We start from the raw sequence: 57,671 nt of genomic DNA, 5'->3' as shown, positions 1-57,671 counted from the left end.
TGCCATTTTTTTCACGCAACAATCAAAGATCTGATTACTCTTAAATCTTGGAAAACTTTCATAAAACATTATGAAACGTAAGTTGAGACCAATTGATCATTTTAAACTCTTGCCGTAACCAACTGAGATCCTTCAAATTTCTATAAAAAATCTTTTCTCACAAAAATAGATGAATAATTCGCTTTTAGATTACCATTGCTTCACGAATTCAGACTACATCATAAGTTGTAATTTCAAAAAAAACCCCATCGCGCTAACATTCTCCAATGAGAATTGGTTAAAAACACAAGTCCTTGAACTTTTTTTAAAACAACCGATTGTGCCTGTTTATTAAAAATAACCCTTTTTCGAAAAGGTACAAAATGATGTGCTTGCTCAACTTGATAAACATAGTTATCTTTAATTATACATTGAAACTCTATTCTTTGAATAACCTGATCAGAATGCATTTCACATCGGAGACAATAAATAAAGACTTCATCTCTCTTAGAGTTTTTTTGAAGTGGCTCTGCCCTGCCATAATAAATTTGAAGCAAGCCAAATTCGGTTGCAAAGCATGCGTGAGATAGAGAAATTTCAGCTATCCAATGTTTCGTTCATACCCATTCTTTCATAAAACAAGGAACATTCTTTATACGACATGAAATGTCTCTTCTTTATTTAATTATCACATAACGAAAGTGGTCTTTCCATACCGTTGAGGATAAAAAGAAAACTGAGTGAATTAAATCTGTACGTTTCTGATGAGCTGTTGATTACAACGGTGCAGCTAAAAAATTAAGCCAAAAGAAGTCATAGTTATTGCCTTAAAATATATCTCAAATCATGCATCACCATCTTTGAACTTATGAAGGTACAAGCCAACACCATTATTCTATTTACCAATTTAAAATGGTGCGACTTCTCTCACATTGAGACAGTTCATAAAGGGCATTTTACTCTTTTCTTAAACAAATTTTATAACCACATTGCTTTCTCTTAATGACATATAAGCGAATGGTTTTTATTGATTCATCATGAACCGATTTGCAATGAGAAAATTTGACTTTATTCGAAGCTTGAATTCAACATGAAAAAGATAAATTACCTTTATAAATCAATTTCTTGTTACGAAGATGCTCTACAAATAGTTACCGGATTAGAAGCAAAGTTTGAAATTGCTAAAATTCTTTCTCAAGAGATAAAACATTCTCCCATGCATTCGTTAAAAAAATACATTGCATGGTTATCAATCATCTCGTTTATACTATACTTGCCATATCTTTAAGGTATTAAAATGCAGAAAGACTGCTATAAAAATCAATACATAAAGAAACCATTTTATTTGGCATGATCGTAAAGCTCTTGATGAAAAAATAAAATTTTATAATCTTTGCTCCATCACTTACGTTACAAAGCAGAACGTCTAAAAGAAGAGCACATGAAAAAACTGTACAGAATAATTTTTTTCATCTATCGAGTCAAAATGAGAACTTCTTAAACCTGAAGCGATGATCGCAGTTTATAAAAACGTATTGTTGTCTCACCATAAAAACGCTCATCATCTAGATAAAATATCTCAGGTAAATGAATAATCGCGTCTTTCTTTTCTTCAAGCACGAAGAGTGTATTAGCTTTTGCCCACCCTCCCTGTAACACTTCCATAAAAGCACGCTCACCTAAACAACGACCATAAGGAGGATCCGCACAAATTACATCAAATGGAAGCATTGTGCCAATATTGCCAAGTTTGGTAGCATCACGACGCAAGATGCGCCCAATTGACTGTAATTCAAGAGCTTCAAGATTTTTTTGTATCAGTCCACGCCCCTCAACAGAGTTTTCAACAAAAACAGCAGCTTTTGCCCCACGCGATAGAGCTTCTATGCCTAAAGCACCAGTGCCGGCAAAAAGATCAAGAATACGTTTGTTGACCCAAAATTGCCCTTCTTGGCTTGCAAAAATATTGAAAAGACTTTCGCGCGTACGATCACTCGTTGGACGAATCGACTGCCCTACAGGTGCAAACAAAACACGCCCAGCAAATTTACCGCCGACGACTCGCACGGGACCCTCCAAATCGCTTCGCTGTTTTTGTATGACCGCTATGCGTTCTAGATTTCTTCATAGTTCCATCAAATGATTTCGCTCTTCGCCTATTTTCAAAAGGATGCTCATCATGACTGTCTTTCATAACCTTTCCTTCTTTCTTAAAAAAATCACCCTTTTTGTTAGAAACACGCGCCTTACTATAAGAAGTTTTGCCCCGTTTTTGATCAAAACCAACGCCCTTTTCTTTCCGCAACTGATCTTTTGACTGTTTTGCCCTATGGAAAGATCTGTTAACGGACAAATCGCTCTTATGAGCATGATGAATACCCTCACTATAGAAAGATTTTCTATGTGCACTTTGCGGACGTGCACCAGGTGCCATCCAAACATTAGAATGGCGAGAACGAGGCAAAAAACGCTCTATTTTTCCCTCCTCGCTCTTCTCTTTGCCCATAAACTTCTTATCTAGTTTTGTACTCAATCGCGTTCGACCGCGCTCAGCAGAGCTCTTTCTCTGTCTGCGCCGTAAATCTCCACCATGTGAAGAAATCCAGCCATCATTTGCAACAGTAAGATCTTTATGACTTCGTTTTTCCGCAACAACCGCAGTATTCGAAAAAGGCTTGAGAATAGGAGCATCAAAATCTGCATTGGCTTGCATAATTAAACGCTCCCCTAATTGATCACGTAGCATCCGACCTTTTATCTCACGAACTGCTCCTTCTTCTAAATCAGAGAGCTGGAATGGACCATAAGATATACGAATTAAACGATTGACCGATAATCCTAACGCACCCAGAATATTCTTTATTTCACGATTTTTTCCTTCACGCAAAGCTACAGAAAGCCAAATATTTGATCCTTGTTCACGTTCAATCGATGCTTCAATTGAACCATAAAAAATACCATCAATTGCAATGCCATTTTTAAGGTTATCAAGCGCACTCTGTTTCACTCTTCCATGAGCACGAACACGATATTTTCGCACCCATCCCGTTAAAGGAAGCTCTAATACACGTGCTAAACCACCATCATTGGTTAACAACAAAAGCCCTTCCGTATTAATGTCAAGCCTGCCCACAGAAAGAACACGAGGCATTTCCTTCGGCAAATTGCTAAATACTGTCGGCCTTCCTTCAGGATCACGATGCGTCGTGACAAGCCCTGCTGGCTTGTGGTAAAGCCATAAACGCGTTCTTTCTATAGGAGACAAAGGCTTGCCATCAACTTTAATAACATCTGAGCGCGTAACATTCAAAGCAGGAGTCGTCACAACTGTGCCATTAACAACAATACGACCTGCAAGAATCATCATTTCCGCATCACGACGCGATGCAATACCAGCACGTGCTAATCTTTTAGCAATTCGCTCACTCTCACTGTTTTCATTCATTTGCTTTTCACACCAATCTCTTCTAGTACGTTCAGCAAATTGTTCACACGCACCATACTGCTTATCCTGAAAAAGGGGAGTAGCACAATCGTTTATCATTTTCTATCCTTTAGCAGCATAATGTACCCATTTACTTGCAAGTTGGTTTTAAATAGTTTCAAAAGCAATCACATCCCCTTTGTTAAATAAGAAAGAGCTCATTTACTTCACAGCACACCTCTCTATGAATAGAAGAAGCCTTTTGGCTCTCTAAACTTTAAAGTAGAAAGAACAGTATGACTTTAACTCCCATGGAAATAGCCCTGTTAGAAGCACAATGGGCAGCAAAAAAAGATGAAGTCCCTGTAGGCGCAGTTATCACCCGCGGTCAATCAATTATTGTACGTGCTGGGAACTCTATAAAAGCCGCATATGATCCTACAGGACACGCAGAAATCCGCGTTATCCGTATGGCTTGCGCAGCATTCCAAAGCGAAAGACTTCCTGATTGTGACCTTTATGTAACGCTCGAACCTTGTGCTATGTGTGCTGCAGCCATTTCATTTGCACGCATACGACGTCTCTACTATGCAACAAGTGATCCAAAAGGTGGTGCTATTGAACATGGACCGCGTCTTTATAAGCAATCAACATGTCATCACAGTCCTGAGGTCTATTCTGGTTTCAAGGAAAAAGAAGCCGCACAATTACTTAAAGATTTTTTTGCTCAAAAGCGGTGTTAAGGATGATTTCTCTTTTTATCTCCAAAACTGACCTTTAACAAGATGAGTTCTCTTTTAAAAGATCACAAACTCTTCTTATCAGATCGCATTTTCGAAGTATTTTTTCTTTCACGCTCTTTTAAAGCTTCAACTTCATCTTTATCCTGTTGACCGACAGGCGCAATCCTTGCCGGTTGACGATAACTTAAAGGGGGCTCAGTGAGATATTGGCGATACTGTGCACTTCCAACTTGTGCTCTTTGAAGACGTAAATATTCATATCGTTGCTTAGTGCTCAATCGTGAAACACTTTTTGAACTATCAATATCCCCATTCATTGAGGATACTTTTTTGGGGAAACCAAAAACTTTACCACTACCAGTATGTTGATTCAATGTCGCTTTCCCATTGAAAGAGCTCTCTTGTGCCACATCTTGCTGCGGTGGTGGCAAAAATCGAAGAGCACTAGAGCTTGGCATCACAAGTTTTGGATGAGGCTTCATAACAAGCTGACTATTGTTGTTTGTTGGTGTTAACGAAGTAATATTAGCAACATCTTCAAAAAACTGTAACGAAGCTGGCTTACCTGTACCATAAGTAGGAGCAGAGCATCCCGTTAAAATAAGGTACACACCTAACATGCTTGTTGAAAATATTTTTACTTCACGTTTTTTCACTGCTTATCCATTTTTTAAGTATATGGTTGACAGATATTTGCCCGATTTATTGAAGATTAATTCCATACACCCCTCCCCAAAGATAAAACAACGAACCCTTTTACTATCATAAAACGTTATAGGCATCAATCACAGAATTCAAACAGCAATAATGCTGTTTTCATCCTGTATTTTTTCCCTTTAATCCAAAGTTTTTTAAATCTTTCCGAGCACCTGTAATTCCCGCAAAGCAGCAGCATCACGGGCAGAGACATCAGGATAAGTTGGATCACTTCCAACATCTTGTGTATAGCGCCATGACCGTGCACATTTTGTACCCAAAGCCTTCCTTGGATATACACCAACACCTTCAACATCACTTAGAATAAAAGCATCTGAAGGTGGGACACCCTGAGTAATTGTTAAAGCACTGGTGATACAAATTTCTGCCATATCTAAATTTTCTAACGCCTCTCTTAAAACCGGATTAGAAATAAAAACAATAGGCGCTGCTTCTAAAGATGATCCAATACGCTTATCAGCGCGTTCAAGCTCTAAAGCACCCGTCACAACTTTACGAACCTGCCGGATCTTTTTCCAACGTTCAGCCAAAGATTCGTTCTGCCACTCCATTGGTACAGGGCGGAACTGCTCCAAATGCACAGAGGTACTTTCTGGGTAACGTTCCAACCACGCTTCTTCCATGGTAAAAGGCAACATTGGCGCGAGCCATATGACCATTCGCTCAAAAATTTCACGGACGACCTGCAAGGAAGCTTTACGTTTTTTTGATGAAGGCGGATCACAATAAAGAGAATCTTTGCGAATATCAAAATAAAATGCTGATAACTCAGTGATGGAAAAATCTAACAATGCGCGCATAATCTTTTTAAAATCAAAATCATCATACGCTCGATTCACCAATTGATCGAGTTCAGAAAGTCGATGTAATATCAATTTTTCCAGATCTGGCAACGCGCAATAAGATATTTCTTCTCCTTCATCATGCGCTAAAGTTCCAAGCATCCAGCGAATTGCATTCCGCAATTTACGATAGGAATCGACATTTGTCTGAAGAATTTGTTTGCCTAAGCGCTGATCTTCCCAATAATCGGTTGTCATGACCCAGAGACGAAAAATATCAGCACCGAATGTTTTAATAATTTCTTGCGGAACAACTGTATTCCCCAAAGATTTAGACATTTTTTTGCCATTTTCATCCAAAGTAAAACCGTGTGTGATTACCGCTTTATAAGGGGAACAAGCGCGCGTACCACAACTTTCTAAAAGAGAAGACTGGAACCATCCACGATGCTGATCAGACCCTTCAAAATAGACATCAGCAGGCCAGTTCAAATCATCTCGATCTTCTAATACAAAACTATGGCTTGCTCCAGAATCAAACCAAACATCAAGAATATCAACGACCTGAATCCAAGACTCATGCGCACGTTCACCTAAAAAACGTTCACGTGCTCCTTCAGCAAACCATGCATCCGCCCCTTCTGCTTCAAAAGCACGCAAAATGCGCTCATTCACACGCTCATCTTTAAGAATGACGCCATCCTCATTGGCAAAAATACAAATCGGAACACCCCATGCACGCTGGCGAGAAAGAACCCAATCAGGGCGATCTGCTATCATAGAAGCTAAACGATTTTGGCCAGAAGAAGGTACAAAACGCGTCATTGAAATAGCCTTTAAAGCCCGACTGCGTAAGGTTGAACCATCTCCAAGATCTTTATCCATCGAAATAAACCATTGGGGTGTATTACGGAAAATAATCGGTTTTTTCGAACGCCAACTATGAGGATAGGAATGTTTTAAACGACCCCGTGCAAATAACCGATCCGCTTTAATTAAAGCGTTAATAACCTCTTTATTGGCATCACCCATTTTTCCATTATCATCAATAACACGTATCGCTCCCCCTTTACGGTCTGGTCCAAAACCAGGAGCATCCTTCGTATAAAAGCCAGCATCATCAACGGGAAACGGTATAGATGAATCAATACCAGATTGCTCCAACAGTGGTTTATATGCATTCCAAATTTCAAAATCCTCACGTCCATGGCTGGGCGCTGTATGAACAAATCCTGTACCAGCACTCTCTGTTACGTGGGAACCATCAAGCATCGCAATCTTATTATTATAACCTCCAGCTAATCCTTTGAGTGGATGAGAAAGAACAAGAGTTTTAAACTCTTTAGCAGAAATAACACGCAAACGCTTTAAAACAAGTTTTGCTTTTTCCGCACAACTCATAACCAGAGCATCAGCAAAGAGAAGTTTTTCACCAACTTGAGGACCAAAATCATTTTCTGCACTTTTGACTTCATAAATACTATAAGAAATCTGCGAAGAATAACTCACCGCACGGTTAGCTGGAATTGTCCATGGAGTCGTTGTCCAAATCACGACATAAGCATCATATAAATCCTTAGAATCCGCTTGAAGAACAGGAAATTTAACCCAAATAACATCCGATTCATGATCATGATATTCAATCTCTGCCTCAGCCAAAGCCGTACGCTCTACAACAGACCACATGACAGGCTTTGAACCACGATAAATCTGATCTGAAAGAGCAAACTTCATCAGTTCACTGGCAATGCGTGCCTCTGCATGAAAAGCCATTGTCGTGTAAGGTCTGTTAAAATCCCCAACAACGCCAAGGCGTTTAAATTCTTCACTTTGAACAGTTATCCAATGTTGTGCAAATTGACGACATTCTTGACGAAATTCGTTCAGAGGTACATCATCCTTATTTTTTCCTTGCGCACGATATTTTTCTTCAATCTTCCATTCAATCGGAAGCCCATGGCAGTCCCAACCAGGTACATAATTCGCATTAAAACCACGCATTTGAAATGAACGGATAATCACATCTTTTAAAACTTTATTTAAAGCATGCCCAATATGAATATGGCCATTCGCATAAGGTGGACCATCATGAAGAGTATAAAGTGGGCGGTCTTTTGCTTGCTGGCGCAACTGGGCATAAAGTCCTCTCTTTTCCCATCGCTCCATCAGTTCAAGTTCTTTTTGTGGCAACCCCGCACGCATCGGAAAATTTGTTTGTGGTAGATAAAGAGTTTTCGAATAATCTACTGTTTCATTTTTCACAGTCATTGTGAAATATTCCTGTCTACTTTTACGATTTTATTTTTGCATAACTTCCCTGAACCCTGCAACTCTGGTTTTTTGATCTATGAGGAAAGCCGAGCCAATCATTCGTATTAGGCAGCGATCAAGAAGATATATCATCACATTTTAAGGGCTTTATCATGAAACTATCAAGAAAGGAAACCCTAAAATGATCCTCTTTAAAAATAAAGGCTCCACCTCTGGCAGAGCCTCTTCAAAATTTAATCTCAAAACAAATTAGAATTTGTAAGCGACACCAACACGGAAATCATTGGTTTTATAGTTAATTTCAAGTTTTTCCTTTGCAAATTTCTTTTTACCAAAGTCCGAATAACGATATTCCGCACGAAGCAAAACATTATCGGTCATTGCAAAGTCAACACCACCACCAAGAGTATAACCAATCATTGTCTTTTTCTCATCGGTTAAATTCTTAGAAGTAACAACGCTCTCATCGTTTTTCTTAATTGATATCGATATAGTATCATGGAGCTGGGCATAAGCAATGCCGCCAGCAAAATAAGGCATAACGCGATCAACAGAAAAACCAACACGCACCCGTGTAGCACCTGCCCAATTCTGCTTTAAAGTATGACTTAAAGTTTCAACATTACCATATTGACTAAGACCATGTTCATAGGCCTCCTTCTTTACCTGCTCTATACCATATATACCACTAGCATTCTTCTCCGCAACTTTTGTACTTTGTGTAGTGCGTCCAGCCATATTCTGCGTACCATGCGGATTAGAAGCGTGCGGATTAGCAACATGTGAATGAGCACCCATACTATGTGGATAAGCTCCATTTCCAGCACCATGATATGTACTATGCGCATCACCACCCTGTCTACCAGAGTGACCGTGAGCATGAGTACCTGTATTAGCAGCTGCCGGTTTTGCTAATGTTAATGCTGATTCTATTACTGATGATGATACCGCTGAGACTGATGACTGTGTTGTTGTTGATGTATTCCCTGATGCTGAACGCGTTGATCTACCAGATCTTGCTACTGCATTTTCTACTGCAGCATTATCGTCTACGCCTATAATAATTGTCTTTGTGTGTTTTTGACCGGATAATGTTAAATCTGTATCGACACCAAAAATGAAGTCATCGCCAAGATTAATATTAGAACCTGCGTAAAAACCACCTTCAAAACCAGAAAGTTTAGGTGATAAATCTTTACTTAATGGTACAGTTTTGTCTTTACCAACAATACTTAGATCAGTTTTACTCGAAAAACCACCCGCTTGTATTCCTGCATAAAAACCTGTCCACGTAAAAGTAGGTGCTGTAATAACCGGCGAAGCAGCTAATACTGATTGACGAGGAATTCCCACATCAGCTGCATGCGCTGTTGAAGCTGCAATCAAAGCCCAAATAGATACTGTTATTAAACGTTTCGTATTCATAAAATATCTCCAAATATCCAAAACGATATATATATAGAGAGATAACTTTAAAATATCTGTAGTAAAAATGCCACAGTCACAAAAAAATAGAGGATTTGTTAAAAAAAGGGCTGCTTATATTTTTCTACTCAATGAAAACTTGTAAGCGAAACCAACATGCAAAATCATGTTATCAATCATTGCAAGGTCAAATTCCCCATCAAGGATATAGCCATCTATCTTCTTTTTCTTATAAGATAAGGAATATGCACAACTGCTATAGATTTTATTTGCTAAATCATTTTTATTGAAATCAAATGGACAGGCTTACAACTACATATAAATAATATCATCAGTAACATAAGGCTTTATAATAATCATAGCTATAAAGCCAATACATATTATCCATGTAACACTTTTCTTTAAAAGATTTGTCGTAAAAATAACATAGCTATAAATAGAGGCCCAGTCAAAAACTGAGCCTCTTATAATTTAAATCTGTGTTAATTCACAATCAATTAGAATTTGTACGCTACACCAACACGGAAATCATTGGTTTTGTAGCTAAATTCGCTTCCTTCCTTCTCAAATTTCTTTTTACCGAAATCTGAGTAACGGTATTCTGCGCGCAATAAAACATTATCAGTCATAGCAAAATCAACACCACCGCCAAGAGTGAAACCAACTAATGTCTTTGTTTTATCAAACAATTGAGCAGTAGCGATTTCTGCATCATCTGCTGCTTGTGTTACCTTAGTAGAACTGACAGCTTGTACCTGTGCATAGGAAACACCACCAGCAACATAAGGCATAATGCGATCAGCGGCTGTAAAACCAATGCGTACGCGAGTAGCACCAGACCATTTTTCCTTTAAAGCTAAACTATCTGTATGCTTATCCACTGCCGCGACATTATCACTTGTTTTACCTTGAGCAAAAGCAGCATTAGCTTTTTTAAGGGAATCCCTAAATGTTTCAAGTTCATCCTGTCCAATAGCTTCAGCAGAAGAGGTTTTTGCGTCTTCTCTGTCAGCCCAAACCGCATCGGTTTCAACTCCTAGAATCATATTATTTCCAAGATCCATGTTGGAACCTGCATAAATACCACCCATGAAGCCTGAAGGCTTAGGTGTATCATCTTTACTGAAAAGTTTATCTTTTTTATTCGGATCAGTTATTTCAACCTTACTCGAAAAATTCCCAACTTGACCACCAATATAGAAACCTGTCCAAGAAAAAGCAGGGGCACTAATAACTGTTGGCGCTACTTCATGAGGAACGATAACATCAGCAGCTTGTGCTGCAGAAGCTGAAATCAAAGCGATAACAGAAGTCGTCATTAAAGATTTTATATTCATAAATTTTGCTCCTAATTTATTTATGCTGTAATGGTAAACACTTACGCAAAGAAAATCTGTAGTAAAAATACCACAGTTATAAAAATAGAGGCCCCGTTACAAACGGAACCTCTTAGTCATTTCGTTTTATACGAAAACTTGCAAGTTATACACATGCATAAATCATTGATCTTAAAGCTAAACTCCTGTTTATCTTTTGCAAAATTTTCTTAAAAAAATTAAGCTTCATGATATTCTGCCTGCACAATAACATGGGAACTGTGATAATAGTGCCACAAAAAATACTAAAGATGCTCTCCCCAAAAATCTTTTAGTAATTTAACTTACGATATATTAAAATTTATAAGCGACACCAACACGGAAATCATTGGTTTTATAGGAAGTTTCATATTTATCGTTTGAGAATTTCTTTTTACCAAAATCCGAGTAACGGTATTCCGCACGAACGATGACATTATTGGTCATTGCCAAATCAACACCAGCACCAAGGGTGTAACCAACAAGCGTCTTTGTTTCATCAGACAAATTACCAGAAGCTATTACTTTCCCTGTCTCTTTTTTTGTTATTGATATCGACGTGATATCTTGAAGTTGTGTATAAGCGATACCACCAGCAACATAAGGCATAATACGCTCAGCAGCAAAACCAATCCGTACCCGCGTAGCACCAGCCCATTTTTCTTTAAAAGTGAAACCAAGCGCTCGTGTATATTTACCAGCTTCAAGCTTATTATCACCAATATTAATGCCAGCGTCTTTCAGCATCTTATTAACATAATTCACGTGATTTTCAGCAATTTCGTATGGTGGCACTGTCTTCGTATCATCTTTATCAGTCCAAATGATATCTGTATCAACACCTAGAATCAGGCCATTGCCGAGATCAACATTAGAACCGGCATAAAGCCCCCCCATGAAGCCAGATAGTTTAGGCAAAAAGTCATCACTGACAGGAATGGTTTTTCCTTTACTCAAAATATCCATCTTCGTTTTACTCGAAAAACCACCAATCTGCCCCCCAATGTAAAAACCTGTCCATGAAAAAGTTGGAGCAACAATAACTGGTGCAACGGGTGTAGGGCTGGGAGGAACAACAATATCTGCTGCCTGCGCCACTGAAACAAAAGTGAAAGCAGAAGCCGTTATTAACCATTTTATATTCATAATTTTCTCTCCATAGCTGAATATTTGAACACGCGATTTCATATAGAGCCACAACTATAGATATCTGTAGTAAAAATGATACACCCATAAAAAAACAAAAAGACCCCCTACCGAACTTCTGCCTAGAAGTCGTTTAATCTGTTATCAATGAGGATCTGTAAACTATCGTAGAGGAGAGTTATTAACTCCTTGTCCAATTTTATGCTGTTCTTTATGATTCTTACAAAATTTGAACAACAACGCTCTCTATCCTACATAAGTTCTACCACGCATTGTAAAATGCACACTAGCTTTACCTTGTACATACCACTGCCTTCACTTAAAAGCTGCCATCCATGCCTAAATAACACCGCAAACGATACAAAACATTATACAAACTCGATGAAAAGCATTACCCTCTTGACTTTCGCACATTTCCTTTAAAAATAAAGCTCTTTACACCCTTAATTTTTTTGAAGCACAAATTTTATCCTTTTATTTTCTTGTGGCTTACACTCTTCTAAAGAAACTTTTTTAGAGCGATTACGTAATCTTGTATAAGGCACCATTTACTTTGTAGTCTTTTAGTACTTCAGAGGTGCTGAAACTACATTCACCCTCAGAATAGAAAAATTGAAGCATATAAGCTGTCACTTCAATGGAAAAACGCAGGCAGATATATCCTACCCCACCCCTCTCAAAAAATCATCAATCCTTCCCAAAAAACACCCCGCGCTGACTTCTGAGAAAATATGATTTATAATATACTCCTGAGATAAAACATTAAAAACATATTTAAAATAGAACTCTTTAATACTCTTAAATCACCAACCCGCCCAACTCCACAGTTTTGACTCTCAAAAAGCAAGCGAATTTTAACCTACATAATCATAACCTTCACCACCTTACCGAAATCGGAATACTTGCCCCTTAACATGAACGGTATATTCATACCCTAAAATCTGCACCACAAACACCGTGCGATCTAACTCTTAAGTGAGCAAAAACGCACCCTTCTCTAAACATTACCACTTAGAAAGAGTAAAATCATACCTTCTGATATTACTGCTTTGCTTATTAAAAACTCATAGGACCTCGCGAAAATTGAGGACGCCCTCGTCTTCCCCCACCCCTTGAACCTCTTCTTTGAGTCGAAGAGGCTACAGTTACCAACTCAACCGCTTTCCCTTGGTTATTATCAAGGCAAGCAAACTCTGCTCGTAAAACTTTATCCAAAGATTTGCTCCTGTATGCATCAGAAAGAAAACTTCTAGAAGAAGAAACTCCTTCTACCAGCTTTTGAGTAGCCACAACACTAGCTGTAGCCACTTGTGCCACAGAAATCGAAACAAAAGTGGCAGAAGCTGTAATAAAATACTTCATATTCATAATTCTATCTCCATTTGTAATATCCATAATGAACTTTAATTAGTACCCCTACTTCAAATTTCCATAGAAAAAATGATACGCTTATAGATAAAAATGGAGAACTCTCTAAAAACAGAGCCTTTTTAGCACTTTGATTTTAAAATAAATAGAAATTTTTAAGCCATTTCAACCAGAAATTACTGCTTTTGTAACCAAAAAAAACACAATGCATCATGAAATGTAAAAATACTAAACGGATGTTTAGCAACATATCTTTTGCGCAAAAAAATTTTTTCCGTATGACCAATGTAATTTCGACAGCATTCGTAGGATAGAAAACCCATGTAATATTATTAATGACATTTTCTGCCCCTCTAAAACTACCTGTTTCTTTTTGCTTAATCTTAAAAAAACAAAAACTGCTACAAACATACTAAAGCGCACATTCATAAACGCGTTTTTATTGTGTAATCATGAAAGAGCAATCACTCCATAAAGATGATTTCATAAACGCAGTAATCAAAACAAAAAAGAAAAAAATGCAAATGCTTATAAAAATAGAAATTTGCATTTTAGATTACTCTATTTCAAGTCTGAAAACAGGTTTTTAAACTTAGCTATGCGCAAAAATATCAATCTCTGACCATCCCAAAAGATCAAGATTCGCTCTCATCGGCAAAAATTGAAAACATGCCTTCGCAACACTTTCCCGCTCTTCACGTTTTAAGCGCTCTTCAAATATATCTTTTAAACGATGCAAATATAAAACATCTGATGCAGCATATTCAATTTGTGCGCGTGACAAAGTTTCCGCTGCCCAATCTGAAGATTGTTGCTGTTTAGAAATATTCACATTCAGCAATTCACCACAAATTTCCTTCAATCCATGACGATCCGTGTAAGTACGCGTGAGTTTTGAGGCAATCTTTGTACAAAAAACGACATCTGGCATAACACCAAATGTATGTGCTAAAATAGCAAGATCAAAACGCCCAAAATGAAATATTTTAGTGATATCCCTATCTGAAAGCAATCTGACCAAATTGGGAGCACTCTTCTGTCCTTTAGCAATCTGTATAACGTCAGCAGTACCATCTCCAGAAGAAAGCTGAACAACACACAAACGATCACGGTGTGGTTGTAATCCCAAAGTTTCAGTATCAACTGCAACAGCATCGATTCTATAATTGTCCAAATTTGGTAAATCACCTTGATGAACACGGATTTCCGTCATCTATCCTCCTGTTTTTGCTAAAGTGGCAAGAATACGTGCCCAAGACCGCTGCCCCTTATGAAACGATTTTAGATTATATTTTTCATTGGGAGAATGAATACGGTCATCAGCCAATGCAAAACCAACCAAAAGAGTTTCCATATCAAGAATTGACTGAAAGTCTGCAACAATGGGAATCGAACCACCCATGACTGTTAATAAAGCTGGGTTGTTCCACTCTTGCGATAAAGCATCCTTTGCTGCTTTGATAAAAGGGGAATCATAGGGGAGCTGAATTGCTGGAGAAGCACCATGCTCCTTAAATACAACACTACAGTCAGCAGGAATAAGACTGCACACATAATCACGAAAGGCTTGACGTATTTTCTCTGGATCTTGCTTATGCACTAAACGAAATGATACTTTTGCACTTGCCTGAGAAGCAATAACTGTTTTTATCCCTTCTCCCTCATAACCACCACTAATACCATTAATTTCTGCTGTAGGACGCGCCCACACGAGTTCTAAAACGCTCCGTCCTTTTTCACCAGCAGGAAGCGAAAGCCCTATAGGACCAAGAAAATTTTCAGCCGTACAATTCAATGCATTCCATGATTGCAAAATATGTGGAGGTGTTTCTTCTACTCCATCATAAAAGCCAGGAAGTGTTACCCTATTATTTTCGTCATGAAGTCCTGCCAACACTTTAGTTAAAATACGAATGGGATTGGCAGCTGCTCCCCCAAAATAACCAGAGTGCAAATCACGATTAGCTGCTGTGATGATAATCTCTTCTCCCAGAATTCCCCGAAGAGCAACGGAAACAGACGGTGTATCGGCATCCCACATCGACGTATCACAAACCAATGCGCAATCAGCCTTAAGTTCATCTTTATTCGCTTTCAAAAAAGGAACAAGGGAAGAAGACCCGCTTTCTTCTTCACCTTCAAATAAAACAGTAACTCGAACAGGAAGTTGCCCTGTTTCTTTCTTAAATGCACGACACGCTTCAATAAACGTCATCAACTGTCCTTTGTCATCTGAAGCTCCACGTGCACAAATAACTTTTTCTCCCTCTCTCTCTTTTAAAGAAGGTGTAAATGGGTCATCTTCCCATAAATTCAACGGATCAACAGGTTGAACATCATAATGTCCGTAAAACAATACATGCAGACAATCATCTGAAGGTCCCGGATGATGACCAACAACCATTGGATGCCCTGATGTATCGCGCCGTGAGGCTTTAAAGCCTATGCTTTTCAAATCCTCCACTAACCAATCAGCAGCTTTACGACACTCATCCTTATAAGCAAAGTCTGTAGAAATTGATTGAAAACGTAAAAGAGAAAAAAGGCGTTCAAGGCTCTTTTCTATATTCTCATCAAGATGTGTTAGCACTTTATTCAGCATAAAAAAACTTTCAAGCCTTTGTGTAATTATAAATATAAATTTGTGACTTTAAGCTTCTTGGAGGATTTTGCAAGACATCTTATTCATTTTTGACATTGTGAGCAGTAAAAACTTGAACGTCCAGATTGCAAAATACGTACAATAGGGATTCCACAATGCAAACATTCCTTGCCTTCTCGTCCATAAACTGAAAAAGAGTGTTGAAAATAACCAAGAGAGCCATCTGTACGAATATAATCACGTAAAGTAGAACCACCAGAAGAAATCGCCTCAGTAATCACATTACGTATATTCTGAGCTAAGGAAGCTGCTAATTCACGTGCACATTCAGTTTTCAATGCTAACGTAAATGCACCACGCTGTGGAGATAAACGACTACGCCAAAGCGCTTCGCAAACATAAATATTCCCAAGACCAGCAACAATAGACTGATCAAGCAAAACTCCTTTGAGAGATATTTTTTTATTAACAAAAACTTCCTGTAAATAACTCCCAGAAAACGCATTACTCATAGGCTCGAGCCCTAGCTTCTTTAAAAGCGGATGCTCATAAAGACTTCTTGTATCTACTAAAAGCATAAACCCAAAACGACGAACATCATTATAAGTAAGATGATAAACTTTACCATCCTTTGCTTGAATATCCATAACAACGTGATCATGCTTAACAAATTTACTTACAGTAGAAGATCTTTCTCTTAAAAAATCATCTTCTATGCGCCATGACCCTGACATTCCTAAATGGCTTAAAATCGTTTCGTTCTGCGAAAGATGAAATAATAAATATTTCGCACGCCGACCAAGTCCCATGATCGTTCTGCCTATAAGCCGCTCAGAAAACGCCTCTGGGAAAGGAAAGCGCAAATCTCTCCTATTAAGTGTAACAGATACAATCTTTGCACCGGTTATAACAGGTTCAAGTCCACGACGAACTGTCTCTACTTCAGGAAGTTCAGGCATCTATCTTCTTAAAATAATTATGCTTTTTTCAACAATACCATTAAAAAAAATAATACTATTAAGCCCATTCACCCTTACGAAATACGGGAACTCTCATCCCTTCTTGCGTAATGCCATCTATATCAATTTCACCTGATCCAATCATCCAGTCAATATGAATCACACTTTTATTACCACCACGCGCTGCAATTTCTTCTGGTGTCAATGACGCTCCATTTAAAAAGCATTTGGAATAACACTGCCCCAAAGCAATATGACATGCAGCATTTTCATCAAATAATGTATTATAAAAAAGAAGATCGCTCTTAGAAATTGGTGAAGAGTGCGGAACAAGAGCAACTTCACCCAACCTACTTGCTCCCTCATCACTTTGCAAAACCTGTTGTAAAACCTCCTGCCCCTTCGAAGCACGTGCCTCAACAATACGCCCTGCTTCAAAACGTACCTCAATATTCTTGATCAGTGTTCCTTGGTAAGAAAGTGGTTTTGTCGAACGAACAAAACCTTCAACCTTATGGGCATGAGGAGTAGTGAAGACTTCTTCTGTCGGAATATTCGGATTACAGACAACACCATTTTGAGCAACTGATGCACCACCCTGCCATTCATGATCATCTGCCAAACCAACTGTTAAATCAGTCCCTGGACCTTTAAAGTGTAAAGCAGAAAAACGCTGCTCATTAAGCCACGATGACCGTTGCTTCAAATTTGCATTATGAACACCCCACGCGTGAACCGGATCTTCTCCTGTAACACGTGAAGCAGAAAAAATTGCATCAGCTAATTTCTTAATCGCTTCATTTATTGGCAACGCGGGAAAAATCGTTGCAGCCCATCCTGCTGTCGGATAAGCAACTATCGACCAATTCATAGCAAAATTCGATATTTCTTTAAGAGCAGGCTGGTAAGCTATTGAAGTGGCCTTACTCAAACGCGCAACCTTATTAAAATCCTGATTAGAAAGTAGCGAAGGATCATCACCAACAATAGCTAAACGCGCAGCCCCATTTCTAAAAGCCTGCGCCATCCCCTCATAAAGCCAAGAAGGTGCACAATCAAAACTAGCAGTATGGGCATTTTCAAAACGTGTAAGCAATAACATATCATCACTAAAAAGTGGTATAATCACACCAGCACCAGCCTTATAAGCATGATATGCAATACGCCGAACAAAAGGTAATGCGGAAATTGGTGCAGTCAAAACAAGATCTTGCCCCTTTTGTAGATTCAATCCTACTTTTACCGTAATTTCGGCAAGACGATTAAGCTTCTCAGATGAAATTGTTTCATGAATATCAAAGTACATTACCAATATCCTTCCTTTGATTGTGAAAAAACTACCGGCTTCTGTATCGTTCTTCTAGCATTGCAACAACTGCATTTAACTGATCTGATGAGAGCAGTGTATAAGCCAAAGCGGGTTTGGTTTCCTCGTTTGTACGATTAGGTGCATAAGTGGGAATAGGAACTTTATCAAGCTGCACCACAACAAAAGGCGTAGTATGTGCTTTGTCTACCTTTGCTACCTCTATCGAAGGAGATGCATTTTGTCTTTCCTCTGTTTTTATTTCCTTGCTTGCTAAGCCCACATCCATGAAACTTGGCACATTGCCAGAACGTTCTTGGGCAAAAGCATAAGCAACATCATAGGGACGATCATTATGAGGAACCTGAAGAGATCCATCACGTGAGCGCTTTTCATAAAAGGCATTTCCTCCCGCAATACGAACATAGTGCATATTTTTATAAGGAAAAGATAAACCAGCGGTATGAAAAAACTTAGCGTTTTTGACTTTCTTATCCCGTTCGCCGCGTAAAACAGCATCAGCAGCCTCTCTAACACGCGCAACAGATGCCGGCTCTGTCATAGGACGTGTTAAAACACCGGGAGCAAACTGTTTGTACTGACCAACAACACCGCAAATTGTTTTTGGATAAGCACTTGAATTAACACGATTCATAACAACAGTGCCAACGGCAATCATTCCTTCACGGCTGGTACGATTTGATTCAAAATACATTGCGCGCATCAGACATTGGCGCTCGGTCAATGGATACACTGCTGTTTTTGCCTTCTTATTATCACCCACTTTTCCAGCATTAAAATGATCTGAAGCACACCCCACAATAACAAATGGTGCTAGAAAACAGCTAATAAAAGCAGTCAAAAAATTTTTTTTCATTTTATACAACACATCCCCATATATTTGAAATCTTCAAAATTTGAATGAGTTTTAAATGTATCTTCAAAGAAAGTATACGGCTAATTGTTACCACCGAGTAAAATTTTAATACAAGAAGTAATTAAAAGGTATTTATAAAATAAAAAATAAAAAAACCTTAATTTACAGATCTATATCGTTATTATGAATGAAAAAAAATAGCCATGCTACATCACTCTTTACACTTTAGAATTGCAATAAAATAATATAGCTTCGAAAACTTTCCAAAAATTCTACATACGAGAAAGATTGGAGTAATAAAACTATCCATATCAATCCTGAAGAAACTAACACAAATATCTCTTTCGATACAAATTCAAATACTGATCCAAAAGAAGCCTCCCCTCCTGCCAAAATATAAACAACGGTACTAGCTCATATCCAAATCCGTCAAATTAAGAATTAAAAATCCGCACTATTAAAAACCTCTTTGCTTTTTTGCCACTGTCCAAACGCATATATCATATCCCTTCTCCTGCTATTCTCAAAAAATGCCTAATTTTCTTTAAAAAATTATTTTATGCATCATTGTTGAAGGTTCATTTGTATGACTGCTTAAAAATTAGTTTAACAGTACCAATTGGTATAGCTTCTCAAAAACTCTATAAAAGCACAAAATGAACTTTCTAATAAAAGCTTCCAACTCTATGGGAAACATTCCTTATAGGCCAATAAAAAGACTCATCTTATAGTCAGTGTTAAAAGGCGTAAAAAAAACCAACAATGGCTAAAGAAACACTGCATAGACTTTTTTAATGAGCAATTGAATGCAGTCTTTTAGACGATGACCCAACTTTAAGAATCTCCCTCTTAAAAAACAAGGGACGATTTCTTGTTGGACAGAAGAAGAGGTTGAGAAATATTATTAACCATTTGTCACATGGCACCCACGAACGTATCTGGATTGATGCCCTATTTTACAAAGGCTTGCGTCGTAGTGATGTGGTTTGTATTAGCTGGAAAGACGTCAAATATAATATCTTCCCTCTTAAAAAAGAGAAAAGTAAATTCAAAACAGATGTTCTTCTTATTTTACTGGAATTAGCGGGAACACTTAAAATTACTCCCATAGGTAAGTAAACATTCATTTATGGTAAAGCAGGCTTCGGAGTTTTATTTTATAAGGCATACATTCAAGTGAACACAAAAAAGTCAGAACACAGTTTGAAAAAATTAGCAGCAACATGCGCTGCTCACTCAGAATCAACAGTATTACAACTCAAAGCACTTTTGAGATAAAAAGATGATACTATGCTATCTTATTAAAACAGCGTAGACCGTAAAAAAACTTGCCCTTGGTTAATAAAAAAAATTCCCCCAAGATGAGAGTTAGAAGCAAAAATATGTAATATAATATAATCAATCCCCCCTTACTTCTAAGATAACTTATTGACTTCATTTTCATTTATTTCATGAAAGAAAATTTTAGTCTATTTCCTTCTCATCTATCCCAACTTTATAGGTAAGATCATCGCGAGGACGATCAAAAGACATATGGTAACCCGTTATGATATAGTGCAGTGTTTCAGCAATATTTGTGACATGATCTCCAATTCTTTCAATATTTTTTATACAAAAAAGTAAATGCGTACAAACCGTAATATTGCGCATATCTTCCGTCATATAAGTTAAAAGTTCACGGAAAAGAGAAGTATACAGAGCATCAATTTTACCATCACGCTCGCGGACTGCATCAACATGATCCAATAAGCGACTCGTGTAAGCATTTAATACTTCTTTTAACTGATTGAGTGCCAAAGTTGTAATCGTTTCAAACCTACAGTAAAAGACTTTAGGTTGACGTATCTCTGAAAGTGCAACTGTTCGCTTAGCAATGTTTTTAGCCATATCCCCAATCCGCTCAAGATCAGAAGAAATGCGAATAGCACCAACAATTTCACGTAGATCAACAGCCATCGGTTGGCGTTTGCAAATAATCGTAATCGCTTTTTCATCAATGTCGCGCTCTGCTTCATCTAAAAACAAGTCATCGGCAATAACTGTAGCAGCAAGCTGAAGATCATTACACACTATTGACGCAACAGAACGTTCAATCATTTTTTCCGCGTAACAACCCATTTCTGTAATCTTTTCTTCCAAATATTTTAGTTCCGCATCATAAGCACGAACAGTATGTTTCATAGACATATCCTATACTCCTCAATTCACCTATCCAAAACGTCCTGTAATATAATCTTGTGTACGTTGCTCTTTTGGTGAGGTGAACATCACTTCAGTTTCCCCAACTTCTACCAAATGCCCCAAATGAAACATGGCTGTATATTGAGAAACACGTGCTGCCTGTTGCATCGAATGTGTCACAATGACGATTGTATAATCCTTTCGTAATGCATCGATAAGTTCTTCAATACGTGCCGTTGCAATTGGATCAAGAGCCGAACAAGGCTCATCCATCAAAATAACTTCAGGACTAACCGCAATAGCACGCGCAATACACAAGCGCTGTTGCTGCCCTCCCGACAGACTGGTTCCCGCCTCATGAAGACGATCCTTTACTTCTTCAAATAAACCGGCCTGCCTTAAACTCTTTTCAACCACATCATGTAATTCAGCGCGCGATTTGACTAAACCGTGAATGCGTGGACCATAGGCAACATTTTCAAAAATAGATTTTGGAAAAGGACTGGGTTTTTGAAAAACCATACCAACACGCGCACGCAATTCTACAACATCAATACGCGATTCATAAATATTTTCCCCATCTAAAGTAATAAGCCCGGTTATTTTAGCGCCTTCAATCGTATCATTCATACGATTAAAACAACGCAAAAAAGTTGACTTTCCGCAACCTGAAGGACCTATCAAAGCAGTGACCTGATGTTCAGGAATATCAAGAGTAATACCATGGAGAGCTTCTTTGCTTCCATAAAAAACCTTCACATCTTGACCACGCATTTTAATCTTCATTACAGAATTCACCTTACTTTAAAATACAAACGTTATCGAAATTCCTACTTTATAAAAGTTACTGACGGCGTTCAAATCGTCGACGTAAAAAAACCGCAGAAATATTCATAATAGAAAGAAAAATCATTAATACGATAATAGCACCCGACGTTTTTTCAACAAAAGCGCGCTCTGCTTCACCTGCCCACATAAAAATTTGCACAGGTAGAGCTGTAGCAGGATCCATGGGTGTTGCAGGAATATTTACAACAAAAGCAACCATTCCTATCAAAAGCAAAGGTGCAGTTTCACCCAGAGCTTGCGCTACACCAATAATCGTACCAGTCAAAATACCAGGAGCAGCTAAAGGAAGAACATGATGAAAAACTACTTGTGTTTTTGATGCCCCCAATCCTAAAGCTGCTGCGCGAATAGAAAAAGGAACAGCCCGTAAAGCAGAACGTGTTGCAATAATGATTGTTGGAAGCGTCATAAGAGCTAACACAAGACCACCAACAAAAGAGGCTGAACGTGGTAATCCAAAAAAATTAACAAAAACCGCAAGCCCTAAAAGACCAAAAACAATCGAAGGAACAGCGGCAAGATTATTGATATTAACTTCAATAAAATCTGTAAATTTATTTTTGCGTGCATATTCTTCCAAATAAAGAGCCGTTGCTATCCCTATTGGCAATGAAATCACTAAAACGATGATGATCATATAAAAAGAACCGATGATCGCAACACCCAAGCCGGCAGTCTCAGGACGACTTGAAGCACCAAATGTAAAAAAACCAAAGTTAAATGTTTTATAAAGTGTCCCATCATACGCTAAGCGTTTCATCCATTCTACTTGGCGATTAGAAATCTTGCGGTTTTTTTCTGCTACATGCAAATCAATCTGCCCTTTATAAGCAGAATCAATATCCGCTGCTGCCAAGACTTTGATTTTTTGTGTTGTACCAATTAACTGTGGATTCTTTGTCACTATTTCACGCAGTTGAACGCGTACACTATTTGAAAACATACGGTTAATATCCCGCAATGATGCACGATCATTTTGATCTATATTAAGCTTTCTTGCCAAAGCATTGCGTACAAGAAGAGGATAATTGGCTGTTATAAGTATTTGTGGATTTGCCAAACGCTGACCACTTGGATCAATAACTTTCTCATCCAAATAAATTGATAATGTCATTTCAGTTTGAAAAAAAGCTGTATACCCTTGACTGATGACAGACCATAAAAGTGCAAATAAAAAAAAGAGACCAATAAAAATGGCAATCAAACCATACGCACGGAAACGACGCTCAGCCCAATATCGGCGTTTGAGGCCAATATTGCGACGAGAGAAAGAAAAGTCTTCATTCATTCATATTGTTCCCGATATTTACGTACGATATAAAGAGCAAGAATATTCATCAAAAGAGTCATAATAAAGAGTGTCATTCCTAAAGCAAAAGAAACAAGCGTTTGGGGAGAATTAAACTCAAAATCACCTGTCAATTGATTAACAATCTTAACCGTTATCGTAGTCATTGCTTCGAATGGATTAAGTGTTAAGTTCGCTGCAACACCTGCCGCCAAAACCACAATCATCGTCTCTCCAATTGCACGTGATGCTGTAAGCAAAATCGCCCCCATAATTCCCGGAAGCGCTGCCGGTATAACGACTTTTTTAATCGTTTCAGATTGCGTTGCTCCTAAACCATAAGATCCCTCACGTAAAATACGTGGAACAGCTGTAATAACATCATCTGACAAAGAGGAAACAAAAGGTATCAACATAATTCCCATCACAACTCCAGCGGTCAAAACACTTTGAGCCATAATAAAACCAACACCACCAGAGAGAGAAACAGAGAGATCACGTAAAAATGGTCCGACAAACTTCAGAGCAAAAAAGCCATAAACAATGGTTGGAATACCCGCAAGAACTTCCAACAATGGCTTTACTATTGATCGCAATCGAGCCGAAGCATATTCAGCCATATAAAGAGCTGAAAATAATCCTATTGGCACAGCAAAAAGCATTGCTACAAATGCAATATAAAGTGTGCCCGCAAGCAGCGGTATTAAACCGAATTGCCCCACTTCACCCTCCGCACCACTCGCTGAAAAACGTGGATCCCAAACCGTTCCTAAAAAAAAGTTTGAAAAGGGTACAGACTGAAAGAAACTCATCGTTTGAAAGAACATAGAGAGTGCAATGGCGGCTGTCGTCAAAACCGCAACGATAGATGCACAAATCAATCCAATAACAATCAAACACTCAACCTTATTGCGCGCACGCTGACGTGGAGAAACTTGCATAATTCCACAAATAAAACCACAAGATGCAATGACAAAAAGGACACCATGACCGATAAACTGTAACTTTTCAGAAGAATTAACCCATGACTGTGCTATCCTTAACACATCATCTGAGACTTCATGAGGAAAAACAAATCCTTTTGCCAATAATTGTGCTTGCACTTCTTCATACGAAGCAGTGGTGAGATCCCCCTCAAAGTAAGGAAGTCTTTTGACCAGGCTTCGAACAATCCCCAAAATAAGATCATGATTAACAAGCTCTTTCACATGCGTACTGCATGCCTCAATCTCTTGAGAAGCGCTATACTCTAAATAAATTGCACTGCCACCATCCCAAAAAATTAAAAAAATAAGAGCTGGAAAAACAGTTATCAAAAAGGTCCACCAGCCGTAATAATACGTACGAGAGTGCATCTTGTATTGTGTGTATTCAAGAGTACGAGCTCGTATATAAGAAATACAAAAACCAATACAAGCAAAAATTAATAACAGAGAAATAAGGAAGGAAATGCGCATATTGTCTTTCAATTTTCATAAATAAAGCAGCACAAAAAAACTCCTACACCGGTAAATCCAGAAAATTATTTCAAACTCATCACTCTACCAGCAGAAAAAGCAGAACGCTGCGCTTGGCGCTCTTTTTCAGAAGCAACGACCAAACCATATTCAGCCAATGGACCATTGGGACCAATCATTTGATCAGAAAGAAAAAAGTCTACATATTCCCGCAAACCTGGAATAATACCTAAATGCGCTTTCTTAACATAGAAGAAGAGTGGACGAGAAACTGGATATTTGCCACTAGAGATTGTTTCAACAGTTGGTGTAAAACCACTAATATCTGCAACCTTTAATCTATCAGCATTATTTTGATAAAAAGACAAACCAAAAACACCAACCCCTGTTTTATTAGAAGTTAAACGCGCAAATGTTTCAGAATAATCACCATCAATATCAATGACTTTACCATCCTTACGCACAGCAACACAGGCAATGTGTATTGCCTTATCATCCATCCCCAAAGACTTCATCGCATCCACTGCTCCACTCTCCTTACAGCCCGCAGCTAACAATTTTTCTTCAAAAACTTCACGCGTTCCATGTTTCTCTCCAGGAATATAAGCTGCTATCGTCCAACCAGGAAGAGCACTATTAACTGCACTCCATTTTGACACGTTATTAGATTGCAATTTTCCGTCTTTCATAATCCGAGCAGCAAGCGCTCTATAAATATCCACTGGTTGTAACTTCCAATCAGGACCATTTATATCTGTTGCAAAAACAATGCCATCATATCCAATGCGTATCTCTTCAACATCTTTTACACCAGCATCAAAACAAGACTGTAATTCACTTAGCTTCATTGCCCGTGAAGCATTCACAATATCAATTGCATTCTCCCCAATGCCACGGCAAAATTCCTTAATACCACCCCCCGTTCCACCCGATTCGATAACTGGAATCTTAAAATGAGGGTAAATTTCTCCAAATATCTCAGCAACAATTTTTTGATACGGTAAAACGGTAGACGAACCAGTTATCTGAATTTGATCGCGTGCATTTCCAACATTCACTGAAAACAAAACTGCAAAAATCACTCCCACTCCACCGGATAATAATCTGCTCATCCATAAACTCCCTCGCATGTGAATTAAGATCTCTTGTTTGTACTTTATGGTTATTTAAATTCTAATTCACATTTGCAGCATAACAAATATAAAAAAACAATATTCATAATTTTTCTGATAAAATTACCTTTTAGCTCTTGTTAAAAAAATTAATTCGAACGCTTAAACTCAATAACATCCCAAAAAAGATGAGCAATATCGGTGCCACTAAAACGCTTAATTTCACGAATTCCAGTAGGAGATGTCACATTGATCTCTGTGATATAATCTCCTATCACGTCAATCCCTACAAGAAGAAGACCACGTTCTTTTAAAGCTGGACCAATGCGTTGGCAGATCTCATAATCACGTTTTGTTAAATCAACATTTTCCGCGCGCCCTCCAACATGCATATTAGAGCGCACATCTGTTTCTGCGGCAATTCGATTAATCGCTCCAACAGGTTTACCATCAAGCAAAATAATTCGCTTATCCCCTTTTCGTACAGCATCCAAATAACGCTGAACAATAAAAGGTTCACGATAAATTTGTGCAAAAATTTCCAACAGCGATGCTAAATTGCGATCATCCTGTTTTAAATGGAAAACACCCGCTCCCCCATTGCCGTAAAGTGGTTTGACAATAATTTCACCAAAGGTAGCTCTAAAAGCCGTTATTTCTTCAATGTCTTTCGTAATTAATGTTTCTGGCATTAAATCAGGAAATTCAGTTACAAAAATTTTTTCTGGACTATTGCGCACCCATGCCGGATCATTCACAACCAATGTCTTAGGATGAATACATTCTAATAAATGAGTCGTGGTGATATAATTGAGATCAAAGGGAGGATCTTGGCGTAAAAGAACCACATCCATATCCATCAACTGCGTGCGGATAGGTTTCCCCAATTGGTAATGGTTTCCTTCTTTATCATGTACGGTCAATGCTTCTAATTTTACAATCACACAACCATCGCGCATAGATAAACGATCTGGTGTATAATGAAAAAGAGAGTATCCACGTTCCTGTGCTGCTAAAGCAAGTGCAAATGTCGTATCACCTTGAATTTGAAGTGTTGAAATATGATCCATTTGAATGGCAATCTTCATAAATAAAACCTCCCTATAACCGAAAGCGGACTGGTCTATGCGCCATAAACTTAGTAAACTATAAAAGAACTATGACAAGAGAAAGCCTATGATACAAGAAGCTAATACAAAATTAAGCAATGAAGAAATCGAACGCTACGCACGCCACATCATTTTGCCTGAAATTGGTGGTGTGGGACAACAAAAGCTCAAAGCTGCACGTGTTCTGGTTATTGGCGCAGGCGGTCTTGGTGCTCCTGTTCTCACATATTTGGCGGCTGCTGGCGTTGGCACCCTTGGAATTGTTGATAACGACATCGTTTCACTCTCCAATTTACAACGCCAAGTGATTCATAAAACAAACACAATTAACCAATGTAAAACTGACAGTGCTAAAGCCACTATAAACGCAATAAATCCTCATGTTACGGTTGAAAAACACACCCTACGCTTAGATAAAAGTAATGTGGGTAAATTGCTCAACGCCTATCACATCATTGTTGATGGGAGTGATAATTTTGCCACACGCTATCTGCTTGCTGATCATACAGCCCAATGTGCCAAACCTTTAATAAGCGGTGCTGTAGGACGTTTTGACGGCTCATTAACAGTGCTCATGCCTTATAAAGACAATAACCCTCACTATCGTGATTTATTCCCAAATCCACCAGCTCCCGGCACTCTCTCAACATGTGCTGAAACTGGAATTATCGGCGCTTTACCCGGAGTCATTGGAACACTCCAAGCAATGGAAGCCATTAAACTTATCACAAACATCGGTGAACCTTTAGTAGGAAAAATCCTCCTTTATAATGGATTATCAGCGCAATTTAAAGTTATTACTTATAAGCGATCAGATTCCAATGCCAATTAGCAGCTATCAAGCTTTGCGTGTAAAAATTTGAGAGATTATGATTTACTCTCCAATTTACCTGACTCGAATATATACTGAAACCAGAATCATCAGTATTTTATCGTAAACCATCGCGATATTCCAAGCAATGGAAGCCATTAAACTTATCATAAACACCGATGAATCCTTAGTAGAGAAAAACCTCCTCTATAATAGATTATCAGTGCAATTTAAGGTCATTACTTATAAACGATCAGATTCCAATGCGAATGCAGCAGCCATCAAGCTTTGCGTGTAAGTATTTTGGGGGCAAGAAAAAATACGATCAGCAGAGCCATATTCAACCATTTCTCCATTACGCATGACAATCACTTCATGTGCAAGCGCTTTGATAACTTTTAAATCATGACTAATAAACAGATAACCTAAATGATATTTTTTTTGCAGATGAAGTAAAAGGCTAATGATCTGTGCCTGCACACTTACATCAAGAGAAGACGTTGGTTCATCAAGCATAATAAAGCGAGGTTTGAGGATGATTGCACGTGCAAGAGCAATTCGCTGTCTCTGCCCACCAGAAAACTCATGAGGATAACGATAACGAGTAGAAGGGTCAAGATTAACCTCATGTAAAGCTTCAATCACACGATCATTGCGTTCAGAATAAGAAAGCTTTGGTTCATGAATTGATAAGCCTTCAGCAATAATTTCACTCACAGACATACGTGGAGAAAGTGAACCAAAAGGATCTTGAAAAACAATCTGAATATGACGACGCAAAGAACGCATTTTCTTAAAAGTAAAATTGCTGATGTCAATATCATCAAAAATAATCTGTCCCTTGGAAGATAACATCCGTATCAATGAAAGCCCTAATGTTGTTTTTCCTGAACCCGATTCTCCTACAACACCAAGTGTTTGACCAACACGAATTGTAACATCCATATCTTGAACAGCTTTTATATAACCCTTTGTGCGCCGCAATAGACCCTTTTTAATCGGAAACCAAACACGAACTTTCTTACCTTGCATCAAAATGGGCGCACTCTTGTCTGCTTGAAGAGGATAGCCTTTAGGTTCTGCTGCTAACAATTGTTTTGTATAGGGCTTTTGAGCATTTGCAAACAATTGATCAATTGGAGCACTTTCAACAATTTTTCCTTTTCTCATCACATAAACACGATCCGCAATACAGCGTACAATGGCTAAATTATGAGTAATAAAAAGCATCGACATATTGTTTTGCTTTTTAAGGTGTACCAAAAGCTCAAGAATGCGCGCTTGAACAGTTACATCAAGCGCCGTTGTTGGCTCATCAGCAATCAATAATCGTGGATTATTGGCAAGTGCCATTGCAATCATCACACGTTGCCGTTGCCCACCTGATAATTCGTGAGGAAATGACCCCAAACGTTTCTGTGGTTCATGAATTCCTACTTGTGTTAGCAAATCAATAATATGCGCACGCAGTGATTGATTTGTCATATCTGAATGCATTTTGAGAACTTCACCGATTTGGCGTTCTACATTATGCAAAGGATTAAGAGCAGTCATCGGCTCCTGAAAAATCATGGCAATATCTTTACCACGAACTTTACGCAAATCTTCTTCTTTCTGCTTTAATAAATCCTTATCATTAAAGAGAATTTCTCCCGATTGATAAAGCGTTTTCAAAAAAGGTAATAATTGCAAAATAGACAGTGCTGTTACCGATTTTCCAGAGCCAGATTCCCCCACCAGAGCAACTGTCTCCCCTTCTTTAATTTCAAAAGTAACTTTTTCAAGAATGTATCTTTGTTCTTGCCCTTGGCACAATGCAATCGAAAGATCACGAACTGAAAGCAAATTTGTCATTGTAATGTCTTTCGCGGGTCAAAAGCGTCACGCGCTGCTTCACCAATAAACGCCAACAAAGACAACATAACAGCAATAACAACAAACCCTGTAATACCAATCCAAGGAGCGTTCAAATTAGTGGTAGCTTGCCGCATCAATTCACCTAAAGAAGCATAACCAGGAGGAAGACCAAATCCCAAATAATCAAGTGATGTAAGTAATGAAACACCCGATGTTAACAAAAAAGGCATATAGGTCAAAGCTGCAACCATCGCATTAGGTAATAAATGCCGCATCATAATAGTGCTATTAGGAACTCCTAAAGCACGTGCGGCATTGACATAGGTAAAATTGCGTGCACGCAAAAATTCCACCCGCACCACACCAACCAATATTACCCATTGAAACAGAAGCATAACCCCCAATAATACCCAAAAGCCCTGTGTCAAAACCGCAGCCATGATAATAACTAGATAAAGTGATGGTACTGAAGACCATATTTCAATCAAGCGCTGCAAGATTAAATCAACCCAACCACCAAAATATCCCTGAATAGCCCCTACTGTCACACCAATGATAGTGGAAATAACCGTTAAAAGAATACTAAAGGCTATCGATACTCTAAAACCGTATAAAACGCGGGCGAAAATATCACGGGTCAGATCGTCTGTTCCAAGCCAATTCCATCGACTTATTGTACATTCTGGATCAGAACTTCCTTGCGTGTAATTGATACAACGCTCCTCTTTACTTTGAAGCCAAAAAGGTGGAGCCAATGCTACCGTTTTATTCCCCATGACTGTGTTATAGGAATAACGCACCAGCGGCCACAACGCCCAACCATGCTTAGCAATTTCATTTTGAATAAAAGGATCGCGAAAATCGGCTACGACTAAATCTCCACCAAACTTTTCATCAGGATAATCAAAAAAAACAGGAAAAAGAAGCTCCCCTTTATAAGAAGCAATAATTGGCCGATCATTGGCAATGAACTCTGCCGAAAAAGAACAAAAACATAAAAATAAAAAGAGCCATAAAGACCACCAACCACGGCGATTTCGCTTAAAATTGCACCAACGACGTGCATTCAGTGGAGAAAAAAAAGGCTCTTTCTGCAACTTAAAACTTTGCACACATTCACCTTTTGTCTCTTGCATCACAAATCCTTTTTATCAAAATCAATACGTGGATCAACGAACATATAAACGATATCAGAAATGAGACTCACAATCAGACCAATGAGCGAAAAAATATAAAGAGAAGCAAATACAACAGAATAATCACGATTGACAATAGACGTATAACTTAAAAGCCCCATACCATTTAATGAATAGAGCATTTCAATCAACAAAGATCCGCTAAAAAATGATGCCATAAAAGTTGCAGGAAAACTGGCAATCACAATTAAAATTGCATTGCGAAAAACATGACCATAAAGAACTGAGCGTTCGCTTAAACCCTTAGCGCGTGCTGTAATAACATATTGTTGACGAATTTCTTCTAGAAAACAATTTTTTGTTAGCAAGGTCGTTGTAGCAAAAGAAGAAATGATCATTGCTGTTAAAGGGAGAACCAAATGATAAAGGTAATCTAATATTTTACCCCCAAAGGATAATTGGTCAAAATTATCAGACGTTAAATGGCTTAACGGAAACCAATTTAAAAAAGACCCTCCAGCAAAAAAAACCATTAAAAAAATACCAAAGAGGAAGCTCGGAATAGCATAGCCAATAATGATAAGTGCACTTGTCCATACATCAAAAGGCGCACCCTCTTTAAGAGCTTTCTGAATTCCTAACGGTATAGAAATAGAGTATGAAATCAACAATTGCCAAAACCCAAGCGAAAGAGAAACGGGTAAAGCACTCTTAATCAGTTCAATAACTGAACGCCCTTGTGTATAAGAATCGCCAAAATCAAAACGCAGATAACGCCCCAGCATTGTTAAATAACGTTCCAAAGGCGGCTTATCAAATCCAAATTGCTTTTCGAGCTTGGCAATAAATTCTGGATCCAATCCTTGCGCACCGCGATACTTAAAAACTCTAGAAGAAGACGATTCAACCTCTGCACCATCCAAGATAACATCAGAAGAAAGACCGAGATCACTCCCACCCCCCACTCGTCCTACAGCATCACCGCCTGTTCCTTGTAACTGGGCAATAATATTTTCAATAGGCCCTCCTGGCGTAAATTGAACAATAATAAAGGTGACTGTTAAAATACCAATCAGTGTCGGTATAAGCAGAAAAAAACGCCGGAGAATATAGACTACCATTTTTTATTTTCACTTTCCGATACAGTCGATCGAGTCAATATAAAATAATGATACACCTTTTTTGATAAATCTATAAAACTCAAATTACAAACAAAAAACAATTGCACCTCTTCATAAAATAGGCGCTTCTGGCATAGTTCAGCCTGGCTTGTCTTCTTTTTTATCGTTCGGTAAGGGAACAGGGTCATCGGATAAACCCCGTAAATAAAGCAAAAGATCGGCACGATCTTGGTCATTTTTGATCCCACGAAAAAACATAATCGTCCCTGGAAACGCTTCACGTGGTGATTGCAGATAACGATCCAAAGTCATAAAATCCCATCTCTGATCAGAATTTGCACGCAATACACGTGAATAAGCAAAATCTGTCTTAGCTGCCAAAGGACGGTCAATGATCCCCCAAAGTGCTGGACCAACACGATTAGATTCATGACGCCCCGAGGTATGGCACAGACCACATTGACGAAAAATCTTACGTCCATTTTCAATATTGGCTCGTTGAAGACGATCATTTAATGATAAAGAAATATCAGATGTCTGCTGTTTTTCTTTGAGTCTATCATTTTTTGTAACTTTAGAAGGTTGAACCGACGCAGAATTATCATAAATCCTGTAGCTTAAAATTCCCACCAAGATAATCAGCAAAAATAAGCAAGCAAAAACAAAATAGACAATTTTTGAGCGATTCATAAAAATTCAAACATTTATATTGTCATTCCCGCTTTTAGTTTAAGCTTTTTCCATATAATACACAACATTATAAACACATCATACACACGATATTTGGAATTTTGCAATGGCTCTTGAACCAATTATTCTTATTCCCGCTCGTATAGGCTCAACCCGTCTTCCTCAAAAAGCTCTGGCAGAGATTGCTGGAAAGCCAATGATTGTTCATGTTGCTGAACAGGCAAAAAAAGCCGCATTCGGGCGTATTATCGTTGCAACAGATCATAACAATATCGCCAAAGTCGTTACCGCTTATGGACATGAATGTATCATAACATGTCGTGATCATAAATCTGGATCTGATCGTATTTATGAAGCTTTAACCCATATTGATCCTGAACGACGCTACAATGTCATTTTGAATGTACAAGGTGACTTGCCAACGATAACGCCCCATGAAATCATCAGTGCTTTACGCCCTTTAGAAAATAGCTTAACTGATATTGCAACTTTGGGTGCAAAAATCGTCGAAGAAAATGAAAAAACAGATCCGAATATTGTCAAAATTATTGGTACACCGCTTTCTCACAATCGCTTTCGTGCTCTTTATTTTACCCGCGCGACAGCGCCTTATGGAGATGGTCCCCTTTACCATCATATTGGAATATATGCCTATCGACGCGAAGCGCTCGAGAAATTTGTAGCGCTTAAACCCTCTCCCCTCGAGCAACGTGAAAAACTTGAACAATTACGCGCACTAGAGCATAATATGCGTATCGATGTAGAGATAGTCGATACAATTCCCTTAGGGGTCGATACACAACGTGATCTTGAAAGGGTACGCAAGATTTTAGCATGAAGATACTAAAAAAAACCAATAAAATCTCATTCCAAGGAGAATATGGCGCTAATTCCCATATCGCCTGTACTAATATGTTTCCCAATATGGATGCTCTACCCTCAACAACTTTTGAAGACGCGCTTAACTTAGTGGAAAATGGACAAGCTGATCTTGCTATGATTCCTATTGAAAATACTCTTGCTGGCCGCGTTGCCGATATTCATCACCTTTTACCACAATCATCTCTCTATATTATTGATGAATATTTTTTGCCTATTCATTTTCAATTAATGGTTTTACCCGGCGTTACACATAAAGAAATTGAAACCGTTCATAGTCATGCGCATGCCCTTGCACAATGCCGTAAAATCATTCGTAATAATGGCTGGCAACCTGTAACTTCTGCTGATACAGCTGGAGCTGCAAAATTTATTAAAAAAAACGGAAAGCGTTCACAAGCAGCCTTAGCACCTCTGATCGCAGCGGAACTCTATGGACTTGATATTCTTGAAAAAAATGTTGAAGATAGCCCTCATAATATTACCCGTTTTGTCATCCTTTCACGTTCTCAACGGCACGTGCCCAAACCCCAAAATGGCGAAAAAATTATCACTAGCCTTCTTTTTCGAGTCCGCAATGTCCCAGCTGCTCTTTATAAAGCTATGGGAGGATTTGCCACAAACGGTATCAATATGACAAAATTAGAAAGCTACCAAATTGGTGGCAATTTCAATGCAACACAATTTTTTGTTGATATCGAAGGGCATCCTGAAGACCCCATGATGCAACTTGCCTTAGATGAGCTGTCCTTCTTTTCTGCTGAATTGCGCATTATTGGCATTTATCCTGCTAAAAATGGTCGAAGATCACACATATAAAAATTAATTAAATTGTACATTTCTCGTGGAGATTGAAGGGCATACTAAAGATCTCACGATACAACGCCCCTTGAAAAACAGCGGCTTTCTTTTCTGCTAAACTTCTTTTCATTATGAATACTGAAGAAGAATATAAGCGACAGCATCCATTATCGAAATGTTCAAATACCCCTATAACATTTCTGCAAAAAATACACATCAATTCAGCCGAAATAAAACCAATACAGAAAAAAATGCAAGCACCAAAAATAAAAGTTTCTGTAACCATTTATATCCCTCATACGAGAGATAACTCCTTGAGAATACAAACGATACCTCCAGGATAGTTTATCTCAAAACGTAATAACGATAAGAGAATTTTTATAAAGCTAAAAAGAACAGTTTAGCCCTGCATTTCTGAGTCAAATTCAATCTTTCATATTTATAAAAACTGATTTATAATCAATGGTATTTTAGGATAAGAGAGAAAAACATAATGAGAAAAATTCTCACTCAAGGATTAGTTGTTGCAAATATTCTTGCGTGTTCCACTGTTGCATTTGCTGGATTTAGTGAAACAAAATGGAATTTTGCTTCAGATGAAAGTGTTACTATTAAAGCAGCTGATACAATACACCAAGGCGTTGAATATGCTTGCAAAGCATTTAAACCCAAAAAAGCATCCTTTGTTTTATCGTACTCTTCCCCTTCTGACTTAGACAAACTAAAAATTGTTGCAGATAACGAAAAGAAAATAACGCATGATAAAGAACATAAGGTCTTTACGCTCAAAGGTGTAAAATCCCTTCACATAAGCTTCCCTTCATCGGGACATTATACTTTTAAAAATATTACGAAGAAAAAAGTTATTGGAATAAATTGTGATACAGGGGATTATGATTAATAATTTTTCTAAGAGCTCCTAATTTTTAACAGGTCTACCCCATTGCTTAGGTGGGCCTTTTTCATAATCAAGCGTAGTGAATTTTCAAAACGTAAAATTCTATAAGTTCGAATTTTTAATATTTGTCCTCAAAAATCAAATTATCCATTAAAATAAAACATTAAAAAACTTTTTTAAGAAATTGAATTGTCTTGTATTTTCTTTATAAAAACATGATATCTAAATTTGTAGTTGGCTTTTCTCATAATTTTTACAAACTCCATCATATATCAATCATATACACAAACAGAGAAATAAAAAAAGCTACATAATCTATAAGTTTGTTCTATATCTGACAAAATAGAGTAAAAATATAAAATGACAGCTATGTTCTACATGCTAATAGTAAAATGAATACTGCAGTAATCACAGGCGATTCTAGCTTCATTTTTAGTCATGCAAAAACTCATAATCAAACCGCCTTTCAGACTACAGTCATGCAAGCCTTCTCACAGCAAGATTAACCTTTTTTCTCTCATTTTTAAAGAATGCATCAACTATTTGAAGCGATAAAATACCTATACGGATTAAATTGTGCTCTTCAAAAATGATTTTCTTTCTTCTATTTTCTAACTTCAACCAATTAAATGAACCTTATGCTTCATTTTCTCTTTTACTGTTTCAAATTTCCCATCATGCGTTTAGCAAATTTATAAAATACGTCCTTCCACCACTCAATCCCTCACCTTAGCCAACGAGCATCTGCTCAATTCAAACCCATTATGTGAAAAGAGCGCATGATTTGTTCATAACAAATCACTGTGGGACCCTGTTCCAATAAACATTGATAAATCTCGAACATATTTGTAATGCGTAATGCACAAATTAAGCTCAAAGGGGAATTTTTGATCGTTCTTTCCATATTCTTCGTTTCTTAGCTTGATTTTTCATTTTAAATCGACAATATAAACGTGGGAGGTTGGTGGTGGACGCACTGCTCGCCAACCGGGTCAGGTCTGGAAAGAAGCAGCCCTAACGAGTTCTGGTACGGGTCATCGTACCAGCCTCCTATTTTAACGGGATAAGTTATATTTTTATCGCTTTTCAATTTTTTTCTTCAATTTTTAGAGTAACTTTTGCCTAGAGCAAAGAGATTTGGTTATCTTTACGCCAATATTTTCACTTCTTAAAAAATATTGATTGAGAAAAAATCCTTTTATATTAGAGTACAGTATTAGCTTGTCTCGCATGTTATCGAAAATGTCCTACAAACGCTTTAAAGTTGGAATCATTGATGAAAAATATGCCGGTAGAAACAACCTATCGCGTTCTTGCTCGTAAATATCGACCTCAAAATTTCTCCGACCTCATTGGTCAAGAAGCGATGGTGCGCACTCTTACTAACGCCTTTGAAACAGGACGCATAGCACAAGCATGGATGCTCACGGGAATTCGTGGAGTGGGAAAAACCACAACAGCACGTATTTTAGCACGTGCACTCAACTATAAAACAAAAGATATTGACCAACCAACAACCGTATTGAATACACTTGGTGAACATTGCACGCAAATCATTGAAGGACGCCATATTGATGTTATCGAAATGGACGCAGCTTCACATACGGGTATTGATGATATTCGTGAAATTATTGAACAAATACGTTATCGTCCTGTTTCTGCGCGCTATAAGGTTTATATTATTGATGAAGTACACATGCTCTCAACACAGGCATTTAACGGCTTATTAAAAACACTTGAAGAGCCACCACCACATGTAAAATTTATTTTTGCAACAACAGAGATTCGTAAAGTTCCTATTACGATCCTTTCACGTTGCCAACGTTTTGACCTACGGCGTATTGAATCGGCAGTTTTGAGTGCACATCTACGCCAAATTGCTCAACATGAAAATGTGGAAGTGGAAGATCAAGCGCTCTCCATGATTGCACGCGCTGCAGAAGGCTCCGCACGAGATGCACTCTCTATTTTTGATCAAGCAATTGCTCATAGCAATGGCAAAATCAGCGCTGTTACAGTGCGAGCAATGCTCGGCTTAGCTGATCAAGCTCGTATTATTGATCTGTTCGAATTCCTCATGAAGGGGAATGTTGTCAATGCACTCCATGAATTACGTAGCCAATATGATGCCGGTGCTGATCCCCTTACCATATTGACAGAATTAGCCGATTTCAATCATCTGGTCACACGTTTGCGTTTCACACCAGAGATATTGGAAGATCTCTCACTTACTGAAGACGAGCGTTTGAGAAGCTTAGATTTTTCAAAAAAACTTTCCGTTCCTGTTTTGTCTCGAAACTGGCAAATGTTACTGAAAGGTTTACAGGAAGTGAATCAAACCGCGCGTCCACTTCAAGCTGCTGAAATGTTATTAATTCGCCTTGCTCATGTTACAGATCTGCCAACTCTTGATGAAGCTTTAAAAAAGCTTATGCAAGAAACAACACCTCTTACAATCGTTTCCAATTCTTCTCATCAAGAGTCCACAAGTACGAATAATACAACAAAAATAGAAGCTGCAAACGCCTATTCTTCTTTACAGGTTGCAAACCCGTCGTCACACCAGCCAGATTGCAAAACATCCGTGACAAACCACTTAAATGATTGCTTACAATCGGAAAATTTACTCAAATTTCAAAACCTCGAAAGCTCTCACTCTCCTGAAGTCACAGAAATTCTTGAAACTTCTCAATCTGTTACCAATCCTCAAAATATTACAAATTTACCGCATCCCTCCACACACACAACAAAGCAAGCCACTCAACCAAAAGCTATAGTTATTGATTCTTTGCACGATATTGTTAAATTAGCTGAACAGCATGATGAGATCACTTTTAAACTTCTCATTACAGAATTTGTTCACCCTGTTTCTTTTGAACCAGGACATATCATTTTGAGGATTGCTGAAAATGCTCCACATTCACTTAAGAATGACATAAAAAAAATGCTGTCTCAATGGACTGAAAAACGGTTGACTATAACCTTTGTTAATGAAGGAGGAGGACCAACCCTACAAGAAGAAAGTATGGCTATCCAAAAAACTCTTTTTTCCAATGCAGAAGCAGATCCTGATATAGCGAAAATCCTCTATCATTTTCCAGAAGCAAAAATTGTCGATATTCGCCTAAATAAACAAGAAAACAACCTTGATTTACTCCCTAATACCTTTAAAAATGCCGATACCTTTAAAAATGAAAATGATATCGATGATGAATAAGGATACCTATTCCTATGCGTGATATGATGAACATGATGAAAAAAGCCAAAGAAATGCAAGAAAAAATGCAGAAAATTCAAGAGGAAATGGCAAATCTGCAAGTGACAGGGACTGCTGGTGGTGGACTTGTCAGCATCACCTTAAACGGTAAAAATACCATAACAGCAATCAAAATTGATCCTTCATTACTTAAACCTGAAGAAATTGAAATCCTCGAGGATCTGATTATGGCTGCTTATAATGAAGCCAAAACAAAAATTGAAATCGCTATGCAAGAAAAAACCAAAAGCATGACAGCAGGGCTACCACTTCCACCCGATTTCAAACTCCCGTTCTCATGAAACCAAATTTTACTGAATTCTTTGGAAACAGAGTATGTCTAAACATATTGCAGGACCTGAGATTGAGCGTCTTATTCAGCTTTTAGCCCGTATACCAGGTCTGGGTCCTCGGTCAGCACGTCGTGCTGCGTTGCATCTCATCAAAAAAAAGGAAACATTGCTGGAACCTTTAGGAGCAGCAATACAAGCAGCTGTACAAAAGGTCTGCATTTGTTCTGTTTGTGGAAATGTAGATACAATTGACCCTTGTTCGATTTGTACAGATCCACGTCGTGATGATGCAACAATTATTGTTGTTGAAGATATTGCTGATCTGTGGGCTCTAGAACGTGCAAAAACTTTAGCTGCACGTTATCATGTCTTGGGTGGAAAGCTTTCTCCTTTAGATGGAATAGGTCCTGATGAACTCAACATCGCTCCCTTAATACAGCGCGTTGTACAAAACCCAATTACAGAGATTATTCTCGCTGTTAATGCTACTGTCGAAGGACAAACAACAGCGCATTATATCACTGATCAGCTTTCCAATTTTTCAGTTAAAGTTACCCGACTCGCTCATGGTGTGCCTGTAGGAGGTGAACTTGATTATCTTGATGATGGGACTTTAGCAGCAGCCTTACAAGCAAGAACAAATCTTTAATTTTTTTTCTTTTACCCGTTATTTTTTTTATTTATTGACTATCATTTCTTTATTTATGGAGAGGAACATTATTTATGGGAAGGAACATTAAAATTATAAAAAAAAATCTCGCATTTTTAAACGACTTTTCTCCTGGTATCCTAGCATGTTTAATTATATCAGTCTTGGCTTATGGTTTAGAAATCTTAGAAAAACAACTTTTTGGGCAAGCATGGCTTGAAAGCCTTGTGTTGGCAATTCTCTTAGGATCCATTACCGGTAGTTGTTTTACTTTGCCAAAATATTTTCAAAAAGGTATAACTTTTTGTGCAAAAACACTTCTTGAAATTGCTATTGTTCTTCTAGGAGCAAGCATTAGTGTTAATGCAGTTCTTTCAGCCGGTTGGAATTTACTTGCTAGTATCATATTTGTTATATTTGTAACGCTTATCCTCAGTTTTACCATCGGTAGACTTTTCGGGCTTTCTTCGCATTTAGCGATGCTCGTCGCTTGCGGGAATGCTATTTGTGGCAATTCAGCAATCGTCGCCGTTGCACCTGTCATTAAAGCAAAACATGAAGAAGTGGCATCATCAATTGCTTTTACTGCTCTTTTAGGGGTTCTTATTATTCTATTTCTTCCTTTTTTACATCCATTTCTGAATCTGTCATTTAGCCAATATGGTGTGCTTTCCGGCATGGTTGTTTATGCTGTACCACAGGTTTTAGCAGCAACAGCATCTGTCTCTTTTGTGAGTGTTCAAATTGCAACAGTTGTTAAATTGGTGCGCGTTCTCATGTTAGGTCCTCTTATTTTTGCTCTGTCAATCCTCTATCATCGATCAGCACAAACACGATTGCGCTTACACACTCTCGTCCCATGGTTTATCATTGGTTTTATTTTTATGATGCTCATCCGCTCAAGTAATCTTATCCCTGAAAAGACTCTCATCCCTATTAGATTTATTGCTCAGTTATTCACTGTCATTTCAATGGCAGCATTAGGTTTAGGCGTTGATATTCGATCCTTAAAAAAAGCAGGATGGCGCGTCATTCTAGCTTCAACCTGCTCCATACTTATTCTCGGTGTTTGCAGTCTTATCATGATACAATTAAATGATTTAAATCCTATAATGTTTTGAAATATGCGTTTTTAAATATTTTTGCTTTTTTCAATTCAGCATGCAATCACTCCAAAGGTGTGACACTCTTGAAGCAGCTCTTTTATCAAAACAGGTTAAAATTCCAAAACTCTCTTTATCATTTTTACAAATTATATAAAAAATCAAATTGCTTTAAACTGAGTAGCAAGAGTAGAAAGCTGTAAAACTGCTTATTCAAACGGCTTTTCAGCAGACAATTGCTTGCAACTAAACAGTATAATACAAAAATATATCATTCATCATAAAACAATGCCGCTTTTTTTATTTCATTTGCTCTCACAAAATAACGTTTTTATAAAAGGCTTACAGAATATGCTCTTACTTAGGAAATAAACAAATGGGATTTCATGGCTTCTTTCTTTTAAATTGCTTTTACTCACTCTGTATTACAACAGGATAGAATGAGAAAAAATAAACACTCACCATATCTTATAAGAAAGATATTGTTGGCTATTCGCACTAGCAATCTTCTTTAAATATTGCAAAACACACAAAAAAATAAAAAAGAATAAAAAACACTGTAGGTCTTTTGTTTATCATATTATTCAACTAAAATATTTTTATGCTCATCCTTGCTCTAGACACTGCTTCAATTTATTGCGCTGTTGCGCTCATTCGTCAGAAATCTGTCATTGCTCGCATCAGCGAGCGTATGAACAAAGGACATGCCGAAAAACTTATTGGATACATCGCACAAGTAACCAATCAAGCGAATACGACTCTTGATCAAATTAATCGCATTGCTGTCAATATTGGTCCTGGATCATTTACCGGTGTGCGTGTAGGTGTTTCAACAGCACGCGCTTTGTCATTAGCGCTCGAAATACCAGCTGTTGGAGTAAGTGCACTCGAAGCGTTAGCAATGCAAGTAAGCAATAATAATACTGGATTAGCAATCACCGTTGTTATTGAAGCTGGTAGAGATATGTTCTACCATCAAAACTTCAGTGAAGATCTCATCCCTTTAGGAGCACCAGGATTAAAAACAATTGAAAATATCATTGAAGATTTACCGCAACAAACGAGATTAACTGGTCCAGCAGCTGATATTATTGCTCTGCATATTAAAAACAATAAGATAAACAAAAAAATCTTACGAGACAAAACCGTCTGCGAGGCAGCTGACATTGTAAACTATGCCCATCTTGCTGCAAAAAAACAAACACAAGATCACCCCCGTCCACTCTATTTACGGAGTGCTGACGCAAAACAACAAACTGATTTTGCTCTACCACGAAAAAAATAATGTCCAAACTTTTATCGAAAAAAAAGCATTTTTGGATTGCTCCACTAAAAGCTGATGATAGTGTTCCACTTTATCAAATTCATCAGCATTGTTTTGTCCCTGCTTGGGAAAAAAAAACTTTTGATCATTTCTTAACAGATCAATCTATCTTCGGATATAAAGCCTCTCTTATCGGACGCCCTGATGAAATTTTAGGCTTTTGCCTCTGCCGTCTCATTCTTGATGAAGCCGAAATCATCACAATTGCTGTCCACCCTCATTGTCGTCGACAAGGAATTGGCACCTTGCTTATTGATAGTACACTTCGCCATCTCCACCACGAACGCGCTCTAAAACTCTTCTTAGAGGTAGAAGAAACCAATCTTTCTGCTTTGAGCCTTTATAAAGGTTTTGAATTTCAAAAAATTGCTAAACGCTTCGCCTACTACCAATCAAAAAATAGCCGCACAGATGCAATCATTATGCAAAAAACTTTTAAGCAAATAGATTGAGATTTGCGTAAAAAACATTTACAAATGCGCTATGAATAAAGCAAATCCTAAAAATATTCCTCCTTTGGCTCCTAAAAAGGTTTTTATCAAAACCTATGGATGCCAAATGAATGTTTATGACAGCCAACGGATGACTGATAGTCTTAGTTCAAAGGGTTATGTCGCTACACAAACACCAAACGACGCTGACCTTATTCTTGTTAATACCTGTCATATCCGTGAAAAAGCAGCAGAAAAACTCTATTCAGATCTTGGTCGCTTGCGTGTCATGCGTCAAGAACGTACACCTGACAAACCCTTGATGGTTGGTGTGACTGGTTGTGTTGCACAAGCAGAGGGAAGTGAAATTTTGCGCCGTGCACCAATAGTGGATCTTGTTATCGGACCGCAAATGTATCACCGTTTGCCAGACTTGTTAGAACAAACCAAACAGGGCAAAAAAATTGTTGCAACAGAGTATGCTGTTGAGGACAAATTTGCTCATTTACCACCTCATAATAAACGTGCTGTAAGAAAACGAGGCGTTAGTGCATTTTTAACAGTACAGGAAGGTTGTGATAAATTTTGTACTTTCTGTGTCGTTCCCTACACACGTGGTGCCGAAATATCCCGATCTGTTGAGCAAATTACCGAGGAAGCCCGTCAACTCATTGAAGCTGGTGTTAAGGAAATTACCCTGCTTGGACAAAATGTGAATGGTTGGCATGGACAAAATGTGAATGGTAAAACTTGGCGGCTTGGTGATCTTCTTTATCATCTTGCCAAACTAGATGGTTTAAAGCGTTTGCGTTATACGACCAGCCACCCACGAGATATGGATGACAGTCTTATTGCTGCACACCGAGATCTTGACATCTTGATGCCTTACCTGCATTTGCCTGTTCAATCGGGTTCAGATCGTATCTTAAAAGCGATGAACCGCCAACACAAAAGTATTCATTATCTTCAGCTTATCGAAAAAATTCGCAATGCACGACCCGATATTGCTTTTTCAGGCGATTTTATTGTAGGATTTCCAGGAGAGACAGATGAAGACTTTGAAGAAACCATTAAACTTATTAAACAAGTGGAATACAGTTCAGCCTACTCCTTTAAATATTCACCTCGACCTGGAACAGTTGGTGCAACAATGAAGAATCATGTTGAGGAAGCTGTAAAAGATGCCAGGCTCCAGCACTTACAAGTTCTTCTCTTGGAGCAACAAAATGCATTTTTGCGTTCTAAAATTGGACAAACAACAGATGTTCTTATCGAAAAAGCTGGTCGTCACTCGGGACAAATGGTAGGTCGTTCACCTTGGCTTTTACCTGTTGTCGTGGATACACAAGCCTCTACAGGCACCGTAATCCCAATTCATATTAAAAATACAAGCTCAAACAGTTTTGTCGGTGAAATGACAAATATGTAAGCATATCTCTCATGCCTTATTTACAACAGAGATTTTAGGAGAACCCTTTTATTTTTTGAAGAAAATGATTACATTTAAAGCTCGCACTCTATGAAAAAGAGACTGTCTTTATATACAGTTTACCCAAAAAGTGTGCAATATTTGCTAGATATGGGAGAATAGGTTGAAAGCTTCAACCCAAAAAGTAAAGCGCGTTAAAGAGAAAATAAGTACTTGTTCTGAAAATACCGTTATCTCGAAAAAAGAAAGCGCATCAGATGTTCATCATGTTGTTCTCATTTTTGAAAACAATAAATATGCGAAAACAGTATTTGGTAAATTCGATGAAAATCTGACTTATATCGAACAAAAGCTTGGGCTTAGTCTTCATCCGCGCGGTAATGAAATTTTAATCCATGGAAAAACGACGGCCACAAAGCATGCACAATATGTATTACAGCAGCTTTATGAACACGTTAAAATATATCAAGAGCTCACTTTAGCGGATATAGAAGGAGCGATTTCTATGGCAAATTTGCCACATAACCAGCAAGAATCGCCAACAAAAACACAACCTGTAACAAAACGTATACCCGCACGGTTAAGTACCCATAAAAAAACAATCCACGCCAGAACTCCAACACAAGACGCTTACATACACGCAATGGAATCCACTGAACTTGTTTTTGGAATAGGACCAGCAGGAACAGGCAAAACATATCTTGCTGTTGCTCATGCTGCAATGCTTTTAGAGCGTGGTATCATTGAACGCATTATCCTCTCACGTCCAGCCGTTGAAGCTGGAGAACATCTAGGCTTTCTTCCTGGTGACCTTAAAGAAAAGGTCGACCCATATTTACGTCCGCTTTATGACGCCCTCTATGATATGATACCCATCGAAAAAGTAGAACGCATTCTAGCTTCTGGTGTCATAGAAATTGCTCCTCTTGCTTTCATGCGCGGACGAACACTTGCTCATGCCGCTATCATTCTTGATGAAGCGCAAAATACTACACCCATGCAAATGAAAATGTTCCTCACGCGTCTTGGAGAAGGCGCACGCATGATCGTTACCGGTGATATAAGCCAAATTGATTTACCAAAAGGACAAAAGTCTGGTTTAATCGAAGCAATACGTATTCTTTCAAATGTAGAAAATATTACAATTATTCGTTTCGATGAAAAAGATGTTGTACGCCATCCCCTTGTTGCCGCTATCGTTTGTGCTTATGACCGTGATTCTCGAGCAAAAAACAAAGAAACACCCTCTCATACTTCTCATTAAAGAAACGAATTTGATTTATTATGATTACAATTGATATACTTGTTGAAAGCGATGGGTGGAATGACGAGAAAATGCTTTATAACATCACCGAAAAAGCATTAAAAACGATAATGCATCATCTTTCATTGGAAAATGTTGTAAGCGAAATCAGCTTGCTTTTTACGGATGACAAACATATGGCACAAATTAATGCACAATGGCGTGGTAAAAATAAATCCACCAATGTGTTATCTTTTCCTGCTTTTCCCCTTAAAGTTGGAGATTCTCCTGGACCCATGCTTGGTGATATCATTATTGCACGAGAAACTGTTGTTCTTGAAGCAGAAAATGAAGCAAAATCATTTCAGGATCACTTAACGCATATGATTGTCCATGGTATTCTTCATCTGCTTGGCTATAATCATGAAACAAATGAAGAAGCCTCTCATATGGAAGAGCTCGAAAGAAAAATTCTTCAAAAGCTTTCCATTAAGGATCCTTATGCTGAATTATCTTAATAAAAATGATAAAAATTAATTTTTAAAATCAATATCACCATCATAAAATTTAAAATACCCTATGCCTTTCTTACAGAAAAAAGTTTAGAAGATCTCAAAACCATGGCAAACAAAGTGAATGCACAAAATAATAGTCAAACACCTTCTCATATTGAAGAACATCCTCCTCAACCAGCGAATCATACAGAAAAATACTCCCTGATGAATCATTTGTTTTCGTTCTTACGTGGCCGCAATTCTACGTCACTGCGCAATGATCTTACTGTTGCACTCACTGCTGACAATGAAAAGGATACGGCACTCTTCTCACCTGAAGAACGTACTATGCTGCATAATATCTTACGTTTGCGCGAAGCACGCATTGATGATGTTATGATTCCACGTTCTGAAATTGAGGCATTAGACATAAATACCTCTCTTGGAGAAGCACTCAAATGTTTTGCAAAAATTGGACATTCTCGCATACCTGTTTATGCTGAAACCTTAGATGATCCACGAGGAATGATTCATATCCGCGATATCCTCAATTATATAACGCGCTTTATTACCAAATCAGCTCAAACCGAGCAAACATCCGATTCACTACAGTTAACCTATACAGATTTGCATACCCCTATCGGCGAACTTGATCTTATCCGAACAGTTCTCTTCGTTCCTGGCTCCATGCTTGCAAGCACATTATTGACCCGTATGCAAACCACACGAACACAAATGGCTTTGGTAATTGATGAACATGGTGGTACAGATGGTTTAGTTTCTATGGAAGATATTGTCGAATTAGTCGTTGGTGATATCGAAGATGAACATGATCATGTTGACAATGCTATCGTGCGCGAACCCAATAATAAATGGCTTGTTGATGCGAGAACTGAACTAGAAGATGTGGAGAAAGCTCTCGGTCCTGATTTTATTGTAGGGGAATATGGTGATGAAGTCGATACCATCGGTGGTTTGATTGTTTCTATTCTTGATCGCATTCCCGCAAAAGGTGAAATCATTGAAGCGGTGCCAGGTTATCGATTCCGTATTTTAGAAGCTGATAAACGTCGGATTAAGCGCTTACGTATTTTTCGTATTCCGGAGAATGAAAGTTTTAAACAAAATGTCATCTCCGAAGAGTAACTTCGTGTTTTTAAACAGTGTCAAGATGTCCTTGTTTTCCCTCACTGGTTGGAAACGGCAAGGGGTGTTGTTTTTATGTGGTGCATTGACATCCTTTGCACTTCCGCCCTTTTATTTAACACCTCTCTGTTTTTTAACTTTTCCTGTCTTCATTGTTTTACTTGATAAAATCAGTGCTCTTCAAAACAATAGAAAATGCCTTCTGATCTACGCTTTAAGCTGTGGAACCTTTGGCTTTGGTTATTTTATTTTTGGTTTTTGGTGGCTGTGTAATGCTTTACTGACAGACCCAATTACTTTTGGATGGGCTGTGCCATTCGCTATTTTCTGCCCTCCCCTTTACCTTTCTCTTTATTGGTTTTTTGCCGGTTTTATTGTCGGTTTTTTATGGACAAAAGGAATAGCACGCTTTTTTATTCTGGCTTTTGCGCTTGGACTAGCAGAATGGTTACGTTCTATTTTATTCACAGGCTTTCCGTGGAATGCTCTTGGTTATACAGCTATGCCAACCCCTATGCTTATGCAATCCGATGCAATCTTCGGACTGTATGGAATGAATATCCTTGCCGTCTTCATCTACAGTTTACCCACTGTTTTATTCACAGATGAAAAAAAGAAAACCGCACTTTTTCTTTGCTTAGCGCTGATACTAGCCCACTGTGGTTTTGGATTTTATCGCCTCAATACTGCCCCTAAAATGACTGATTATCAAAAAAGCAGTTATTGGGTGCGCATTGTTCAACCTTCTATAGAGCAAAACACAAAATTGAGCAATACTGAGCGAGAGGCTATATTTGCAGCTCATATGAATCTAAGTGCAACATCAATAGTGGAACAGCATCCAGAACCCGACTTTATCGTATGGCCTGAAGCATCTATTCCTTATCTTCTCTATGATAACTCTACTATCACAATGCGCATTGCCTCTCTTCTCAAGCCAAAACAATGGGCTATTATTGGTGCTATACGTGCCAGTAATAATCCTCTCAATGAAAAAACGCAGTATTTTAATACAATTGCAGTCATTAATGCTACAGGAAATATTTTAACTACCTCTGATAAACTTCATTTGGTTCCTTTTGGTGAATATCTGCCTTATCAGAATTTATTGAAAAAAATTGGATTGCATGCCCTTGCTGATACTATTGGTGGATATAGTACTGCGAGTGTACGCAAAACTGTTATGATGCCGAATGGATTTTCTTATCTTCCTCTAATCTGTTATGAAGCAATATTTCCTAATGAAATGGTTTTTAAAGGTTCTCCTCCTCAAGCAATCATTAATGTTACAAATGATGCATGGTTTGGCGTAACACCCGGTCCATACCAACATCTTCAACAAGTGCAGCTTCGTGCAGTTGAACTGGGAATCCCTCTTATAAGAGCAGCCAATAATGGAATATCAGCTGTCATTGATTCTTATGGACGAATCGTTGTAGCTCTCCAGCAAAATGCTGTTGGCATTGTTGATTCACCAATTCCATCACCCATTACCCCCATAGGAAACAATGAATACAGGATATTCTCTACTTTCATCTTATTCATTCTTATGCTATTGTGCGGACTCGGTTTTGGTTCTACAAAACAGCTTAAATGATCGGATGCCCACATTCCGGTACCGTATCATGTGTACCATTAAAGTTGGGAAAAACTATTACATATTGTTTTATTGTATGATAAATCAACCTCACATAAATCTGACGTTGATTTGGAAGTAAAGTGCTGGAAATTTAAAGAGTTACATTATGACCGAGACTAGAAAAAAACCCGATCCTATAGATGTCTATGTCGGAACCCGTATTCGTTTACGTCGTAATATTTTAGGACTCACCCAAGAAAAATTGGGTGAAAAGCTAGGTATCACTTTCCAACAAATCCAGAAATATGAAAAAGGGACAAATCGTATCGGTGCAAGCCGTCTTCAAGCGATTGCTGAAATTATGGATGTCCCTGTTTCTTACTTTTTTGATAAAGGCGTTGGTACACAGCAGGTAGAAGGTTTTGCTGAAAGTGATAATGATTTTATGGACTTTTGTTCTAGCAGTGAAGGAATCCAACTTATGCGTGCTTTCACGAATATATCCGATTCTAAAGTACGTCGGAAAATCATTGATTTGGCAAAAGCACTTTCTGAAGAAGAAGATTTAACAAACAAACTATAAAATAAAAATTATATCTTTTCTCTCGCTCACCTTATCAATCAACATTGATGATTTGTCATGGGATTGGCAAATAAGGGCAATTTTAATATAGAGTTGGTTTTCTTTGTTTAAGGAGTTCCTATGTCGCATCAAGATTATCTTTTTACAAGTGAATCAGTATCGGAGGGACATCCTGACAAAATTTGCGATCGTATTTCTGATGAGATCGTTGATATGATCTATAAAGAAGCTCAAAAAACTGGTACTGATCCATGGTTAGTACGCATCGCTTGCGAAACCTTAGTAAGTATCAACCGCGTTGTTATTGCTGGTGAGGTACGTGTTCCTGATACACTCTTAAAAAGAGATAAAAATAGGGAATTTATCTACGATGAAACTGGTTTACCACGCATTAATCCTGCACGTTTTCGTGCAGTAGCACGTCGTGCTATTCGTGCAATTGGTTATGAACAAGTAGGCTTTCATTGGAAAACCGTTAAAATTGATGTTCTTTTGCGCCCACAATCAGTTGACATTGCACGGGGGGTTGATAATGCTAGGGATCGGCATGATGAAGAAGGAGCAGGTGATCAGGGCATCATGTTCGGATATGCTTGTCGTGAAACACCAGATCTCATGCCCGCGCCAATTTATTATGCACATAAAATTCTCAAACTTCTTGCTGAAGCGCGTCATAAAGGAGAAGGAGAAACTGGAAAATTAGGGCCAGATGCAAAAAGTCAAATAACAATACGGTACAAGAATGGAAAGCCTATAGAAGTAACATCCATCGTTCTTTCTACACAGCATTTAGATGAAAGTTGGGATTCCCATAAAGTCCGCACAGTGGTTGAGCCTTATATCCATCAAGCTTTGCATGATATTCCTATTTCCGATCAATGCAGTTGGTATATTAACCCAACAGGAAAATTTGTTATCGGTGGCCCCCAATGTGATGCTGGACTGACAGGACGTAAAATTATCGTTGACACTTATGGAGGTGCAGCCCCCCATGGTGGAGGAGCTTTTTCAGGCAAAGATACAACAAAAGTTGATCGTTCTGCAGCTTATGCTGCACGCTATCTGGCTAAGAATATTGTTGCAGCTGACTTAGCAGAACGATGCACTATTCAACTCTCCTATGCAATCGGCGTTGCACAACCCTTATCCATTTATATTAATTTCCATGGAACAGGAAAAGTCGATGAAAGTATTATCGAAGCAGTAATCCGGAAAATAATGGATCTTTCACCGACAGGAATCCGGAAACATTTAGATCTCAACAAACCGATTTATACAAAAACAGCCGCTTATGGTCATTTTGGACGCAAACCAAAACGTGATGGTTCATTTTCATGGGAAAAAACTGATCTCATTAAAACGCTTCAAAAAATGATTAAGGTACCATGATTGATCATAATATACGTACAGGTAAGGCCTTTTTTGGTCGTCGAAAAGGAAAACGGCTACGGAACAGTCAGCTTGTACTTATAAAAAAGCTTTTTCCAACTCTGGACATTAACTTAAATAACTCTGTACCCCTAAACTTAACGTCCTTATTTTCCAGAAAAGTAAAAGAAGTTCGTCTTGAAATTGGCTTTGGTGGAGGCGAACATTTGCTCCATGAAATGAAACATTTTCCACAAACCGGTTTTATCGGAATCGAGCCCTTTATCAATGGCATGGCAAAAATGTTAATGTCTCTTGAAGAACATAAACAGTATCAAAATCAACTTCGCCTTTATAATGATGATGCCACAGGCCTCCTTGATTGGCTCCCAAATGCATCACTTGATGGAATAGACCTCTTCTATCCTGATCCATGGCCTAAAAAAAAGCATTGGAAAAGACGCTTTATCAACATGAAAAATCTTAATCGTTTTGCTCGCGTTCTTAAAACAGGAAAAAAATTCCGCTTTGCCAGCGATATAGAAAGTTATGTAAACTGGACCCTTTACCATTGTTCAAACCATCACAGTTTTGAATGGGAAGCAAAAAATCCTAAGGATTGGAAAACACCTTATACGCTATGGTCAGGCACTCGTTATGAAGCAAAAGCTTTACGCGAAGGACGAGCACCTACTTATCTTACTTTTATCAAGAAATAGATGATGAAACGCTCTTCTTATAAAAAAACTTGAAAAATTTTTAATTTAAGAGTATCAATGGTTAAATTCTTGGTCTTATGATGAAGAGTGGGCCGTCTGGACCCGCTCTTTTTTATGTCATAAAACTAATGAAACTGACTTGGATAAAGTGTATGAGCAAAACTGAAAGAATAAGCGATATTGATGAGCCGCGTCTGTTTGAAGAAAACGGCGTTGAAGCACATATTGCTGCTTTTGTTATGCCATTGCTCAAACCTTTAGGTTTTCGTTTGGTTCGCGTAAAACTTCTTGGGCTCAATGGTTTAACGCTTCAGATTATGGTAGAACGCCCTGATGGCTCTATGACCGTAGAAGATTGTGAAACTGTTAGTCGAACTGTTTCACCCCTTCTTGATGTACAAAATGTTATTGAACGCAAGTATCATTTAGAAATTTCATCTCCTGGAATTGATCGTCCATTGGTAAGAAAATCTGATTTTTTTCATTGGCAAGGGCATATTGCGAAAATTGAAACCAAAATAATACTTGAGGGGCGTCGAAAATTTCGTGGAACGCTTACAAATATTACGCAAGATGGATTTACTTTAAATACCGATAAAGCCGCTTATGGAGAATCCATGTATATTTCTATTCCTTTTGATGACATCATCGATGCGCATTTGGTGCTTACCGATGAACTTATTCGCGATGCGTTGAAAAAAAATAAAGATTTAAGCCAACAATTTATCTCAGAAGATAATCAAAAACTCTCAAAACAGGAACGAAATTACAAGAATTAATATCACTGGGATCAATGCCCATCGTGTGGTACAAAGAAGGAGAAAATCGATGGCTACAAGCGCTAACAGGCTTGAAATTCTGCAAATTGCAGATGCTGTTGCACGTGAAAAGTCGATTGACCGTGAAATTGTCATTTCTGCGATGGCCGATGCTATTCAGAAAGCGGCGCGTTCTCGTTATGGTCAAGAAACCAACATCCGTGCTGAGATCAATTCAAAAACAGGTGAAATTAAATTACAGCGTCTCCTTAAAATTGTTGATATCATTGAAGACTATACAAGTGAAATTACTTTATCTGATGCACTCAAACGTCAAGCGGATGCTAAAGTGGGTGATTTTTTCGCCGATCTTTTACCCCCCATGGATTTTGGACGCATCGCTGCGCAATCTGCTAAACAAGTTATTGTACAAAAAGTACGCGATGCAGAGCGTGAACAACAATATGAAGAATTTAAAAATAAAATTGGTGAAATTATTTCCGGTACGGTAAAACGTGTCGAATATGGCAATGTTATCGTTGATCTAGGACGCGGTGAAGCTATTGTGCGTCGTGATGAATTAATTCCACGTGAATCTTTCCGCTATGGAGATCGTATTCGCGCCTTTGTTCACGATGTGCATCGCGAACCACGCGGTCCGCAAATTTTCCTTTCACGCACACATCCCCAGTTTATGGTAAAACTTTTTACCATGGAAGTGCCAGAAATTTATGATGGTATTATAGAAATCAAATCCGTTGCCCGCGATCCAGGTTCACGTGCTAAAATTGCGGTTGTCTCACGCGATGGCTCGATTGATCCCGTTGGAGCATGCGTTGGAATGCGAGGAAGTCGTGTACAAGCTGTTGTTGCAGAATTACAAGGCGAAAAAATTGATATTATTCCTTGGTCACCTGATGCTGCAACATTTATCGTCAATGCACTACAACCCGCCGAAGTTTCTAAAGTCGTCCTCGATGAAGATGCTGAACGTATTGAAGTTATTGTGCCTGATGACCAGCTTAGCCTTGCTATTGGTCGGCGTGGACAAAATGTCCGTTTAGCTTCCCAACTAACAGGATGGAATATTGATATCTTAACGGAGCAAGAAGAATCTGAAAACCGTCAAAAAGAATTTACTGAACGCAGCAAACTGTTTATGGAATCTTTAGATGTCGACGAAATGATCGGGCAGGTTATGGCATCAGAAGGCTTTTCTTCCATTGAGGAAATCGCTTATATTGATCTTGAAGAAATCGCTTCTATTGATGGTTTTGATCATGAAACTGCTGCTGAAATCCAAAACCGTGCACAGGAATATTTAGAACGCAAAGAAAAAGAACTTGATGAAAAACGTAAAAAACTCGGTGTTTGTGATGAACTGCGAATGCTTCCTGGAATGACAAGTGCTATGTTGGTTGCTATTGGTGAAGATGGTGTCAAAACAATGGAAGATTTTGCAGGCTATGCAGTCGATGATTTGGCTGGCTGGAGAGAACGTAAGGAAGGTCAAACACAGAATTTTTCTGGTATCCTGACTCCATTCGATATTACACGCGCTGATGCTGAAGCTATGGTTTTAGCTGCACGTGTGCAAGCAGGCTGGATAAATCAAGCTGACCTTGTTACAGAAAATTCTGCAGAAAATGAAAAATAAATAATTTCAATGTGGATGCATTTTAAATGAATGAACGGACCTGTATTGTGACAAGAAAAAATGCTTCAGCAAAAGCGCTGATCCGTTTTGTTATTGGTCCCAATAATCAAATTGTCCCTGATCTTAAATCAAATTTACCTGGGCGTGGCGTCTGGGTATCATCCCGCCGCTCTGCCATTGAAGAAGCAATCAGAAAAAAAGCTTTTAACAAAAGTTTTAAAACAGATGTCGAAGTCGCCTCAAATCTTGCCCATATTGTAGATACACTTTTACTAAAAGCTGCTCTTGGCAGCCTTTCCATAGCGCGAAAAGCAGGCGCCGTTGTTATGGGGGCAACCAAAGTTGATGCAGCTATTCGCTCTGGTCAAGTGATTTTTGTCCTTCATGCTAGAGAAGCTACAGAAAATGGGAAACAGAAAATTTCACAAGCCATCCATACAATACAGCAAAAAACAAATCAGGACATAAAAACTACATCTTTATTTACAAGTTATGAAATGCGTGTGGCTTTTGGAGCTAATCCTGTAATGCATGCTGCCTTATTGAACATGAAAGCCGCAGAAGGATTTCTTAAAACGATAAACAAACTAATTGCCTATCGTGATGACAAGCACAGTAAGCCTGGTGAGATGACGGCACAAGCCGTGAAGGAAATACAATGAGTGAAAATAATAACGACAAAATAACAGTCAAGAGGACACTGACCCTAAAGAGGTCCGTCCTGGAAACAAGCACGGTCAAACAAAATTTTAGCCATGGCCGTACAAAGGCTGTCGTCGTCGAAACCAAGCGGCGCAAAATTACGCGGACTGATGAAAAAGCTGAAACACCACAGCCAATTACGAAACCACATGTGGCTCCCCAACGCTCTAGACCACGATTCGAAGATGCTAAACCCAATGAACCTACGGCTAAAAGTAATCTTTCATCAGCTGAAATAGAAGCAAGACTTCGTGCGTTAGAAGAAGCACATATTCAAGAAAGAATAATACGTGAACAAGCCGAAGAAGAAGCAAGACGTGCAAAAGAGCGTGAAGAAAGTTTGCGGCAAACTATTCAAAAAACTGAAATAGATGAAACACCTCAAGAAGAGGAAGAACCTACGCTACAGACACAAACTCCATCTCTTTCCCCTGCTCAATCCCAAATAGAACCGATAAATATCCCTATCACGCCTAAAAATACAACTGTAATTGAAAAACGCAAAGCAGATGAAACCAAAGAGGATGATCGAAATAGCCGACGCACTAACCTTGCTAAGTCAGAAGTGCGTGCACCCAAAGTTTTAAAAGGAGCCGATGAAAAACGTCGTGGAAAGATTACTCTTAATAGTGCATTGGACGAAGAAGGAAGTGCACGTGGGCGCTCCATGGCTGCAATGCGCCGCAGGCAGGAAAAATTTAAACGTGCGCAAAACCAAGAACCAAAAGAAAAAATTTCTCGCGAAGTTATTCTTCCTGAAACCATTACCATTCAAGAACTTGCACAACGTATGACTGAACGCTCCGTTGATGTGATTAAGTTTCTTATGAAACAGGGACAAATGATGAAACCTGGCGATGTGATTGATGCTGATGTTGCCGAGCTCATCGCCGTTGAATTCGGCCACACTGTTAAACGTGTTTTAGAATCTGACGTAGAAGAAGGTATCTTTAATATAGCTGATAATCCTCAAAAAATGCAGCTACGCCCACCTGTTGTAACAATTATGGGCCATGTCGACCATGGAAAAACTTCTCTTCTTGATGCTATTCGAAAAGCGAATGTCGTTTCTGGTGAAGCAGGAGGAATTACACAGCATATTGGTGCTTACCAAGTGGAGAAAAACGGGCAAAAAATTACCTTTATTGATACACCTGGACACGCTGCCTTCACAGCTATGCGTGCTCGTGGAGCTCGTGTTACCGACATCGCTGTTCTGGTTGTTGCCGCTGATGATAGTGTTATGCCGCAAACAATTGAATCAATCAATCACGCAAAAGCTGCTGGGGTACCCATTATTGTTGCCATTAACAAAATTGATAAACCAACTGCAAATGCGCAAAAAGTGCGTACAGAACTTCTGCACCACGAAGTGTTTGTTGAAACAATGGGCGGAGAAACTTTGGAAGTTGAAGTTTCTGCTAAAACTGGTCAAAATCTCGATAAACTTCTCGAAGCTATTCTTCTTCAAGCTGAAATTCTTGATTTGAAGGCTGATCCCCAACGAACCGCTGAAGGTGTTGTCATTGAAGCGAAACTGGATCGAGGACGTGGATCTGTTGCAACGGTGCTTGTTCAAAAAGGAACATTGCATCCTTCTGATATTATCGTTGCTGGCAATGAATGGGGGCGTGTACGTGCTTTGATTGACGACCATGGTCGTCATGTCAAAGAAGCTGTTCCCTCTACACCCATCGAGATTTTGGGCATGCAAGGAACACCACAAGCTGGTGACCGTTTTGCTGTTGTCACTCATGAAGCAAAAGCACGCGAAATTGCTGAATACCGCCAACGATTAGCACGTGATAAAGCTGTTGCTCGCCAAACTGGTTCTCGCGGTTCTCTTGAACAGATGATGAGCAAATTGCAAACCACTGGTGTTAAAGAATTTCCTCTTATTATTAAAGGAGATGTGCAAGGGTCAATTGAAGCAATCGCTTCAGCATTAGAAAAACTAGGAAATGAAGAAGTGCGTGCACGCATTGTGCATTCTGCTGCTGGAGGAATCACTGAAAGTGATATTTCTCTTGCTGAAGCTTCTCATTCGGCTGTGATTGGTTTTAATGTTAGAGCTAATAAACAAGCACGTGATTGTGCCAAAACACAAGGAATCGAAATTCGCTATTATAATATCATCTATGATCTTGTTGATGATATTAAAGCTGCCATGTCAGGATTGCGTTCACCAGAACAGCGTGAAACTTTCCTTGGTAATGCTGAAATTTTGGAAGTCTTTAATATTACAAAAATCGGAAAAGTTGCTGGATGCCTCGTTACAGAAGGTAAAATAGAACGAGGAGCTGGTGTACGCCTTATCCGCGATAACATCGTTATTCATGAAGGAAAACTTAAAACACTCAAACGCTTTAAGGATGAAGTTAATGAAGTACAAAGTGGTCAAGAATGTGGAATAGCATTTGAAAACTATGAAGACATACGTACTGGAGATATCATTGAAACCTTCCACATCGAACATATTAATCGCACATTATAAAATAATCCAATGGCTTTACTCTTTATAAAATGGGAAAAGTTATCCGATTTACGCTCAATGCCTCTATTCTTTTTTTTTATGCTTTAATTGGATCGAGAAAAGAGGAATTTTAACGAGGTAAAACTTCGATGAAAAATGCAGAGCCATCACAACGGCAACTAAGAGTAGGAGAACAAGTACGCCATGCGGTAGCTCATATACTGCAGCAAGGTATTTTACTTGACAATCTCTTGAAAAATATGGTGATTTCTGTCGTTGAAGTGCGCATGTCGCCAGATTTAAAAATTGCCATTTGCTTTGTTTCTCCACTCAGTACTGTTCATAACGCTTCTCGTGCTGATGTTGTGAATGCTCTCAATAAACATAGCCGTTTTATCCGTGGAGAAATAAGTCATTCATTGCGACAAATGAAATACATGCCTGAACTGCGTTTTCGACTTGATAACAGTTTTGATAATTTTTCAAAAATAGATGCTCTCCTGCGCTCACCTGAAGTAGCACGCGATCTTCACCATAACGATAAAGTTGGAGATTAAAGATATGGCACGGCAAAGCAAAAAAAAAGGCCGTCCTGTTTCTGGTTGGATTATACTTGATAAACCAAAAGGTATGAGATCAACAGAAGCTGTCTCACAAATTAAATACCTCTTTCATGCGCAAAAAGTAGGACACGCCGGCACGCTTGATCCCCTTGCTTCTGGTCTCCTGCCAATTGCATTGGGGGAAGCAACCAAAACCGTTCCCTACGTGATGCAAGGTACAAAAACCTACCGTTTTCACATCGCTTGGGGAGAAGAGCGTTCAACAGATGATTTAGAGGGTGAAATAACGCACACATCTTCTAAACGTCCAACACGAGAAGAGATACTTGCTCTTCTTCCTCAATATACAGGTGTTATTTTGCAAACACCCCCACAATTTTCGGCAATTAAAATTGCCGGTAATCGAGCCTATGATCTAGCACGTGAAGGTGAAGTCGTTGAAATCCCACCACGTCAAGTGGAAATAGAAACTTTCAAATTAATAGAAATGATAACCAAAGATCATTCTATCTTTGAAATCACCTGTGGAAAAGGAACCTATGTGCGCTCCTTAGCACGCGATATGGGACGTGATCTTGGTTGTTATGCGCATATTGCTGATTTAAGACGTATTGCAGTCGCACCTTTTTGTGAAAATGATCTCATCACATGGGATGAACTCAAAGCAGTTGAACTAGATAAAAGTGCAAAAAATGAAAAGGATGCTCCTTTTGAAAGAAATTTCATAAAACTTGACGAACTCTTAATTGAAACGATTT

Annotated in this window: 48 protein-coding genes and 1 other RNA gene (1 of these 49 running past the window's edge); 26 read left to right on the top strand and 23 right to left on the bottom strand. The window is 38.5% G+C overall.

Going from position 1 to position 57,671, the window contains the following annotated elements; translation table 11 throughout:
* Window positions 1-1,476: 1,476 nt before the first annotated feature.
* Together rsmD and AYT27_RS01340 are read right to left on the bottom strand one after the other, a co-directional pair.
* Window positions 1,477-2,046: a 16S rRNA (guanine(966)-N(2))-methyltransferase RsmD gene (gene rsmD / locus AYT27_RS01345; protein WP_011180212.1), complete on the bottom strand. Its 570-nt coding sequence runs from the start codon at window positions 2,044-2,046 to the stop codon at window positions 1,477-1,479.
* Window positions 2,027-3,424, bottom strand: coding sequence for a pseudouridine synthase (locus AYT27_RS01340; RefSeq protein WP_011180211.1), 1,398 nt, complete (start codon window positions 3,422-3,424; stop codon window positions 2,027-2,029). The genes rsmD and AYT27_RS01340 overlap by 20 nt, the downstream gene beginning before the upstream one ends.
* 275 nt (window positions 3,425-3,699) lie before the next feature.
* On the opposite strand from AYT27_RS01340, the gene AYT27_RS01335 reads away from it, so the two are divergent.
* Window positions 3,700-4,146, top strand: a complete 447-nt coding sequence (locus AYT27_RS01335; protein ID WP_011180210.1) for a nucleoside deaminase — start codon at window positions 3,700-3,702, stop codon at window positions 4,144-4,146.
* A 62-nt stretch (window positions 4,147-4,208) separates the two neighbouring features.
* On the opposite strand, the gene AYT27_RS01330 is transcribed toward AYT27_RS01335, so the two are convergent.
* The 17 genes from AYT27_RS01330 to gshB all read right to left on the bottom strand — a co-directional run bounded on the left by AYT27_RS01330 (window position 4,209) and on the right by gshB (window position 26,929).
* Window positions 4,209-4,802, bottom strand: a complete 594-nt coding sequence (locus AYT27_RS01330; protein WP_011180209.1) for a hypothetical protein — start codon at window positions 4,800-4,802, stop codon at window positions 4,209-4,211.
* A gap of 195 nt (window positions 4,803-4,997) precedes the next feature.
* On the bottom strand, window positions 4,998-7,913 hold the full coding sequence (gene ileS / locus AYT27_RS01325; RefSeq protein ID WP_011180208.1) for an isoleucine--tRNA ligase: 2,916 nt from the start codon (window positions 7,911-7,913) through the stop codon (window positions 4,998-5,000).
* Between the two features lie 252 nt (window positions 7,914-8,165).
* Complete coding sequence (locus AYT27_RS01320; protein ID WP_011180207.1) at window positions 8,166-9,341, bottom strand: outer membrane protein; 1,176 nt, start codon at window positions 9,339-9,341, stop codon at window positions 8,166-8,168.
* Between the two features lie 497 nt (window positions 9,342-9,838).
* Window positions 9,839-10,678, bottom strand: a complete 840-nt coding sequence (locus AYT27_RS01315) for a porin (RefSeq protein WP_011180206.1) — start codon at window positions 10,676-10,678, stop codon at window positions 9,839-9,841.
* 333 nt (window positions 10,679-11,011) lie between these two features.
* Window positions 11,012-11,842, bottom strand: coding sequence for an outer membrane protein (locus AYT27_RS01310; RefSeq protein WP_011180205.1), 831 nt, complete (start codon window positions 11,840-11,842; stop codon window positions 11,012-11,014).
* A 1,056-nt stretch (window positions 11,843-12,898) separates the two neighbouring features.
* Window positions 12,899-13,210, bottom strand: coding sequence for a hypothetical protein (locus AYT27_RS01305; RefSeq protein WP_011180204.1), 312 nt, complete (start codon window positions 13,208-13,210; stop codon window positions 12,899-12,901).
* A 592-nt stretch (window positions 13,211-13,802) separates the two neighbouring features.
* Window positions 13,803-14,423 (bottom strand): ribonuclease D, encoded by a 621-nt coding sequence (locus tag AYT27_RS01300; RefSeq protein WP_011180203.1) that lies wholly within the window; start codon window positions 14,421-14,423, stop codon window positions 13,803-13,805.
* On the bottom strand, window positions 14,424-15,812 hold the full coding sequence (locus AYT27_RS01295; protein WP_011180202.1) for a M20/M25/M40 family metallo-hydrolase: 1,389 nt from the start codon (window positions 15,810-15,812) through the stop codon (window positions 14,424-14,426).
* A gap of 83 nt (window positions 15,813-15,895) precedes the next feature.
* The gene (gene mutM, locus AYT27_RS01290) at window positions 15,896-16,771 is read right to left on the bottom strand and encodes a bifunctional DNA-formamidopyrimidine glycosylase/DNA-(apurinic or apyrimidinic site) lyase (protein ID WP_011180201.1); all 876 of its coding nucleotides are present in this window, start codon (window positions 16,769-16,771) and stop codon (window positions 15,896-15,898) included.
* Window positions 16,772-16,829: 58 nt separating this feature from the next.
* The gene (locus AYT27_RS01285) at window positions 16,830-18,077 is read right to left on the bottom strand and encodes an aminopeptidase (RefSeq protein WP_011180200.1); all 1,248 of its coding nucleotides are present in this window, start codon (window positions 18,075-18,077) and stop codon (window positions 16,830-16,832) included.
* A 31-nt stretch (window positions 18,078-18,108) separates the two neighbouring features.
* Complete coding sequence (locus tag AYT27_RS01280) at window positions 18,109-18,954, bottom strand: cell wall hydrolase (RefSeq protein WP_011180199.1); 846 nt, start codon at window positions 18,952-18,954, stop codon at window positions 18,109-18,111.
* Between the two features lie 1,464 nt (window positions 18,955-20,418).
* Window positions 20,419-21,141 carry a phosphate signaling complex protein PhoU gene (phoU, locus tag AYT27_RS01270; RefSeq protein WP_011180198.1) on the bottom strand — a complete coding sequence of 241 codons (723 nt, stop codon included), beginning with the start codon at window positions 21,139-21,141 and terminating at the stop codon, window positions 20,419-20,421.
* Between the two features lie 21 nt (window positions 21,142-21,162).
* Window positions 21,163-21,921, bottom strand: a complete 759-nt coding sequence (pstB, locus tag AYT27_RS01265; protein WP_011180197.1) for a phosphate ABC transporter ATP-binding protein PstB — start codon at window positions 21,919-21,921, stop codon at window positions 21,163-21,165.
* 58 nt (window positions 21,922-21,979) lie between these two features.
* On the bottom strand, window positions 21,980-23,272 hold the full coding sequence (gene pstA / locus AYT27_RS01260) for a phosphate ABC transporter permease PstA (protein ID WP_011180196.1): 1,293 nt from the start codon (window positions 23,270-23,272) through the stop codon (window positions 21,980-21,982).
* Entirely contained in the window at window positions 23,269-24,729 is a 1,461-nt protein-coding gene (pstC, locus tag AYT27_RS01255) for a phosphate ABC transporter permease subunit PstC (protein WP_011180195.1), read from the bottom strand. The genes pstA and pstC overlap by 4 nt, the downstream gene beginning before the upstream one ends.
* A 65-nt stretch (window positions 24,730-24,794) precedes the next feature.
* A complete protein-coding gene (locus AYT27_RS01250) occupies window positions 24,795-25,841 on the bottom strand; it encodes a PstS family phosphate ABC transporter substrate-binding protein (protein WP_011180194.1) in 1,047 nt (348 codons plus the stop codon).
* A 149-nt stretch (window positions 25,842-25,990) separates the two neighbouring features.
* Window positions 25,991-26,929, bottom strand: coding sequence for a glutathione synthase (gene gshB, locus AYT27_RS01245; RefSeq protein ID WP_011180193.1), 939 nt, complete (start codon window positions 26,927-26,929; stop codon window positions 25,991-25,993).
* 88 nt (window positions 26,930-27,017) lie between these two features.
* Between gshB and AYT27_RS01240 the strand changes: the two genes are divergently transcribed.
* Window positions 27,018-27,782, top strand: coding sequence for a molybdopterin-synthase adenylyltransferase MoeB (locus tag AYT27_RS01240; protein ID WP_011180192.1), 765 nt, complete (start codon window positions 27,018-27,020; stop codon window positions 27,780-27,782).
* Window positions 27,783-28,004: 222 nt separating this feature from the next.
* Here AYT27_RS01240 and AYT27_RS01235 read toward each other — a convergent pair whose 3' ends face one another.
* The 4 genes from AYT27_RS01235 to AYT27_RS01220 all read right to left on the bottom strand — a co-directional run bounded on the left by AYT27_RS01235 (window position 28,005) and on the right by AYT27_RS01220 (window position 32,565).
* The gene (locus AYT27_RS01235) at window positions 28,005-29,615 is read right to left on the bottom strand and encodes an ABC transporter ATP-binding protein (RefSeq protein ID WP_011180191.1); all 1,611 of its coding nucleotides are present in this window, start codon (window positions 29,613-29,615) and stop codon (window positions 28,005-28,007) included.
* Window positions 29,612-30,754 carry an ABC transporter permease gene (locus tag AYT27_RS01230; RefSeq protein ID WP_011180190.1) on the bottom strand — a complete coding sequence of 381 codons (1,143 nt, stop codon included), beginning with the start codon at window positions 30,752-30,754 and terminating at the stop codon, window positions 29,612-29,614. Before AYT27_RS01230 ends, AYT27_RS01235 begins: the two co-directional genes overlap by 4 nt.
* Window positions 30,754-31,875: a microcin C ABC transporter permease YejB gene (locus AYT27_RS01225; protein ID WP_011180189.1), complete on the bottom strand. Its 1,122-nt coding sequence runs from the start codon at window positions 31,873-31,875 to the stop codon at window positions 30,754-30,756. The genes AYT27_RS01230 and AYT27_RS01225 overlap by 1 nt, the downstream gene beginning before the upstream one ends.
* A 138-nt stretch (window positions 31,876-32,013) precedes the next feature.
* Window positions 32,014-32,565 (bottom strand): c-type cytochrome, encoded by a 552-nt coding sequence (locus AYT27_RS01220; RefSeq protein WP_011180188.1) that lies wholly within the window; start codon window positions 32,563-32,565, stop codon window positions 32,014-32,016.
* Window positions 32,566-32,671: 106 nt separating this feature from the next.
* Between AYT27_RS01220 and AYT27_RS01215 the strand changes: the two genes are divergently transcribed.
* The 24 genes from AYT27_RS01215 to truB form a co-directional block, all read left to right on the top strand.
* Complete coding sequence (locus tag AYT27_RS01215) at window positions 32,672-33,403, top strand: 3-deoxy-manno-octulosonate cytidylyltransferase (protein ID WP_011180187.1); 732 nt, start codon at window positions 32,672-32,674, stop codon at window positions 33,401-33,403.
* Window positions 33,400-34,263: a prephenate dehydratase gene (locus AYT27_RS01210; protein WP_011180186.1), complete on the top strand. Its 864-nt coding sequence runs from the start codon at window positions 33,400-33,402 to the stop codon at window positions 34,261-34,263. Before AYT27_RS01215 ends, AYT27_RS01210 begins: the two co-directional genes overlap by 4 nt.
* A gap of 475 nt (window positions 34,264-34,738) precedes the next feature.
* Window positions 34,739-35,146 (top strand): hypothetical protein, encoded by a 408-nt coding sequence (locus AYT27_RS01200; RefSeq protein ID WP_011180184.1) that lies wholly within the window; start codon window positions 34,739-34,741, stop codon window positions 35,144-35,146.
* 953 nt (window positions 35,147-36,099) lie between these two features.
* Window positions 36,100-36,197: signal recognition particle sRNA small type (gene ffs / locus AYT27_RS01195), an RNA gene on the top strand.
* Between the two features lie 222 nt (window positions 36,198-36,419).
* On the top strand, window positions 36,420-38,360 hold the full coding sequence (locus tag AYT27_RS01190; RefSeq protein ID WP_011180183.1) for a DNA polymerase III subunit gamma/tau: 1,941 nt from the start codon (window positions 36,420-36,422) through the stop codon (window positions 38,358-38,360).
* Between the two features lie 14 nt (window positions 38,361-38,374).
* On the top strand, window positions 38,375-38,701 hold the full coding sequence (locus AYT27_RS01185) for a YbaB/EbfC family nucleoid-associated protein (RefSeq protein ID WP_011180182.1): 327 nt from the start codon (window positions 38,375-38,377) through the stop codon (window positions 38,699-38,701).
* A 34-nt stretch (window positions 38,702-38,735) separates the two neighbouring features.
* Window positions 38,736-39,341 carry a recombination mediator RecR gene (gene recR / locus AYT27_RS01180; protein ID WP_011180181.1) on the top strand — a complete coding sequence of 202 codons (606 nt, stop codon included), beginning with the start codon at window positions 38,736-38,738 and terminating at the stop codon, window positions 39,339-39,341.
* A 92-nt stretch (window positions 39,342-39,433) separates the two neighbouring features.
* Entirely contained in the window at window positions 39,434-40,462 is a 1,029-nt protein-coding gene (locus AYT27_RS01175; RefSeq protein ID WP_034447670.1) for a YeiH family protein, read from the top strand.
* 583 nt (window positions 40,463-41,045) lie between these two features.
* Window positions 41,046-41,729, top strand: a complete 684-nt coding sequence (tsaB, locus tag AYT27_RS01170; protein WP_011180179.1) for a tRNA (adenosine(37)-N6)-threonylcarbamoyltransferase complex dimerization subunit type 1 TsaB — start codon at window positions 41,046-41,048, stop codon at window positions 41,727-41,729.
* Window positions 41,729-42,220 carry a ribosomal protein S18-alanine N-acetyltransferase gene (gene rimI, locus AYT27_RS01165; RefSeq protein ID WP_011180178.1) on the top strand — a complete coding sequence of 164 codons (492 nt, stop codon included), beginning with the start codon at window positions 41,729-41,731 and terminating at the stop codon, window positions 42,218-42,220. The genes tsaB and rimI overlap by 1 nt, the downstream gene beginning before the upstream one ends.
* A gap of 31 nt (window positions 42,221-42,251) precedes the next feature.
* A complete protein-coding gene (gene miaB, locus AYT27_RS01160) occupies window positions 42,252-43,628 on the top strand; it encodes a tRNA (N6-isopentenyl adenosine(37)-C2)-methylthiotransferase MiaB (protein WP_011180177.1) in 1,377 nt (458 codons plus the stop codon).
* Window positions 43,629-43,791: 163 nt separating this feature from the next.
* The gene (locus tag AYT27_RS01155; protein ID WP_011180176.1) at window positions 43,792-44,892 is read left to right on the top strand and encodes a PhoH family protein; all 1,101 of its coding nucleotides are present in this window, start codon (window positions 43,792-43,794) and stop codon (window positions 44,890-44,892) included.
* A gap of 20 nt (window positions 44,893-44,912) precedes the next feature.
* Window positions 44,913-45,389, top strand: coding sequence for an rRNA maturation RNase YbeY (ybeY, locus tag AYT27_RS01150; RefSeq protein WP_011180175.1), 477 nt, complete (start codon window positions 44,913-44,915; stop codon window positions 45,387-45,389).
* A 102-nt stretch (window positions 45,390-45,491) separates the two neighbouring features.
* Window positions 45,492-46,511 carry a hemolysin family protein gene (locus tag AYT27_RS01145; protein WP_011180174.1) on the top strand — a complete coding sequence of 340 codons (1,020 nt, stop codon included), beginning with the start codon at window positions 45,492-45,494 and terminating at the stop codon, window positions 46,509-46,511.
* The gene (gene lnt, locus AYT27_RS01140; protein WP_011180173.1) at window positions 46,474-48,108 is read left to right on the top strand and encodes an apolipoprotein N-acyltransferase; all 1,635 of its coding nucleotides are present in this window, start codon (window positions 46,474-46,476) and stop codon (window positions 48,106-48,108) included. The genes AYT27_RS01145 and lnt overlap by 38 nt, the downstream gene beginning before the upstream one ends.
* 148 nt (window positions 48,109-48,256) lie before the next feature.
* Window positions 48,257-48,673, top strand: coding sequence for a helix-turn-helix domain-containing protein (locus tag AYT27_RS01135; RefSeq protein WP_011180172.1), 417 nt, complete (start codon window positions 48,257-48,259; stop codon window positions 48,671-48,673).
* Between the two features lie 120 nt (window positions 48,674-48,793).
* Window positions 48,794-50,062, top strand: coding sequence for a methionine adenosyltransferase (metK, locus tag AYT27_RS01130; RefSeq protein ID WP_011180171.1), 1,269 nt, complete (start codon window positions 48,794-48,796; stop codon window positions 50,060-50,062).
* Window positions 50,059-50,760, top strand: a complete 702-nt coding sequence (locus AYT27_RS01125; RefSeq protein WP_011180170.1) for a tRNA (guanine(46)-N(7))-methyltransferase TrmB — start codon at window positions 50,059-50,061, stop codon at window positions 50,758-50,760. Before metK ends, AYT27_RS01125 begins: the two co-directional genes overlap by 4 nt.
* 128 nt (window positions 50,761-50,888) lie before the next feature.
* Window positions 50,889-51,539 (top strand): ribosome maturation factor RimP, encoded by a 651-nt coding sequence (gene rimP, locus AYT27_RS01120; protein ID WP_011180169.1) that lies wholly within the window; start codon window positions 50,889-50,891, stop codon window positions 51,537-51,539.
* Between the two features lie 49 nt (window positions 51,540-51,588).
* On the top strand, window positions 51,589-53,175 hold the full coding sequence (gene nusA / locus AYT27_RS01115; RefSeq protein ID WP_011180168.1) for a transcription termination factor NusA: 1,587 nt from the start codon (window positions 51,589-51,591) through the stop codon (window positions 53,173-53,175).
* A gap of 26 nt (window positions 53,176-53,201) precedes the next feature.
* Window positions 53,202-53,837: an RNA-binding protein gene (locus AYT27_RS01110; RefSeq protein ID WP_011180167.1), complete on the top strand. Its 636-nt coding sequence runs from the start codon at window positions 53,202-53,204 to the stop codon at window positions 53,835-53,837.
* Window positions 53,834-56,371: a translation initiation factor IF-2 gene (gene infB / locus AYT27_RS01105; RefSeq protein WP_011180166.1), complete on the top strand. Its 2,538-nt coding sequence runs from the start codon at window positions 53,834-53,836 to the stop codon at window positions 56,369-56,371. The genes AYT27_RS01110 and infB overlap by 4 nt, the downstream gene beginning before the upstream one ends.
* Window positions 56,372-56,499: 128 nt before the next feature.
* Window positions 56,500-56,907, top strand: a complete 408-nt coding sequence (rbfA, locus tag AYT27_RS01100) for a 30S ribosome-binding factor RbfA (protein WP_011180165.1) — start codon at window positions 56,500-56,502, stop codon at window positions 56,905-56,907.
* Between the two features lie 4 nt (window positions 56,908-56,911).
* Window positions 56,912-57,671, top strand: the 5' portion of a protein-coding gene (gene truB / locus AYT27_RS01095) for a tRNA pseudouridine(55) synthase TruB (RefSeq protein ID WP_011180164.1). Its footprint extends 200 nt past the window's final position; 760 of the gene's 960 nt are visible here — the first part of the coding sequence; its start codon is at window positions 56,912-56,914; its stop codon lies off the right edge, out of view.

The sequence above is a fragment of the Bartonella henselae str. Houston-1 genome (genome assembly GCF_000046705.1).
In the GTDB taxonomy this organism is placed as follows: Bacteria; Pseudomonadota; Alphaproteobacteria; order Rhizobiales; family Rhizobiaceae; genus Bartonella; species Bartonella henselae.
Note: the sequence above shows the minus strand (reverse complement) of the source record. Positions and strands in the feature narration are given on the sequence as shown.

Bases quoted from the DNA above. Each gene is read 5' to 3' on its own strand.
- AYT27_RS01340 (WP_011180211.1), bottom strand. From the start codon at position 3,424: ATGAATGAAAACAGTGAGAGTGAGCGAATTGCTAAAAGATTAGCACGT.
- AYT27_RS01335 (WP_011180210.1), top strand. From the start codon at position 3,700: ATGACTTTAACTCCCATGGAAATAGCCCTGTTAGAAGCACAATGGGCA.
- ileS (WP_011180208.1), bottom strand. From the start codon at position 7,913: ATGACTGTGAAAAATGAAACAGTAGATTATTCGAAAACTCTTTATCTA.
- AYT27_RS01320 (WP_011180207.1), bottom strand. From the start codon at position 9,341: ATGAATACGAAACGTTTAATAACAGTATCTATTTGGGCTTTGATTGCA.
- AYT27_RS01315 (WP_011180206.1), bottom strand. From the start codon at position 10,678: ATGAATATAAAATCTTTAATGACGACTTCTGTTATCGCTTTGATTTCA.
- AYT27_RS01310 (WP_011180205.1), bottom strand. From the start codon at position 11,842: ATGAATATAAAATGGTTAATAACGGCTTCTGCTTTCACTTTTGTTTCA.
- AYT27_RS01305 (WP_011180204.1), bottom strand. From the start codon at position 13,210: ATGAATATGAAGTATTTTATTACAGCTTCTGCCACTTTTGTTTCGATT.
- AYT27_RS01300 (WP_011180203.1), bottom strand. From the start codon at position 14,423: ATGACGGAAATCCGTGTTCATCAAGGTGATTTACCAAATTTGGACAAT.
- AYT27_RS01295 (WP_011180202.1), bottom strand. From the start codon at position 15,812: ATGCTGAATAAAGTGCTAACACATCTTGATGAGAATATAGAAAAGAGC.
- mutM (WP_011180201.1), bottom strand. From the start codon at position 16,771: ATGCCTGAACTTCCTGAAGTAGAGACAGTTCGTCGTGGACTTGAACCT.
- AYT27_RS01285 (WP_011180200.1), bottom strand. From the start codon at position 18,077: ATGTACTTTGATATTCATGAAACAATTTCATCTGAGAAGCTTAATCGT.
- AYT27_RS01280 (WP_011180199.1), bottom strand. From the start codon at position 18,954: ATGAAAAAAAATTTTTTGACTGCTTTTATTAGCTGTTTTCTAGCACCA.
- phoU (WP_011180198.1), bottom strand. From the start codon at position 21,141: ATGTCTATGAAACATACTGTTCGTGCTTATGATGCGGAACTAAAATAT.
- pstB (WP_011180197.1), bottom strand. From the start codon at position 21,921: ATGAAGATTAAAATGCGTGGTCAAGATGTGAAGGTTTTTTATGGAAGC.
- pstA (WP_011180196.1), bottom strand. From the start codon at position 23,272: ATGAATGAAGACTTTTCTTTCTCTCGTCGCAATATTGGCCTCAAACGC.
- pstC (WP_011180195.1), bottom strand. From the start codon at position 24,729: ATGCGCATTTCCTTCCTTATTTCTCTGTTATTAATTTTTGCTTGTATT.
- AYT27_RS01250 (WP_011180194.1), bottom strand. From the start codon at position 25,841: ATGAGCAGATTATTATCCGGTGGAGTGGGAGTGATTTTTGCAGTTTTG.
- gshB (WP_011180193.1), bottom strand. From the start codon at position 26,929: ATGAAGATTGCCATTCAAATGGATCATATTTCAACACTTCAAATTCAA.
- AYT27_RS01240 (WP_011180192.1), top strand. From the start codon at position 27,018: ATGATACAAGAAGCTAATACAAAATTAAGCAATGAAGAAATCGAACGC.
- AYT27_RS01235 (WP_011180191.1), bottom strand. From the start codon at position 29,615: ATGACAAATTTGCTTTCAGTTCGTGATCTTTCGATTGCATTGTGCCAA.
- AYT27_RS01230 (WP_011180190.1), bottom strand. From the start codon at position 30,754: ATGCAAGAGACAAAAGGTGAATGTGTGCAAAGTTTTAAGTTGCAGAAA.
- AYT27_RS01225 (WP_011180189.1), bottom strand. From the start codon at position 31,875: ATGGTAGTCTATATTCTCCGGCGTTTTTTTCTGCTTATACCGACACTG.
- AYT27_RS01220 (WP_011180188.1), bottom strand. From the start codon at position 32,565: ATGAATCGCTCAAAAATTGTCTATTTTGTTTTTGCTTGCTTATTTTTG.
- AYT27_RS01215 (WP_011180187.1), top strand. From the start codon at position 32,672: ATGGCTCTTGAACCAATTATTCTTATTCCCGCTCGTATAGGCTCAACC.
- AYT27_RS01210 (WP_011180186.1), top strand. From the start codon at position 33,400: ATGAAGATACTAAAAAAAACCAATAAAATCTCATTCCAAGGAGAATAT.
- AYT27_RS01200 (WP_011180184.1), top strand. From the start codon at position 34,739: ATGAGAAAAATTCTCACTCAAGGATTAGTTGTTGCAAATATTCTTGCG.
- AYT27_RS01190 (WP_011180183.1), top strand. From the start codon at position 36,420: ATGAAAAATATGCCGGTAGAAACAACCTATCGCGTTCTTGCTCGTAAA.
- AYT27_RS01185 (WP_011180182.1), top strand. From the start codon at position 38,375: ATGCGTGATATGATGAACATGATGAAAAAAGCCAAAGAAATGCAAGAA.
- recR (WP_011180181.1), top strand. From the start codon at position 38,736: ATGTCTAAACATATTGCAGGACCTGAGATTGAGCGTCTTATTCAGCTT.
- tsaB (WP_011180179.1), top strand. From the start codon at position 41,046: ATGCTCATCCTTGCTCTAGACACTGCTTCAATTTATTGCGCTGTTGCG.
- rimI (WP_011180178.1), top strand. From the start codon at position 41,729: ATGTCCAAACTTTTATCGAAAAAAAAGCATTTTTGGATTGCTCCACTA.
- miaB (WP_011180177.1), top strand. From the start codon at position 42,252: ATGAATAAAGCAAATCCTAAAAATATTCCTCCTTTGGCTCCTAAAAAG.
- ybeY (WP_011180175.1), top strand. From the start codon at position 44,913: ATGATTACAATTGATATACTTGTTGAAAGCGATGGGTGGAATGACGAG.
- AYT27_RS01145 (WP_011180174.1), top strand. From the start codon at position 45,492: ATGGCAAACAAAGTGAATGCACAAAATAATAGTCAAACACCTTCTCAT.
- lnt (WP_011180173.1), top strand. From the start codon at position 46,474: ATGAAAGTTTTAAACAAAATGTCATCTCCGAAGAGTAACTTCGTGTTT.
- AYT27_RS01135 (WP_011180172.1), top strand. From the start codon at position 48,257: ATGACCGAGACTAGAAAAAAACCCGATCCTATAGATGTCTATGTCGGA.
- metK (WP_011180171.1), top strand. From the start codon at position 48,794: ATGTCGCATCAAGATTATCTTTTTACAAGTGAATCAGTATCGGAGGGA.
- AYT27_RS01125 (WP_011180170.1), top strand. From the start codon at position 50,059: ATGATTGATCATAATATACGTACAGGTAAGGCCTTTTTTGGTCGTCGA.
- rimP (WP_011180169.1), top strand. From the start codon at position 50,889: ATGAAACTGACTTGGATAAAGTGTATGAGCAAAACTGAAAGAATAAGC.
- nusA (WP_011180168.1), top strand. From the start codon at position 51,589: ATGGCTACAAGCGCTAACAGGCTTGAAATTCTGCAAATTGCAGATGCT.
- AYT27_RS01110 (WP_011180167.1), top strand. From the start codon at position 53,202: ATGAATGAACGGACCTGTATTGTGACAAGAAAAAATGCTTCAGCAAAA.
- infB (WP_011180166.1), top strand. From the start codon at position 53,834: ATGAGTGAAAATAATAACGACAAAATAACAGTCAAGAGGACACTGACC.
- rbfA (WP_011180165.1), top strand. From the start codon at position 56,500: ATGAAAAATGCAGAGCCATCACAACGGCAACTAAGAGTAGGAGAACAA.